General features: G+C 64.6%; 59 protein-coding genes and 1 tRNA gene (2 of these 60 cut by a window edge). 30 read left to right on the top strand and 30 right to left on the bottom strand.

What is annotated here, in order from left to right:
• Together msrP and clpB are read right to left on the bottom strand one after the other, a co-directional pair.
• Positions 1–875 carry the 5' portion of a protein-methionine-sulfoxide reductase catalytic subunit MsrP gene (gene msrP, locus LX70_RS10455; RefSeq protein WP_105514723.1) on the bottom strand. The gene continues 40 nt to the left of window position 1, outside the view, so only the first 875 of its 915 coding nucleotides appear in the window; it begins with the start codon at positions 873–875; its stop codon lies off the left edge, out of view.
• Between the two features lie 180 nt (positions 876–1,055).
• The gene (gene clpB / locus LX70_RS10460; protein ID WP_105514724.1) at positions 1,056–3,671 is read right to left on the bottom strand and encodes an ATP-dependent chaperone ClpB; all 2,616 of its coding nucleotides are present in this window, start codon (positions 3,669–3,671) and stop codon (positions 1,056–1,058) included.
• A gap of 189 nt (positions 3,672–3,860) precedes the next feature.
• Between clpB and LX70_RS20745 the strand changes: the two genes are divergently transcribed.
• Positions 3,861–4,013 carry a hypothetical protein gene (locus LX70_RS20745; protein WP_170076174.1) on the top strand — a complete coding sequence of 51 codons (153 nt, stop codon included), beginning with the start codon at positions 3,861–3,863 and terminating at the stop codon, positions 4,011–4,013.
• Positions 4,014–4,138: 125 nt separating this feature from the next.
• Here the strand turns inward: LX70_RS20745 and LX70_RS10465 are convergent, their stop codons facing one another.
• The gene (locus LX70_RS10465; RefSeq protein ID WP_146111582.1) at positions 4,139–4,444 is read right to left on the bottom strand and encodes a hypothetical protein; all 306 of its coding nucleotides are present in this window, start codon (positions 4,442–4,444) and stop codon (positions 4,139–4,141) included.
• 314 nt (positions 4,445–4,758) lie between these two features.
• Between LX70_RS10465 and pyrF the strand changes: the two genes are divergently transcribed.
• Entirely contained in the window at positions 4,759–5,460 is a 702-nt protein-coding gene (gene pyrF / locus LX70_RS10470) for an orotidine-5'-phosphate decarboxylase (RefSeq protein WP_105514968.1), read from the top strand.
• A gap of 27 nt (positions 5,461–5,487) precedes the next feature.
• On the opposite strand, the gene LX70_RS10475 is transcribed toward pyrF, so the two are convergent.
• The 3 genes from LX70_RS10475 to LX70_RS10485 all read right to left on the bottom strand — a co-directional run bounded on the left by LX70_RS10475 (position 5,488) and on the right by LX70_RS10485 (position 7,016).
• On the bottom strand, positions 5,488–5,706 hold the full coding sequence (locus tag LX70_RS10475) for a hypothetical protein (RefSeq protein WP_105514726.1): 219 nt from the start codon (positions 5,704–5,706) through the stop codon (positions 5,488–5,490).
• A 141-nt stretch (positions 5,707–5,847) separates the two neighbouring features.
• Positions 5,848–6,123 carry an NfeD family protein gene (locus tag LX70_RS10480; RefSeq protein ID WP_105514969.1) on the bottom strand — a complete coding sequence of 92 codons (276 nt, stop codon included), beginning with the start codon at positions 6,121–6,123 and terminating at the stop codon, positions 5,848–5,850.
• Positions 6,123–7,016 carry an SPFH domain-containing protein gene (locus LX70_RS10485; protein ID WP_105514727.1) on the bottom strand — a complete coding sequence of 298 codons (894 nt, stop codon included), beginning with the start codon at positions 7,014–7,016 and terminating at the stop codon, positions 6,123–6,125. Before LX70_RS10485 ends, LX70_RS10480 begins: the two co-directional genes overlap by 1 nt.
• 152 nt (positions 7,017–7,168) lie before the next feature.
• Between LX70_RS10485 and LX70_RS10490 the strand changes: the two genes are divergently transcribed.
• Genes LX70_RS10490 through LX70_RS10500 form a run of 3 tightly spaced genes read left to right on the top strand, consistent with a single transcriptional unit; the run spans position 7,169 to position 9,738 of the window.
• Positions 7,169–8,101, top strand: a complete 933-nt coding sequence (locus LX70_RS10490) for a DnaJ C-terminal domain-containing protein (protein ID WP_105514728.1) — start codon at positions 7,169–7,171, stop codon at positions 8,099–8,101.
• Positions 8,098–8,433, top strand: a complete 336-nt coding sequence (locus LX70_RS10495; RefSeq protein ID WP_105514729.1) for a hypothetical protein — start codon at positions 8,098–8,100, stop codon at positions 8,431–8,433. The genes LX70_RS10490 and LX70_RS10495 overlap by 4 nt, the downstream gene beginning before the upstream one ends.
• 51 nt (positions 8,434–8,484) lie before the next feature.
• Complete coding sequence (locus tag LX70_RS10500) at positions 8,485–9,738, top strand: DNA polymerase IV (protein WP_105514730.1); 1,254 nt, start codon at positions 8,485–8,487, stop codon at positions 9,736–9,738.
• Between the two features lie 11 nt (positions 9,739–9,749).
• On the opposite strand, the gene LX70_RS10505 is transcribed toward LX70_RS10500, so the two are convergent.
• Positions 9,750–10,613, bottom strand: a complete 864-nt coding sequence (locus LX70_RS10505; protein ID WP_105514970.1) for an N-formylglutamate amidohydrolase — start codon at positions 10,611–10,613, stop codon at positions 9,750–9,752.
• Between the two features lie 151 nt (positions 10,614–10,764).
• Between LX70_RS10505 and LX70_RS10510 the strand changes: the two genes are divergently transcribed.
• A tRNA-Val gene (locus LX70_RS10510) sits at positions 10,765–10,839 on the top strand.
• 66 nt (positions 10,840–10,905) lie between these two features.
• Positions 10,906–11,031 (top strand): type B 50S ribosomal protein L36, encoded by a 126-nt coding sequence (gene ykgO, locus LX70_RS10515; protein ID WP_105514731.1) that lies wholly within the window; start codon positions 10,906–10,908, stop codon positions 11,029–11,031.
• 79 nt (positions 11,032–11,110) lie between these two features.
• Here ykgO and LX70_RS10520 read toward each other — a convergent pair whose 3' ends face one another.
• The 10 genes from LX70_RS10520 to katG all read right to left on the bottom strand — a co-directional run bounded on the left by LX70_RS10520 (position 11,111) and on the right by katG (position 24,250).
• Positions 11,111–12,736, bottom strand: a complete 1,626-nt coding sequence (locus tag LX70_RS10520) for a peptidoglycan-binding domain-containing protein (RefSeq protein WP_105514732.1) — start codon at positions 12,734–12,736, stop codon at positions 11,111–11,113.
• A gap of 89 nt (positions 12,737–12,825) precedes the next feature.
• Positions 12,826–14,001 (bottom strand): phenylacetate--CoA ligase family protein, encoded by a 1,176-nt coding sequence (locus LX70_RS10525; RefSeq protein WP_245885055.1) that lies wholly within the window; start codon positions 13,999–14,001, stop codon positions 12,826–12,828.
• An 8-nt stretch (positions 14,002–14,009) separates the two neighbouring features.
• Complete coding sequence (locus LX70_RS10530; RefSeq protein WP_105514734.1) at positions 14,010–14,828, bottom strand: ABC transporter ATP-binding protein; 819 nt, start codon at positions 14,826–14,828, stop codon at positions 14,010–14,012.
• 133 nt (positions 14,829–14,961) lie between these two features.
• Positions 14,962–16,242: an ABC transporter substrate-binding protein gene (locus tag LX70_RS10535; protein ID WP_105514735.1), complete on the bottom strand. Its 1,281-nt coding sequence runs from the start codon at positions 16,240–16,242 to the stop codon at positions 14,962–14,964.
• A 70-nt stretch (positions 16,243–16,312) separates the two neighbouring features.
• Positions 16,313–17,389 (bottom strand): branched-chain amino acid ABC transporter permease, encoded by a 1,077-nt coding sequence (locus tag LX70_RS10540; protein WP_105514736.1) that lies wholly within the window; start codon positions 17,387–17,389, stop codon positions 16,313–16,315.
• Positions 17,390–17,472: 83 nt separating this feature from the next.
• Positions 17,473–17,718: a hypothetical protein gene (locus LX70_RS10545; RefSeq protein WP_105514971.1), complete on the bottom strand. Its 246-nt coding sequence runs from the start codon at positions 17,716–17,718 to the stop codon at positions 17,473–17,475.
• Positions 17,719–17,720: 2 nt separating this feature from the next.
• Complete coding sequence (locus tag LX70_RS10550) at positions 17,721–18,707, bottom strand: branched-chain amino acid ABC transporter permease (RefSeq protein ID WP_105514737.1); 987 nt, start codon at positions 18,705–18,707, stop codon at positions 17,721–17,723.
• Between the two features lie 92 nt (positions 18,708–18,799).
• A complete protein-coding gene (locus LX70_RS10555) occupies positions 18,800–19,621 on the bottom strand; it encodes an ABC transporter ATP-binding protein (protein ID WP_105514738.1) in 822 nt (273 codons plus the stop codon).
• On the bottom strand, positions 19,618–21,588 hold the full coding sequence (locus tag LX70_RS10560) for a long-chain fatty acid--CoA ligase (protein ID WP_425430587.1): 1,971 nt from the start codon (positions 21,586–21,588) through the stop codon (positions 19,618–19,620). Before LX70_RS10560 ends, LX70_RS10555 begins: the two co-directional genes overlap by 4 nt.
• A 490-nt stretch (positions 21,589–22,078) precedes the next feature.
• On the bottom strand, positions 22,079–24,250 hold the full coding sequence (gene katG / locus LX70_RS10565) for a catalase/peroxidase HPI (protein WP_105514972.1): 2,172 nt from the start codon (positions 24,248–24,250) through the stop codon (positions 22,079–22,081).
• 155 nt (positions 24,251–24,405) lie between these two features.
• Here katG and LX70_RS10570 point away from each other — a divergent pair, with 155 nt between their 5' ends.
• The 6 genes from LX70_RS10570 to LX70_RS10595 all read left to right on the top strand — a co-directional run bounded on the left by LX70_RS10570 (position 24,406) and on the right by LX70_RS10595 (position 30,623).
• Positions 24,406–25,314: a LysR substrate-binding domain-containing protein gene (locus LX70_RS10570; RefSeq protein WP_105514740.1), complete on the top strand. Its 909-nt coding sequence runs from the start codon at positions 24,406–24,408 to the stop codon at positions 25,312–25,314.
• A 60-nt stretch (positions 25,315–25,374) separates the two neighbouring features.
• Positions 25,375–27,318: a PAS-domain containing protein gene (locus tag LX70_RS10575; protein ID WP_105514741.1), complete on the top strand. Its 1,944-nt coding sequence runs from the start codon at positions 25,375–25,377 to the stop codon at positions 27,316–27,318.
• Entirely contained in the window at positions 27,315–28,034 is a 720-nt protein-coding gene (locus LX70_RS10580; protein WP_105514742.1) for a response regulator transcription factor, read from the top strand. The genes LX70_RS10575 and LX70_RS10580 overlap by 4 nt, the downstream gene beginning before the upstream one ends.
• Position 28,035: 1 nt before the next feature.
• Positions 28,036–28,692, top strand: coding sequence for a histidine phosphatase family protein (locus LX70_RS10585; RefSeq protein WP_170076175.1), 657 nt, complete (start codon positions 28,036–28,038; stop codon positions 28,690–28,692).
• 65 nt (positions 28,693–28,757) lie between these two features.
• Positions 28,758–29,888 carry a saccharopine dehydrogenase C-terminal domain-containing protein gene (locus LX70_RS10590; RefSeq protein ID WP_105514744.1) on the top strand — a complete coding sequence of 377 codons (1,131 nt, stop codon included), beginning with the start codon at positions 28,758–28,760 and terminating at the stop codon, positions 29,886–29,888.
• A gap of 78 nt (positions 29,889–29,966) precedes the next feature.
• Positions 29,967–30,623, top strand: a complete 657-nt coding sequence (locus LX70_RS10595) for an HD domain-containing protein (protein WP_105514973.1) — start codon at positions 29,967–29,969, stop codon at positions 30,621–30,623.
• A gap of 3 nt (positions 30,624–30,626) precedes the next feature.
• Here the strand turns inward: LX70_RS10595 and LX70_RS10600 are convergent, their stop codons facing one another.
• From LX70_RS10600 to LX70_RS10650, 11 genes are all read right to left on the bottom strand, one after another.
• The gene (locus LX70_RS10600) at positions 30,627–31,523 is read right to left on the bottom strand and encodes a DMT family transporter (protein WP_105514745.1); all 897 of its coding nucleotides are present in this window, start codon (positions 31,521–31,523) and stop codon (positions 30,627–30,629) included.
• Positions 31,524–31,555: 32 nt separating this feature from the next.
• Positions 31,556–33,385: a dihydroxy-acid dehydratase gene (gene ilvD / locus LX70_RS10605; RefSeq protein WP_105514746.1), complete on the bottom strand. Its 1,830-nt coding sequence runs from the start codon at positions 33,383–33,385 to the stop codon at positions 31,556–31,558.
• Between the two features lie 142 nt (positions 33,386–33,527).
• Positions 33,528–33,815, bottom strand: coding sequence for an HU family DNA-binding protein (locus tag LX70_RS10610; RefSeq protein ID WP_105514747.1), 288 nt, complete (start codon positions 33,813–33,815; stop codon positions 33,528–33,530).
• Positions 33,816–33,955: 140 nt separating this feature from the next.
• Complete coding sequence (locus LX70_RS10615; protein WP_105514748.1) at positions 33,956–35,437, bottom strand: AMP nucleosidase; 1,482 nt, start codon at positions 35,435–35,437, stop codon at positions 33,956–33,958.
• A gap of 141 nt (positions 35,438–35,578) precedes the next feature.
• The gene (locus LX70_RS10620) at positions 35,579–36,985 is read right to left on the bottom strand and encodes a sulfotransferase (protein ID WP_105514749.1); all 1,407 of its coding nucleotides are present in this window, start codon (positions 36,983–36,985) and stop codon (positions 35,579–35,581) included.
• Between the two features lies 1 nt (position 36,986).
• Positions 36,987–37,226, bottom strand: coding sequence for a hypothetical protein (locus LX70_RS10625; RefSeq protein ID WP_105514974.1), 240 nt, complete (start codon positions 37,224–37,226; stop codon positions 36,987–36,989).
• 197 nt (positions 37,227–37,423) lie between these two features.
• A complete protein-coding gene (locus LX70_RS10630) occupies positions 37,424–38,074 on the bottom strand; it encodes an ATP-binding cassette domain-containing protein (protein WP_105514750.1) in 651 nt (216 codons plus the stop codon).
• Position 38,075: 1 nt separating this feature from the next.
• Complete coding sequence (locus tag LX70_RS10635; protein ID WP_245885038.1) at positions 38,076–39,797, bottom strand: ABC transporter permease; 1,722 nt, start codon at positions 39,795–39,797, stop codon at positions 38,076–38,078.
• The gene (locus tag LX70_RS10640; protein ID WP_105514752.1) at positions 39,773–40,957 is read right to left on the bottom strand and encodes an ABC transporter substrate-binding protein; all 1,185 of its coding nucleotides are present in this window, start codon (positions 40,955–40,957) and stop codon (positions 39,773–39,775) included. Before LX70_RS10640 ends, LX70_RS10635 begins: the two co-directional genes overlap by 25 nt.
• Positions 40,958–40,971: 14 nt before the next feature.
• Positions 40,972–41,616, bottom strand: coding sequence for a CDP-alcohol phosphatidyltransferase family protein (locus LX70_RS10645; protein WP_105514753.1), 645 nt, complete (start codon positions 41,614–41,616; stop codon positions 40,972–40,974).
• Positions 41,613–43,760, bottom strand: coding sequence for an FAD-dependent oxidoreductase (locus LX70_RS10650; protein ID WP_105514754.1), 2,148 nt, complete (start codon positions 43,758–43,760; stop codon positions 41,613–41,615). The genes LX70_RS10645 and LX70_RS10650 overlap by 4 nt, the downstream gene beginning before the upstream one ends.
• Positions 43,761–44,043: 283 nt before the next feature.
• On the opposite strand from LX70_RS10650, the gene LX70_RS10655 reads away from it, so the two are divergent.
• The 9 genes from LX70_RS10655 to LX70_RS21130 all read left to right on the top strand — a co-directional run bounded on the left by LX70_RS10655 (position 44,044) and on the right by LX70_RS21130 (position 50,256).
• A complete protein-coding gene (locus LX70_RS10655) occupies positions 44,044–45,234 on the top strand; it encodes a tyrosine-type recombinase/integrase (RefSeq protein WP_105514755.1) in 1,191 nt (396 codons plus the stop codon).
• A complete protein-coding gene (locus LX70_RS20435) occupies positions 45,231–45,851 on the top strand; it encodes a hypothetical protein (RefSeq protein WP_146111583.1) in 621 nt (206 codons plus the stop codon). The genes LX70_RS10655 and LX70_RS20435 overlap by 4 nt, the downstream gene beginning before the upstream one ends.
• 97 nt (positions 45,852–45,948) lie before the next feature.
• A complete protein-coding gene (locus tag LX70_RS10660) occupies positions 45,949–46,137 on the top strand; it encodes a helix-turn-helix transcriptional regulator (RefSeq protein ID WP_105514756.1) in 189 nt (62 codons plus the stop codon).
• Positions 46,138–46,236: 99 nt separating this feature from the next.
• Positions 46,237–46,551: a winged helix domain-containing protein gene (locus LX70_RS10665; protein ID WP_105514757.1), complete on the top strand. Its 315-nt coding sequence runs from the start codon at positions 46,237–46,239 to the stop codon at positions 46,549–46,551.
• Positions 46,551–46,766, top strand: a complete 216-nt coding sequence (locus LX70_RS10670) for a transcriptional coactivator p15/PC4 family protein (RefSeq protein WP_105514758.1) — start codon at positions 46,551–46,553, stop codon at positions 46,764–46,766. Before LX70_RS10665 ends, LX70_RS10670 begins: the two co-directional genes overlap by 1 nt.
• A 91-nt stretch (positions 46,767–46,857) precedes the next feature.
• Complete coding sequence (locus LX70_RS10675; RefSeq protein ID WP_105514759.1) at positions 46,858–47,136, top strand: hypothetical protein; 279 nt, start codon at positions 46,858–46,860, stop codon at positions 47,134–47,136.
• The gene (locus tag LX70_RS10680; protein WP_105514760.1) at positions 47,133–48,020 is read left to right on the top strand and encodes a hypothetical protein; all 888 of its coding nucleotides are present in this window, start codon (positions 47,133–47,135) and stop codon (positions 48,018–48,020) included. Before LX70_RS10675 ends, LX70_RS10680 begins: the two co-directional genes overlap by 4 nt.
• 2 nt (positions 48,021–48,022) lie before the next feature.
• Positions 48,023–49,753 carry a hypothetical protein gene (locus LX70_RS10685; RefSeq protein WP_105514761.1) on the top strand — a complete coding sequence of 577 codons (1,731 nt, stop codon included), beginning with the start codon at positions 48,023–48,025 and terminating at the stop codon, positions 49,751–49,753.
• On the top strand, positions 49,750–50,256 hold the full coding sequence (locus LX70_RS21130; RefSeq protein ID WP_146111584.1) for an HGGxSTG domain-containing protein: 507 nt from the start codon (positions 49,750–49,752) through the stop codon (positions 50,254–50,256). The genes LX70_RS10685 and LX70_RS21130 overlap by 4 nt, the downstream gene beginning before the upstream one ends.
• 291 nt (positions 50,257–50,547) lie before the next feature.
• On the opposite strand, the gene LX70_RS10695 is transcribed toward LX70_RS21130, so the two are convergent.
• Together LX70_RS10695 and LX70_RS10700 are read right to left on the bottom strand one after the other, a co-directional pair.
• Complete coding sequence (locus tag LX70_RS10695) at positions 50,548–50,817, bottom strand: hypothetical protein (protein ID WP_105514762.1); 270 nt, start codon at positions 50,815–50,817, stop codon at positions 50,548–50,550.
• Positions 50,818–50,821: 4 nt separating this feature from the next.
• The gene (locus LX70_RS10700; RefSeq protein WP_105514763.1) at positions 50,822–51,058 is read right to left on the bottom strand and encodes a helix-turn-helix domain-containing protein; all 237 of its coding nucleotides are present in this window, start codon (positions 51,056–51,058) and stop codon (positions 50,822–50,824) included.
• Between the two features lie 91 nt (positions 51,059–51,149).
• On the opposite strand from LX70_RS10700, the gene LX70_RS10705 reads away from it, so the two are divergent.
• From LX70_RS10705 to LX70_RS10740, 8 genes are all read left to right on the top strand, one after another.
• Positions 51,150–51,737, top strand: a complete 588-nt coding sequence (locus LX70_RS10705; protein ID WP_105514764.1) for a hypothetical protein — start codon at positions 51,150–51,152, stop codon at positions 51,735–51,737.
• A 23-nt stretch (positions 51,738–51,760) separates the two neighbouring features.
• Positions 51,761–52,150 carry a hypothetical protein gene (locus LX70_RS10710; protein WP_105514765.1) on the top strand — a complete coding sequence of 130 codons (390 nt, stop codon included), beginning with the start codon at positions 51,761–51,763 and terminating at the stop codon, positions 52,148–52,150.
• The gene (locus LX70_RS10715; protein WP_105514766.1) at positions 52,147–52,350 is read left to right on the top strand and encodes a hypothetical protein; all 204 of its coding nucleotides are present in this window, start codon (positions 52,147–52,149) and stop codon (positions 52,348–52,350) included. The genes LX70_RS10710 and LX70_RS10715 overlap by 4 nt, the downstream gene beginning before the upstream one ends.
• Positions 52,347–52,667: a hypothetical protein gene (locus LX70_RS10720; protein ID WP_146111585.1), complete on the top strand. Its 321-nt coding sequence runs from the start codon at positions 52,347–52,349 to the stop codon at positions 52,665–52,667. Before LX70_RS10715 ends, LX70_RS10720 begins: the two co-directional genes overlap by 4 nt.
• Before the next feature lie 60 nt (positions 52,668–52,727).
• On the top strand, positions 52,728–53,246 hold the full coding sequence (locus LX70_RS10725; RefSeq protein ID WP_105514768.1) for a hypothetical protein: 519 nt from the start codon (positions 52,728–52,730) through the stop codon (positions 53,244–53,246).
• A 284-nt stretch (positions 53,247–53,530) separates the two neighbouring features.
• Positions 53,531–54,016, top strand: coding sequence for a thermonuclease family protein (locus LX70_RS10730; protein WP_105514769.1), 486 nt, complete (start codon positions 53,531–53,533; stop codon positions 54,014–54,016).
• A gap of 209 nt (positions 54,017–54,225) precedes the next feature.
• Positions 54,226–54,657 (top strand): hypothetical protein, encoded by a 432-nt coding sequence (locus LX70_RS10735; protein ID WP_211301698.1) that lies wholly within the window; start codon positions 54,226–54,228, stop codon positions 54,655–54,657.
• A gap of 110 nt (positions 54,658–54,767) precedes the next feature.
• Positions 54,768–54,807, top strand: the beginning of a protein-coding gene (locus LX70_RS10740) for an SOS response-associated peptidase (protein WP_245885039.1). 911 nt of this gene lie beyond the right edge of the window; the window shows 40 of its 951 coding nt (coding positions 1–40); it begins with the start codon at positions 54,768–54,770; the stop codon falls past the right edge of the window.

Below are 54,807 nucleotides of genomic sequence, written 5' to 3' on the forward strand. Positions count from 1 at the left end.
GCGACCTCCTCATAGCCGTTGAACTTCAGTGTATCCTGACGGCCGCCGAACAGCCCCGCGCCGACGCGCCGTTCGGTCGCCTGGCTCCAGCGCGGGTGGTCTACCTCGGGGTTCACGTTGGCGTAGAACCCGTATTCCTCGGGCTGAAGCGCGTTCCAGGTGGTTTCGGGCTGCCTGTCGGTCAGGCTGATGCGCACGATCGACTTGATTGACTTGAAGCCGTATTTCCACGGCACGACCAGCCGGATCGGCGCGCCGTTCTGGTTCGGTATCTCCTCACCATAAAGCCCGGTGGCAAGGATCGTCAGCGGATGGCGCGCCTCATCCAGACGCAGCCCCTCACGATAGGGCCAGTCGAGCGCGCTGGTCTTCTGGGCGCGCATCTCCGACGGGCGGAGGAGCGTTTCGAAGGCCACATACTTCGCCTTCGACTGCACCCCCACCCGGTCCAGCAGACCCGAGAGCGGAAAGCCGATCCACGGCACGATCATCGCCCAGGCCTCGACACAGCGGAAACGGTAGATGCGTTCCTCAAGCGACACGCCCTTGAGAATGTCGTCCAGCCCGTACTCCCCCGGCCGGTCGACCAGCCCGTCGATCTTGATGCTCCATGGGTCCGTGGTCAGCGCACCGGCATATTTCGCCGGGTCGCCCTTGCCAAAGCCGAACTCGTAGAAATTGTTGTAGCTGGTGATGTCTTCCAGATTGGTCGGCGCATCGGGGGTGGAGTAGTCCGATCTGGAATAGGCCAGCTTCGCCATCGCTGGCCCGGCTAGGGCAAGCCCCGCTGCCCCGGCGATCAGCGCGCGGCGGTTCATGAAGACATGCTTCGGTGTGACATCGGACCACTTCAGGTCCGGGCGATGGCCTCTCATGCGCAGGCTCCCCTTGTTTCATCGCCAAGGGTACACGGGCCGCCCCCGCAGGGCGAATAAAGTCCTCTCACATCCGTGATGGGGATTTGTAACGAAGCGAAACATCGTCACTGGCGCCCGCGATACGAAAAGGCCATGCCCCACAGGGGACATGGCCATTTTCGCGATCACATTTCCGTATCAGTGTAACGCTGCGCCCTCGGGCCGCGGCCGGTTGGAGGACACGACCTGCCCCCCGACCAGAAGCCCGTCGGCCCCGGCGGTGACGGTGATTTCCTCGCCGTCGCGGACATCGCCCGCCAGGATCATCTCGGCCAGCGGGTCCTGAAGGTCGCGCTGGATGACGCGCTTCAGAGGCCGCGCGCCATAGACCGGATCGTAGCCCGCGTCGCCCAGCCACTTCTTCGCATCCTCGTCCAGCGTCAGCGTGATCTTGCGCTGCGCCAGCCGCCTGGTCAGGTTGCGCAGCTGGATCTCCACGATGCCGGTCATGTCCTCGCGGCTCAGCCGGTGGAAGATGATCATGTCGTCGAGACGGTTCAGGAACTCCGGCCGGAAATGCGCCCGGACGGCATCCATCACGTCGCGCCGCGCCTGCGCGCTGTCCGCGCCTTCGGGCAACTGGCTTAGCGCCTGCGACCCGAGGTTGGAGGTCAGCACGATCAGCGTCTGCTTGAAGTCCACGACATGGCCCTGACCGTCGGTCAGACGCCCGTCGTCAAGAACCTGCAACAGCACGTTGAAGACATCGGGGTGCGCCTTTTCCACCTCATCGAACAGGACGACCTGATAGGGCCGCCGCCGAACGGCTTCGGTCAGAACGCCGCCTTCGTCATAGCCGACATAGCCCGGAGGGGCGCCGATCAGGCGGGCGACCGAATGCTTCTCCATGAATTCCGACATGTCGATGCGGACCATCGCATGTTCGTCGTCGAAGAGGTATTCGGCGAGCGCCTTTGTCAGCTCGGTCTTGCCGACGCCGGTCGGCCCAAGGAAGAGGAACGACCCCAGAGGCCGGTTCTCATCCTGCAAGCCTGCCCGCGCCCGACGCACGGCGCGCGACACCGCCGCGACGGCCTGCGTCTGGCCGACGACCCTGCGCCCAAGCTCCTCTTCCATCTTCAGAAGCTTCTCGCGCTCCCCCTCCAGCATCTTGGAGGTCGGGATGCCGGTCCAGCGTTCGACCACTTCTGCGATCTGCTCGGGCCGCACGGCCTCTTCCACCATCGGGCCTTCGTCCTCGGCATCCGACGCGGCAAGCTGCTTTTCAAGCTGCGGGATCACGCCGTAGGACAGTTCCCCGGCCTTGGCCAGATCGCCGTTCCGCTTGGCATGCTCCAGCTCGATCTTGGCCTGGTCAAGCCGTTCCTTCATCTCGCGCGACGACTCCAGCCGGTCGCGTTCCGCCTGCCACTTGGCCGTCATCTCGGCCGAGCGTTCGGAAAGGCCGGAAAGCTCCTTCTCAAGGGTCTCAAGCCGGTCCTTCGACGCCGCATCGTCTTCCTTCTTCAGCGCCTCGGCCTCGATCTGCTTTTGCAGGATCTCGCGATCCAGCGCATCCAGTTCCTCGGGCTTTGAATCCACCTCCATCCGCAAGCGGCTGGCGGCTTCATCGACAAGGTCGATGGCCTTGTCGGGCAGGAAGCGGTCGGTGATGTAGCGGTTCGACAGCGTCGCCGCCGCCACCAGGGCGGAGTCAGAGATCTTGACGCCGTGGTGAAGCTCATACTTCTCCTTGATGCCGCGAAGGATGGAAATCGTGTCCTCCACCGTCGGCTCATCGACCATCACCGGCTGAAACCGGCGGGCCAATGCTGCGTCCTTCTCAACATATTTGCGGTATTCATCCAGCGTCGTCGCGCCCACGCAGTGCAATTCGCCCCGCGCCAAAGCCGGTTTGATAAGGTTCGCGGCATCCATGGCGCCGTCGGATTTCCCGGCGCCGACCAGCGTGTGCATCTCGTCGATGAACAGGATGATTTCGCCCGCGGCGGCCTCGACCTCTTTCAGAACGGATTTCAGCCGCTCCTCGAACTCACCACGATACTTCGCGCCGGCGATGAGTGCGCCCATGTCCAGCGCCATGAGCTTCTTGTTGCGCAGGGATTCCGGCACATCGCCGTTGACGATGCGCAGGGCAAGGCCCTCGGCGATCGCGGTCTTCCCGACGCCGGGATCACCGATCAGGACCGGGTTGTTCTTCGTGCGCCGCGACAAGACCTGCATGGTGCGCCGGATCTCATCATCGCGCCCGATGATCGGGTCGATCTTGCCTTCCTCGGCCGCCTCGGTCAGGTCGCGCGCATATTTCTTGAGCGCGTCATAGCCTTCCTCGGCCGAGGCCGAATCCGCCGTCCGGCCCTTGCGCAGATCGTTGATCGCGGTATTCAGGTTCTGCGCCGTGACGGCACCGGCCGACAGCGCATCCTTGGCCTTGGTGTTCACCATGGCCAGCGCCATCAGAACGCGCTCCACCGGCACGAAACTGTCGCCCGCCTTCTTGGCGATCTTCTCCGCCTCGTCCAGCACGCGGACAAGAGAGGTATCGACATAGACCTGCCCGTCGCCGCCCGACACTTTCGGCATCCTGGCGATCATCTGATCGACCGCTTCCTGCACGCGCTTCGGCTCACCGCCCGCGCGGGTGATGAGGTTGGCCGACAGGCCCTGATCGTCATCCATAAGGGCCTTCAGAAGATGTTCGGGAACAACCCGTTGATGTTCCTCGCGCATCGCGATGGTCTGAGCGGCCTGAAGGAACCCGCGCGACCGTTCCGTGAACTTTTCCATGTTCATCGGTCATTCTCCTTTGCTAGCCCCCGGCGTCCGGTCGCCCACATTTGCGGCACGACACATCCCGGGTCTTGCATCTGAATTGGCGACGGGGGGCGCTCTTTTCAAGGCGGGGGACAGCGGGAATTCACGGCAACGAAATGGAAACCGGAATCAGGCCTAATGACGCTTAACCTTAACGGAGGAGCGTCGATGACACGTCTTGCCAACCATCTCCTGACCTCGACCGGGCGCTATCTCGGGATCGTCCCGGCCCATCCGCGCCAGATGGCGCATCTTGCGCAGGACGGGCTTTTGCCGCGCAATGATGCCATGCCCTCGGCGTTTCGCAGAAAGCCGGTCTGAAAAGGCGCGCCCAAAGGTATACAGCCGGGCGGGATGCCCGGCTGTAACCGTCGCGCCCATACGGTTCCGTGGTGGTGGCGATGTGCGGGCGCGACTGGGGGCTGCCGCCCCGTCGGCTGGCCGACCTATTGGGCCGGTGCCGCATCGGTCGGCGGCATGGCCCCGTCCGTTGCCGGGTCCGCCGCGATCGGGGCAGAGGTTTCGGGCATCGCTGCGGGGGCTTCGGCCGGGGCGGTTGCCGCAGGGCGCATCTGGTCCCCGGTCCCGGCGGTATCCCCGCCCGAGCCGAACCAGAGAAGCGCACCGATGATGACGATCAGCGCCGCCACAGCGATCAGGATCTTGCCGCCGCGCGGCGCACCGCTCCGGTCGTCCATGGGAAGACGGTCGTCATAGGTGGGACGGCCCGTCATGTGATGTTCATTCTGCATCCTGGCCTCCTGTTTCCTTACGCTGTCAGTCTGCCAGCGCAGGAGGCGAATCCCTAACCAATTATAAAACAACCTCTTTTTGGGCCGCGGATGGCCGATTTGCACCGTTCTCCCCGGCGGATCGCCGCCCCGTCGCCGGACCGGCGGGAACCTGCGCGGTGGGCGTGCCGTACCCTGCACCCGATCCGCCGATCCTACCCCTCTGCCACATCCGGCCTTGCACCGCCCGGCGACTCAGGCCCGACACGCTTGACAGCGGCCCCCGCAACCCGCACACCCGCCGCAGTCCAGAAGGAGGTGGCCCCGTGACCGTCCTGTCCCAGACCCGCGCCGACGACCGGCTGATCGTCGCCCTCGATGTTCCCAATGCGCTTGACGGGCTGGATCTTGCCCGGCGACTTGGCGATGCGGTCAGCTTCTACAAGATCGGTCTTGGCATGCTGACCGGCGGCGGTCTCGCGCTGGCCAATGAGCTGAAGCAGGATCACGGCAAGCGCATCTTCCTCGACATGAAGTTCTTTGACATCGGCGCGACGGTAGAGGCGGCGGTCAGGGGTATCGCGCAGTTCGACCTCGATTTCCTGACCGTTCACGGCGACCCGAACGTGGTTCGCGCCGCCAAGGACGGAGCCTCGGGCAAGGACCTGAAGATCCTTGCCGTCACCGTCCTGACCTCGCTGGAACGCGCCGATCTTGACGCCGCGCTGATCCGGCCGGGCGACGTGCGGGACATCGTCGTAGAACGCGCCGGGCGCGCCTTTGCCGCCGGGGCCGATGGCGTGATCTGTTCCCCGCGCGAGGCGGCGCTGGTCCGCGCCCTGCCCGAGGCGGCAGGTAGGCTGATCGTGACGCCGGGTGTGAGGCCCGCCGGGGCGGCACTTGGCGACCAGAAACGCGTCGCGACCCCGGCGCAGGCCATCGCCGACGGGGCCGATCACATCGTCGTCGGCCGCCCGGTCTGGGCCGCGCCCGACCCGGTCAGCGCCGCGCGGGCGATTATCGAGGAGCTTTCCTGATCCGGTCAGGCCCGGCCAGGGGTCAGGTCATCCGGCATCGACGCTGGCACCGGCGGGGCTTGTCTCCGCGCCGCGCTGTTCCGGCATCACGGGGCGATCGACCAGCCAAAGGACCAGCGTCCCCAGCGCCACGAACAGCGCAAAGCGGGTCAGGAACCCGCCTCCGGTCTTCTTCCCCGCACGCCCGCCAGACATCCGCCTGCCGCCACGTCCCGGATTGAAGCCGCCCTTCTTTCGCGCTGCCATCTGCCGCTCCTTGTCGGACTCTCTGTTCCGAGAATGGCGAAGATACCCGCGACAGGCGAGTCCAATTTCCCGTCATCGGCCTCCTCTTGCCGACGCGATCACGCAAAGGTTGCGGAAAATCGCTGCCCGGCCGGGGCCGGTTCAGTTGTCGTTGATGTCGCGGTCCCAGATCTTGACCTGCCCGTGCCGCACCCCGACCAGCGACCGCAGCGCCAGCCAGGCGATCAGTGAGGACACCCCGAAGACCAGCAGCAGCACCGCCAGCGACCCGCCCAGAACGCCAAGCCACAAAAGCGCGCCGGTGATCCCGGCACCGATGGCAAAGCCTAGCAAGATGAAGCCGGGGATCAGCACCTCAAGGATGGCAAGCACCGCGCCCGCCACCATCCAGACCCACCATTCCTGCCAAAGCGCCATCATGCCCGTCCTTTCAGCATCTTGAACGCATCGCCAAAGGCCTCAAGCGCGTTGGCCGGCACGATGACCGTCTGCTTGCCGGTCCCCTGCCCCACGGCGGTCAGCGCCTCAACCTGCTTCAGGGCGACCTGATATTGCGCCGCCTCGATTCCGTTTTCCTTGATCGCCTTGGCCACGACTTCGGTCGCAAAGGCTTCGGCCTCGGCCGAGATGCGGCGCGCCTTGGCCTGCTGTTCGGCGGCATAAAGCTCCGCATCGGCGGCAAGCTCCACCGCGCGCTTCTTGCCCTCCGCCTCGGTCACCTGCGCACGGCGCGCCCGTTCGGCGTTCAGCTGTTGCAGCATCGCCGCCCGCGTCGCCTCATCAAGGTTGACGTCAAGGATTTCGGCCCGCGTCACCTCGATCCCCCAGTCGTCGACCATCGCGGCCACCTGCTCGCGCACCCGGTCGATCAGCTGGGCGCGGTTCGACTGCACCTGATCAAGCTCCATCTTGCCGATCTCCGACCGGACGATCCCGGCGACCGTGGTGGCGATGGCGCCGTCCACGTCACGGATGCGGTAGACGGTCTTTTCCGGCTCGATAATGCGGTAAAAGACACTGGTTTCGACCTTCACCAGCACGTTGTCAGCCGTGATCGCGTCCTGAAGCGCGTTCGGCAACTGCCGTTCGAGGATTGAGATCTTGTGTGCGACCTTGTCCAGGAACGGCACGATGAAGTTGATCCCCGGCCCCAGCACGGCGCGCAGCCGCCCGAAGCGTTCGACGACGTGCTTTTCCGACTGCGGCACGATCCTGACGCCCAGGAAGATGCAGATGATGACAAAGACAGCCAGCGCGAGGATAACCCCGTTGCCGCCGATGAATGCGCCCAAGGCCTGCCCGAAATCCATGACTGTCTCCTCAAATTCGCCCCGGCCGGACTATGCCCGCATGTGCGGGGGGAGGAAAGCCCCATGGTCCGCATGGCGGTCCCGCATCCGGTTGCGATAGACGCCGGATGCCGCTCTAATCCCATGGCAAAGGACTCAGCGGCGGGGAAGTGATGAGCGACAATCCCTATGACGTGCTTGGCGTCGCAAAGGATGCCAGCGCGGATGAGATCAAGAAGGCCTATCGCAAGATCGCCAAGGACAGCCATCCCGACCTGCATCCCGGCGATGCGGCGGCCGAGGCGCGGTTCAAGGCGGCGGCGGCGGCCTTCGATCTGCTGAAGGACCCGGAGAAACGGGCGCGCTTCGACCGGGGGGAGATCGACGCAAGCGGGCAGGAACGGCCGCAGCAACGCAGCTATTACCGCGATTTCGCCGAGGAGCCGGGCAATCCCTACCGTCAGGGGCCGCGCTATGAAGGCTATGGGGATGAGGCCGACATCTTCGCCGAATTCCTGCGCCGCCAGAACCGGCAGCGTGGCGACGGCTTTGCCGGGCGGGACGTCAAGGCGCGGGGGGCGGATGCGCATTACGCGCTCGACGTACCGTTCATCGAGGCCGCGACCGGCGGGTCGATGCGCATCACCCTGCCCGATGGCGGCGATCTTGAGGTGAAGATCCCAAGGGGCATCGCGGACGGCCAGACCCTGCGCCTGCGGGGCAAGGGCGGGCCAGGCTATGGCGGCGGCTCCGCCGGGGACGCCTATGTGACGCTGTCGATCCGCCCGCATCCGGTGTTTTCGCGCGACGGCGACGACATCGTGATGACCCTGCCCATCACGATTGACGAGGCCATTCTGGGCGCCAAGGTCGAGGCGCCGACCATCGACGGGCCGGTCAAGGTGACGGTCCCGAAGGGCGCCAGCACCGGCCAGGTGTTGCGGCTGCGCGGCCGGGGGATCGCGGCCAAGGGCCGCACGGCGGGCGATCAGCGGATCGAGCTAAGGATCGTGATGCCGAAGGCGGTGGACGACGACCTTGCCCGCTTCATGGAGGAGTGGCGCAAGACCCATGGCTACGATCCGCGCAAGGGGGTGACGGCATGACCGACCAACCTGTTTTCCTGAGCGAAGAGGAAACGCTGGCCGCCGTGACGCGGCTGGATCACGCGCTTCTGGCGCGGTTCGTGCGGGCCGAGGTCATCCGCCCCGCAGATACTGGCGGCCGCGTCGTCTACCGGCAGGTGGACATCGCGCGGATCGAGCTGCTTTGCGATCTTTGCGACGATTTCGACATGAATGACGATGCGCTGGGGATCGTCATGGGCCTTGTCGATCAGCTTCACGGCACACGCGGCGATCTTCGCGCGCTGATGCGGGCGCTGGCGGCAGAGGAGGAGGACGTGCGCAGCCGGATCATGGGGCGGCTTGACCGTTAGCCCATAGCAAAGCCCGTTTCGCGCGCCCGTTGACTGCGGTAATCTCTGCCCATGCCTGCGCTCTGCCGCGATTGCCTGACGACCTTTCAGACCGGCCCCCGCTGCCCGGCCTGCCGGTCCCCGCGCATCGTGGCGCATCCCGAGCTTTTGACGCTCTCCATTGCGCATATGGATTGCGACGCCTTCTATGCCAGCGTCGAAAAGCGCGACAACCCGGAGCTGCGCGGCGTTCCGGTGATCGTCGGCGGGGCTAAGCGGGGTGTCGTTTCCACCTGCTGCTATCTTGCGCGGATCAAGGGCGTGCGTTCGGCGATGCCTATGTTTCAGGCGCTGCGCCTTTGCCCCGAGGCGGTCGTCATCAAGCCGCGCGGCAGTCACTATGCCGCCGTCTCGCGCCAGATCCGGGCGCTGATGGACGCGATGACGCCGGTGGTTGAGCCGCTGTCGCTTGATGAGGCGTTTCTGGACCTGACGGGGACCGAGCGGCTGCACAAGGCGCCGCCCGCCGTCCTTCTCGCCCGGCTTCTGAAACGGATGGAGGAGGAACTTGGGCTGACCGGATCGGTCGGGCTGTCGCATAACAAGTTCCTTGCCAAGATCGCCTCGGACCTCGACAAGCCGCGCGGCTTTTCGGTCATCGGGCGGGCCGATACGGCGGCGTTTCTGAAGGGCAAGCCGGTCCGCATGATCTGGGGCGTCGGGGCGGCCAGTCAGGCGCAGCTGGACGCCGCCGGTATCCGTACCTTCGACGACCTCGCCCGCTGGGACCGCAAGGACCTGATCCAGCGTTTCGGGCAGATCGGCGACCGTCTCTGGCACCTTGCGCGGGGCGAGGATTTCCGGCGCGTGACCCCGAATGAGCCGATGAAGTCGATCTCGGCCGAGACGACCTTTGACGACGATATAGCCGACCGCGACCTTCTGGACGGCCATGTCTGGCGGCTGTCGGAAAAGGTGACCGACCGCGCCAAGGCCAAGGGTCTTGCCGGGCGGACCGTCACGCTGAAGCTGAAGCGCGCCGATTTCACCACGATCACCCGCCGCCACACGCTGCGCGAGCCGACGCAGATGGCGGACCGGCTGTACCGCGAGGCGGCCGATCTGCTCGCCCATGTCGGCGGGCGCGATGCCTATCGGTTGATCGGGGTCGGCCTGTCGGACATCGTGGCCGCCAGCGCCGCCGACCTGACGCCCGATCTTCTTGACCCCGACGCGAAACGCCGGGCGGGGGCGGAACGTGCGGCGGATGCGATCCGGGCGCGGTTCGGGGCCGATGCGATCGTGAAGGGCCGGGCGCTGCGCTGAGTATGCGCTGACTATTCGGCGGCGGACAGCATCTCGGCCGGGCGGCCAATCTCGATCACCTCGGCGACGATCCCGGCCAGAAGCTTCTTGAAGCCCTTGTAATTGCCGTTCGGGCGGATCTCACGCTCATTCATGTAAAGCGCGCGGTCGATCTCGATCTGGATGACATGGGTGCCACCGGCGGGGCGGCCGTATTGCTGGGCGATATAGGCGCCCGCGAAGGGCGCGTTGCGCAGCGTGCGAAGGCCCGCCGCCTCGAACGCGGCCTCAACCCGGTCGACGACCTGGCTTGAGGCGGCAGCGCCGAAACGGTCGCCAAGGATGATCTCCGGCCGCCGCGCCCCGGCGGCAGCGATGGAATCGACCGCCTCATGCGGCATCGAATGCATATCAAGCAGGATCGCCTCGCCAAACGCGGTGCGGCTTTTCGCGATCAGCCCCTTGAGGCAATCGTGATAGGGCGTCCAGCAATCGTCGATCCGCCCCATCACCTCGTCCGGGCTGAGCTTGCCGCGATAGATCGCCTTGCCGCCCGCGACGACACGCGGAATGACGCCAAGGCCCGAGGACACGCGCGGATTGTAGCCCGCGGGCCGAAGCCCCTCGATCACCGCGGGGTCAAGCTCATCCGGGCCGCGGTTCAGGTCGACATAGGCGCGCGGGCAGCGCGCGGCCAGAAGGGGCGCGCCCAGCGACGGCGCGCAATCCAGCAGGTCGTCGATGAAGGCATCTTCGGACGACCGGATCGTGCGCTCGTCCAGAACGCTTTTGCGGACGAAGCCCGACGGGTAATCGCGGCCGCTATGCGGGGACGAAAAGATGACACTTGTCAGATGCCGGTCCGGCAAGGTCAGGTCGTAAGGCAACGGCGCCATGAAATCGTCCTCCAATCCGCGAACTATAAGGGGAAATAGACCGAAGTCGAAACCCCTTGAAAGCGGATGCGACTCCTTTTATAGACCGCGGGACCGACGCGGAGCCTGCCGCGTTCCAATCCCTTGGAACCGGCGGAATCGTTGACGGAACGGGCGGTTAGCTCAGCGGTAGAGCACTACGTTGACATCGTAGTGGCCACTGGTTCGATCCCAGTACCGCCCACCACCCGCCCCCGATTCGGGGGCGATTTTGTTTCAATGGCGCACGCGCGCCGCGAATAGGAGAAGACCTATGAAGGTCAGGAACTCGCTCCGCTCGCTGAAGTTGCGTCACCGCGACTGTCAGGTCGTGCGCCGCAAGGGCCGCGTCTATGTGATCAACAAGACGCAGCGCCGCTTCAAGGCCCGTCAGGGCTGATCCAGGCGGACAGATTATGCGAAAGGCCGCCGGCACCCCCGGCGGCCTTCGTCTTTTCGGGCTGTCCCCCGGCAGCCGTTCAGAGCGAATCCACCAGAAGCCGCGCCACCGTCTGCTGGCTGAGATAGCCGGTGACCGGAAGCCCGCGCGCCTGCTGGTAACGCCGGATCGCGCGCCGCGTTTCCTTGTCGAAAGTGCCGTCGATCCGGCCGGGCTTGAGGTTCAGCGCCGCCAGCCGCTGTTCGATCATCCGCCGCAGCCCGTCATTCAGGCCCAGCGCATCCTCACCCGCCTTTGCAGCCCGGTCGGCGTCTGACGCGCCCATGTCGTCAAGGATCTGTTTGGCGTCCTCCACAAAGGCGCCGTTCGGATAGGCGGCCAGATACTCGCGAAACCCGGCGGCCGTGTTCAGCTTCAGCGCCTGATCCCAGGCGGCGCGGTCGGCGGCGGCGGCCTCTTGCTTGCGCTGTTCGTCGAAAACGGCCAGCCGTTCCTGCGCCAGTTCGGCGAAAAGCCCGTCAGGATAGCGCTTGATATAGGCGCGCAGCCCCGCCTCGTCGCCCGCCTTGCCGGTCTGTTCCCAGTAAAGCCGGTCCTCCCGTTCCAGCTGCGCCTGCCTTTTGGCGGCCTCGATCTCAAGCTCGGCGGCGCGCTTTTCGGCCTGCGCCGCAAGGACCGCGATCTGTTCGGCGGTGACAAAGCCCGTCGCCTCATAGCGGTTGCGCTGCTGCCAGGTCACGATCGCCGCGCGCGAGCCGCGCCCGAACAGACCGTCGATCCCGCGCGGGTCGATGTCGAGGATCGACAGATCGCGCTGGATCTGCCGCCGCTGGTCGCGGGTCAGGCGCAGCGCGTCTTCCGCCGCCTTCGCCTGTGCCGCCGGGTCGTTCTTCAGCGCGATCGCCCTTCGCGCGGCATCGGTGAAAAGCCCCTGCGGGTAGCGCCGCAGATAGGATTCGTAGCCCTGCACCGTGTCGATGGCCTGCGTCGTCGCCCAAAGGTCACGCTCCACCTGATCGGATTGCCCCGCCGCTGGCTCCGCCGGGGCGGCGTCGGGAACGGGAATGAACGGTGCCGCATTGCCGAGAAAGCCCGTCACAGTCAGATCGCCCGCGCGGGCGGCAAGTTGGGCCGGGGTCTGGCCCGGCCGGGTCAGGATGTCGGCGGCGAAGGCGGCAATATCCGCCGCGTCGCCCGAAATGACCGTCACGCCCTGCGGCACCTCAAGCGATCCGATGCCCGCGATCAACCCGCGCCCCAGCGTCATGCGATGGCCTTCCGTCCCCAGCAGCACCATCGCCGCGCCGGGACGTTCGGCGGCAAGTTCCAGCACGGTGCCAAGCGACAGGCCCGCCATGTCCGCCTCGGTCAGGCCGGGGGCCTTCGCCTCGGTCCCCAGGAACCATGTCCTCGTTCCGTGATGGGCGAAGTTGCCGGACAGCAGGATCACGCTGCGCCCGGCCTGGCCCGTATCGCCGTAATGGTCACTGAGAAGGTCGCGCAGCGCGGCGGTGGGCAGGTCCGCGCCCTTGCGCAGGGTGAACCCCGCCGCCTCAAGCGCGTCGGCGGCATCCAGCGCATCTTCGGCGCCGGATATATCGGGCGCCGCCCGGTAATTCTCATTGCCAATCACAAGGGCCGCGTCCTGCGCGGCCAGCGGTGTTGCCGCGATCAGCGCGGTGACAAATACGGATCTCCGAAGCATCAAACCCTCCCTCACTGGCCTGTCCGGTCAGACTAGCCATAAAGGGGAACGTTATCCTATCACGAAGGTTCCCGAACCCGCGGCGGGGGTCAGTCGTAGACGCGCTGATCCTCGATCACCTTGCCGTCGTTCGGCAGCGATCCCCTTGGGACGATCTGGACCTTTCCGCGCAGCTTCAGAACGTCCAGCACCGACTTTTCATAGGGCGCCGCGTCGCCGGATTCCGTCTCGATCATCACCGTCATCGCGTCCATCTCGCCGTCACGGGTGGCGACGACGCGGGCGCGGGCGACCTCGGCATGGCGCGCGACAAGGTCGGCGACCTGTTCGGGGCGCACGAACATGCCCTTGATCTTCGTTGTCTGGTCGGCGCGGCCCATCCAGCCCTTGATACGCAGGTTGGTCCGGCCGCACGGGCTTTGCCCTGCCATCACCGCCGAAAGATCCCCCGTTGCGAAGCGGATCAGCGGATAGTCGGGGTTGAGCGTGGTCACCACGACCTCTCCCACCTCACCCTCCGGGACCGGATCGCCGGTGCCGGGGCGGACGATTTCGACGATCACGCCTTCATCGACGATCATCCCCTCCATGGCGGGGGATTCGTAGGCGATGTTGCCCAGATCGGCGGTCGCGTAGCATTGCAGGCAAGAGATACCGCGATCGGCGTATTCATTGCGCAAGCTCGGGAACAGCGCGCCGCCCCCGACCGCCGCCCTGGCGATCTTCAACGTCACGCCCATCTCCGCCGCGCGGTCAAGGATCACCTTCAGGTAGTCCGGCGTTCCGGCATAGGCGGTGGTCCCGACATCGGCCGCCGCGCGCACCTGCAGGTCGGTCTGGCCGGTCCCGGCAGGCAGCACCGCCGCCCCCACGGCCCGCGCGCCGTTCTCGAACATCATGCCCGCAGGCGTCAGGTGATAGCCAAAGCAGTTGTGGACGATGTCGCCCTTGCCGATGCCCCCGGCATGCAGGAACCGCCCCATCCGCCACCAATCCTCGCTGACACCGCCGGGTTCGTAGATCGGGCCCGGCGACTGGAAGACATGGGCGAGGTTCGACACCGGCAACCCGCCGAAGGGCGGGTTCTGCTTTTGCCGCGCGGACAGGTCCGCCTTGCGCAGCACCGGCAGAAGGGCAAGGTCCGACAGCGCCTTGGCCGGCGCAAGGCCGTTGCGCCGCAGTTGCAGGTTCAGCGAGGCAAGCTGATCGGCGGCGCGCTGATCGGCGGAACGGGTTTCAAGGTCGTCGAAATGGCTCACCTTCATATCCTTCATCACGCCAGCCACCGCTTGCGGCGGCGATAGCTGCGCACATCGCGGAAGGACTTGCGCCCCTCATCCGACATGCCAAGGTAGAATTCCTTCACATCCGGGTTTTCCCGCAGGTCCTTGGCCGGGCCGTCCATCACCACGCGCCCCGATTCCAGGATGTAGCCGTAATGGGCATAGCGCAGCGCCACGTTGGTGTTCTGTTCGGCCAGAAGGAAGGTCACGCCTTCCTTCTCGTTCACGGCCTTCACGATCTCGAAGATCTGTTCGACCAGTTGCGGGGCAAGACCCATCGAGGGTTCGTCCAGCAGGATCGTCTCGGGCTTCGACATCAGCGCGCGACCGATGGCGACCATCTGCTGCTCACCGCCCGAGGTATAGCCCGCCTGACTGCGGCGGCGTTCCTTCAGGCGGGGAAAATAAGTGTAGACCATGTCGAGATCGGCGGCGATGGCGCCGGTATCGGTGCGGGTATAGGCGCCGGTCAGAAGGTTTTCCTCCACCGTCAGGTGTTCGAAGCAATGCCGCCCCTCCATCACCTGAATGACACCCAGCTTGACCAGCGCGGCGGGGTCAAGGTCCTGCACGCGCTCGCCGCGATAGAGGATCGAACCCTTGGTGACCTCACCGCGTTCGGAATGGAGAAGGTTGGAAATCGCCTTCAGCGTCGTGGTCTTGCCCGCGCCGTTGCCGCCCAGAAGTGCTGTGATCCCGCCTTTCGGCACCGCCAAGCTCACCCCTTTCAGGACGAGGATGACGTGATTGTAGATCACCTCGATGTTGTTGACCTCAAGAAGGGTCTCGGTCTTGCCGGCATCGAGCATGGGCGTCGCCCTTTCCTTCGGTTTCCAGTGCCGCCCCGGACCTGATCCGGGGCCTTGTCGCGGGGGCGGCCCGAAGGCCGCGCCCCCTGTCAGGGATCCCGGATCGGGGTCCGGGATGACCCGCGCAAGCGGATCAGTTGCAGCGTTCTGCGATGTTGTTCTCGGCCGCGAAGGCGGCGGAGTCTTCCATCACCAGCGGGACCAGAACCTCGTCATCCGGCGCGATGAAATCGGTGATGAGGTTCCATTTCTTCGTCGAGGCGTCCCATTGCTGGATCATCGCCATGCCGGGGCCGCCGTGATCCTCGCAGGAGGCCGCGAAAGCCTGGCCGAAGTTCGGCAGGCCAAGCTCCACCATCCGCTCCTGCGTGATCTCCAGCGCCTCGAACCCGTCGCGCAGTTCCGAAGGCGTGATCGCGGCATGACCGGCCAGGTCCTGCGCCTTGCGGATCGCTTCGGAAATGACCAGCGCGGCATACATGCCCCGCGAATACAGCACCGAGCCGATCTGATCGCCCGCGCCGCTCGCCTTGCCCGCGTCGTAGACATACTGCTTCAGCTCGTCATAGACCGGATAGTCCATGCCGGTGCCGTGCATCGCCAGCGACTTGTAGCCGTTCGCGCCGTCGCCTGCGGGCAGCACGTCATTTTCCGAGCCCGACCACCAGACGCCGATGAAGTGATCCATCGGGAAGCGGATGTTCGCGGCCTCCTGGATCGCCACGGCGTTCATCACGCCCCAGCCCCAGAACAGGACATAGTCCGGCTTGTCGCGGCGGATCTGGAGCCACTGGCTTTTCTGTTCCTGGCCGGGCGAATCGACGGGGATCTCGGTCAGTTCAAAGCCGTGCTTCTTGGACAGTTCCTGAAGCGTGCGGATCGGCTCCTTCCCGTAGGCGGAGTTGTGGTAGAGCAGCGCGACCTTCTTGCCGTTCAGGTCGCCGCCATTCTCGTCCAGCAGGTACTTGATCGCCACGCTGGCGCCGTCCCAGTAGTTCGCCGGGTAGTTGAAGACGTTGCCGAACACCTTGCCGTTCGCGGCCGAGGTGCGGCCATAGCCCGGCGTGTAAAGCGGGATGCCGTCCGCGGTCACTTTCGGGATCAGCTGATAGGTGATGCCGGTGGACAGCGGGTTGTAGACCAGCGCGCCTTCGCCCTTGGTCGCCTCATAGCATTCGACGCCCTTTTCGGTGTTATAGGCGGTCTCGCATTCCGGGGTCGCGACCTTTTCGCCGCCGATGCCGCCGTCGCGTTCGTTCAGCAGCGTGAAGTAGTCGTTGAACCCGTCGGCATAGGGGATGCCGCCGGCCGCGAAGGGGCCGGTCCGGTAGCTCAGGTTCGGCACCACAAGATCGGCCATCGCCGGGCCTGCGGTCGCCAGCGCAAGGGCGATGGCTGTCAGGGTCTTCTTCATAAGGGTCTCCTCCCTAGGTCGTTTTGGTTACGCCGGCCTTTCCCGCCGGTCTTCTGGTGTGTCGGCCCCCCTAGTGCGGGAAGGGCCAAAGTCTCAGTTTCTCTTTCGCCAGCCGCCAAAGCTGCGCCATGCCGTGCGGTTCCGCGATCAGGAAGACCACGATCAGCGCGCCGACAATCATCAGTTCCACATGCGCGGCAAGGTCGGTCGCCCAGCCAAGCTGGCCGACAAGCACGTTCTTCAGAAGGACCGGCAAAAGGACAAGGAACGCCGCCCCCGCGAAGCTGCCGAAGATCGACCCAAGTCCGCCGATGATGATCATGAAGAGGATCAGGAACGACTTCTGGATGCCGAACGCCTCGCCCACCTCGACCGCGCCGAGATAGACGGAGAAGAAAAGCGCCCCGGCGACGCCGACAAAGAAGGACGACACGGCAAAGGCCGACAGTTTCGTGGTCAGCGGGTTCACCCCGATGATCTCGGCCGCGATATCCATGTCGCGGATCGCCATCCATTTGCGCCCCACCGTGCCGCGCGTCAGGTTCCGCGCCAGCCAGGCCAGCACGAACAAGATCGCAAGGCAGAAGAGGTATTTCGCCGAAGCCGTGGCAGACGCCCCGGTGACCGCGACCCCAAGGACCGAGCGTTCCGGCGCCGAGATCTGGCCAGAGGCGGAGTAGTTGTAGAACCACGGCACCTTGTTGAAGAGCCAGACAAGGAAGAACTGCGCCGCCAGCGTTGCCACGGCAAGGTAGAAACCCTTGATGCGCAAGCTTGGCAGGCCGAAAAGGACGCCGACCCCCGCCGTGATGCCCCCCGCCAGAAGGACGTGGATCAGGATCGACACATCCGGGAAGGCCGTCATCAGCTTGTAGCAGGCATAGGCCCCCACCGCCATGAAGCCCCCGGTCCCCAGCGAGACCTGCCCGCAATAGCCAGTCAGGATGTTCAGCCCGATTGCCGCGATGGCGTAGATCAGGAATGGCACGAAGACCGCATTGGCCCAATAGTCGTTGATGAAGAACGGCACCACCGCGACGGCCAAGATGACGACGGCATAATAGCGCCAGCGATCGAACCTGATCGGGAAGGTCTGGCTGTCCTCGACATAGGACGTCTTGAAGTCACCTGCCTCGCGGTAGAACACGTCTCAGACCTCCTGCTTGCCGTGATGCCGGGGGCGCTGCCCCCGGACCCCCGGAGTATTTTGACAACGAAGAATACCGGGAGTCATGCTTTACTCTCCTGCGCCCGGTGATGCTCACGCGCGACCTGGTTGGGGCGCCTGGCATAGCCCGTCGCCTCGGAATGGCGCACCAGCCAGAACCAGGCGGCAAGGCCCAGCGCGCCGCCGAGCGCCGCAAGGACGAGCGCCGTGGTCATATGGCCCTCGGTATTGGCCGTCAGCGCCAGGTAGCCAAAGGCCCAGAAGCCGGCCCAGGCGATGACGTTCAGAATTGCGATCAGTTTCGGCATGGTCATACCCTTTCGATGATCTTTTCACCGAAGAGACCTTGCGGCCGGAACACGAGGAAAACCAGAGCCAGCACATAGGCGAACCAGTTTTCGGTCGCCCCGCCGATCATCGGACCGATCCAGAACTCGAAAAGCTTCTCCCCCATGCCGATAATAAGCCCGCCGACGATGGCGCCGGGGATGGAGGTGAAGCCGCCCAGCATCAGGACCGGCAGCGCCTTCAGCGCGATCAGGCTGAGCGAGAACTGGACGCCCGATTTCGACCCCCACATGATCCCGGCAACCAGCGCGACGATACCGGCGATGGACCAGACCAGCACCCAGATGAAGCGCAGCGAGATGCCGACCGACAGCGCCGCCTGATGGTCATCCGCCACGGCGCGCAGCGCGCGGCCGTATTTCGTGTATTGCGAGAACAGCGTCAGCGAGATCACCAGAACGGCGGCCACGACGGTGGCGACAATGTCGAGGTTGTCGATGAAAAAGCCGTAGCCGAAGGCGTTATAGGTCAGCGTGTCGATGGTTTCGTTGATCCCCTGCGGCAGGCCGATATCCAGCTTCTTGATGTCGGCGCCCCACATCAGGTCGCCCAGCCCTTCAAGGAAATAGGCCATCCCGATGGTCGCCATGAAAAGGATGATCGGCGCCTGGTTGACAAGGTGCTGAAGCACCAGCTTTTCGATCACCACGGCCAGAAGGACCATGACCCCGGCGGCCAGCGCGATGGCCACGACCGCGGGCAGGGTCCAGCCGAAGCTGTGCAGGTCGGTCCCGAAGACCGCGTTGATGAGATGGGCGAACGGCACCTGCCCGTCCTGAAGCCCGACCAGCGTCAGCGCGGCGAACAGCGCCAGCACGCCCTGCGCATAGTTGAAGATGCCCGACGCCTTGAAGATCAGGACGAAGCCCAGCGCGACAAGCGCATACATCACCCCCGCCATGAGGCCGTTCAGCCCCGCCTCCATCGCATAGAGAAGCTGGTCAGGCATGGCTCGCCTCCGTTCCTGCCGGGCGGCGCGTGTCCCTACGCGCGTAGCTACAAAAGAAATACGCAAACCCGACGTGTTGCCTACGGATGCAGTCAGTCATGCGAGACCCCCAGATAGGCGTCGATGACATCCTGATTGTTGCGCACCTCATCGGGGGTGCCGTCGCCGATTTTCTTGCCGTAATCCATCACGACGACCCGGTCGGACAGGTCCATGACCACGCCCATGTCATGTTCGATCAGCGCGATGGTGGTACCGAATTCATCGTTCACGTCGAGGATGAAGCGGGACATGTCCTCTTTCTCCTCGACGTTCATGCCCGCCATGGGTTCGTCAAGCAGCAGAAGCTTCGGCTCCGCCGCCAGCGCACGGGCCAGTTCGACGCGCTTCTTCAGGCCATAGGGCAGCCGGCCGACGGGCGTTTTGCGGATGTTCTGAATTTCAAGGAAGTCGATGATTTTCTCGACTTTTTCGCGGTTCTCCGTCTCTTCCCGCTGCGCCCCGCCCCACCAGATCGCCTGGCCCAGCAGGCCCGATTTCATCATCGTGAGACGGCCGGTCATGATGTTGTCCAGCACGCTCATCCCGTCGAAAAGGGCGATGTTCTGGAAGGTCCGCGCGATGCCCAGACGGGCGACCTGATAGGGTTTCATCGGTCCGCGCTTGTAGCCCTTGAACCAGACCTCGCCTTCCTGCGGCACGTAAAAGCCCGAGATGACGTTGAGCATGGAGGACTTGCCCGCCCCGTTCGGCCCAATGATCGCCCGTATCTCACCATCACGGATGTCGAAGGAGATATTGGTGATCGCATTGACGCCGCCGAAGCGCAGCGTGATGTTCTTCATCTCCATCAGCACGCCGCCAATCCTGCGGCCGTCGGGGGTGGTGTAACCTTCTGGATTCGCTACGTTCATTCCGCCGCCATCCTCTGTTCTGGCGCCACCACGGCGGCATCCCGGATCTCAAGCGTGGCCTTGATCTTGCCCTTGCGGCCATCCTCGTAGGTAACCTCGGTCTCGGTATAGATCTCGTCCTTGCCAACGTAGAGCGCGTCTATCAGGTCGGCGAATTTCTCGGCGATGATGTTGCGGCGGACCTTGCGGGTGCGGGTCAGTTCGCCGTCGTCGGCGTCCAGTTCCTTGTGCAGGATCAGGAAGCGGTGGATCTGGCAACCCGACAGCATCGGGTCGGCGGCGACCGAACGGTTCACCTCTTCCACATGGCTCTGGATCATCTCGTAGACCTTCGGATGACCGGCAAGTTCCTGATAGGAGGCATAGGCGATGTTGTTGCGTTCGGCCCAGTTGCCGACGGCGGTCAGGTCGATGTTGATAAAGGCGGTACACATGCTGCGGTCAGCGCCGAAAACCACCGCTTCGAGGATGTTGGGGAAGAATTTCAGCTTGTTTTCAACGTATTTGGGCGCAAAGAGCGACCCGTCCGCCATCTTGCCCACATCCTTGGCGCGGTCGATGATGCGCAGATGCCCGGTGCCTTCCTCGAAGAAACCGGCATCCCCCGTGGCCACCCAGCCCTCGGCATCCTTGGTCGAGGCGGTCGACTCGGCGTTCTTGTAGTATTCCACGAAGGTGCCGGGGGAGCGGTAGAAGACCTCGCCGCTTTCGGCGATCTTCACCTCCACGCCGGGCGAGGGAACGCCGACCGTGTCCGACCGTACCTCACCATCGGGCTGCTGGGTGATGAAGACCGAGGCCTCCGTCTGACCGTAAAGCTGCTTCAGGTTGATGCCGAGCGAGCGGTAGAAATCGAAGATCTCCGGCCCGATCGCCTCACCCGCCGTATAGCCGACGCGGATGCGCGAATAGCCCAGCGTGTTCTTCAGCGGCCCGTAGACAAGGACATTGCCCAGCCAGTAGCGCAGGCGGTCCATCCCCGACACCGGCTTGCCGTCAAGGATCGCCGGGCCGACCTTGCGGGCAAGGGCCATGTAGCGGTCGAACATGCGCTTCTTGATGCGTCCGGCGTCCTCCATGCGGATCATGACGTTGGTCAGCTGGCCTTCGAAGACGCGCGGCGGGGCGAAGAAATAGCTTGGCCCGATCTCGCGCAGGTCGGTCATCATGGTCGCGGCATTCTCGGGGCAATTGACGGTAAAGCCGGTCCAGAAGGCCTGCCCGACCGAAAAGATGAAATCCCCGACCCAGGCCATCGGCAGATAGGCGAGGATGTCGTCATTGTGGTTCAGCCGGTCGAACTCCGCCGAATTCTTCGAGGTTTCGATGATGTTGCGGTTCGACAGGACCACGCCCTTCGGCTTGCCCGTCGTGCCAGAGGTGTAGAGCATGACGCAGGTATGGTCATAGGTCAGCTCGGCCGTGCGGCGGTTCAGCTCTTCCTCGAAGCGGTGATGCCCGGCAAGCCCCTCGGCCGAGATGTCGGCCAGCGCGTTCATGGCGGAATGGTCGTATTTGCGCATCCCGCGCTTGTCGAGATAGGCAATGTGGTGGATGCCGGGCAGGCGGTCCTGCACCTCAAGCACCTTGTCGACCTGCTCCTGATCGCCGCAAACCACGAAGCGCGCGCCGCAATGGTCGAGGACATAGGCCATCTCTTCCGCCACCGCGTCCTGATAGAGCGGCACCGGCACCGCGCCGCACATTTCGGCGGCGACCATGGACCAGTAAAGCGCGGGGCGGTTGCGACCGATGATGGCGACATGGTCGCCCCTCTCGATCCCAAGCGACATGAAGCCCAGCGCGATGGCGCGCACCTCGGCGGCCGTCTCGGCCCAGGTCCAGCTTTGCCAGATGCCGAATTCCTTCTCCCGATAGGCGGGATAGCCGCCCCAGCGCGCCGCGTTGCGCGCCAGAAGCGCCGGAATCGACTGCGGATGGTCCGTCGTCGCGTTCTCTGACACCAATATCCTCCCCGCGCCGTCGTTGCGGCGTACACCTTGGGCCGGGTCCTCCACCGCCCCTTCGGCTGGCCCTGATTTGCGCGGCCAACCTTTGCCTGACTTTTTCGTAATCCTTACGAATTGTAACAGGGGGATTTTTGCGTGTCGCGGGGTCGGTCAGGTATTTGCGCCACCCGCAAGCAAAGCGGTTACGTCGGTGGCCGTTCCCCTTGCCCGGAAACAAGGCGCGGTCCGCGCCGCCGGGCATCGCCCGACCGCCCCACCGGGCGGGCGATATTGCACCGTCCCGACCCGAAAGCCGTTGGATGTGGGCCTCACCATAAAGCGCCGCCAAGCAGCCCGCCCTACGCCCACCCGCGGTCGGGCGATGCCCGGCCTTTCAAACGTCCATTACGTCCGCAAGGCTGTCATCGGCGCGCAGCCATTGGCGCATCGCCAACGAAAAGAGGCGCCGCCCGATGGCAGCGCCCCTTGTCTTCTTGATGATCGCCGGTCAGGCGGCCAGATCGAAACGGTCGGCGTTCATCACCTTGGTCCAGGCGGCGACGAAGTCCTGCACGAACTTGGCGGCGTTGTCGTCCTGGGCATAGACCTCGGCCAGCGCGCGCAAGACCGAGTTGGAGCCAAGCACAAGGTCCATCCGCGTCGCGGTCCATTTCACGGCCCCGCTCTTGCGGTCGCGGATTTCGTAAAGACCGCCCGCGACCGGGTTCCAGCTGTTCGCCATATCGGTCAGGTTGACGAAGAAATCGGTCGTCAGCTGGCCTTCGCGGTCGGTGAAGACGCCGTGCTTCGTGCCGCCGTAATTGGTCCCCATGGCGCGCATCCCGCCCAGCAGGACCACCATTTCCGGCGCGGTCAGGCCCATCAGCTGGGTGCGGTCCAGCATCAGTTCCTCGGGGCTGACGACATAGTCCTTCTTCTGCCAGTTGCGGTAGCCATCGGCCAGCGGTTCCAGCACCTCGAAGGATTCGGCGTCGGTCATCGCGTCGGTCGCGTCGCCCCGGCCCGGCGCGAAGGGAACCGTGACGGCGTGTCCCGCGGCCTTGGCGGCCTGCTCCACACCGACATTGCCCGCCAGAACGATCACATCGGCGATGGAGGCACCGGCCGCTTTCGCGATCGGTTCAAGCACCGACAGCACCTTTGCAAGGCGGGCGGGTTCGTTGCCTTCCCAGTCCTTCTGCGGCGCAAGACGGATACGCGCGCCGTTGGCGCCGCCCCGCATGTCCGATCCGCGATAGGTCCGCGCACTGTCCCAGGCGGTTGAGACCATATCGGCAATCGACAGGCCCGAGGCGGCGATCTTCGCCTTGACGGCGTTGACGTCGTAGCCGGTCGAACCGGCTGGGACCGGGTCCTGCCAGATCAGGTCTTCGGCCGGAACCTCCGGCCCGATGTAGCGCGTCTTCGGCCCCATGTCGCGGTGGGTCAGCTTGAACCAGGCGCGTGCGAAGGTGTCCTTGAAATATTCCGGGTCGGCCATGAACTTTTCGCAGATCGCCCGGTAGATCGGGTCGACCTTCATCGCCATGTCGGCGTCGGTCATCATCGGCATCCGGCGTTTCGTCGGGTCCGAGGCATCGACCGGCATGTCCTCTTCCCTGATGTTCACCGGCTCCCACTGGTTCGCACCGGCGGGGGATTTCTTCAGCTCCCATTCATGGCCAAAGAGCATCTCGAAGAAGCCCATGTCGAAGACCGTCGGATGGGTCGTCCAGGCCCCTTCAAGACCCGAGGTGACCGCCTTGGCCGCCTTGCCGCCCATCTTCGGGTTGTCCCAGCCAAGGCCCTGCATTTCGGGACCGGCGCCCTCGGGCTCGGCACCAAGAAGCGCCGCATCGCCGTTGCCGTGGGTCTTGCCGACGGTGTGGCCGCCCGCGGTCAGCGCGGCGGTTTCCTCATCGTCCATGGCCATCCGTTTGAACGTCTCGCGCACCTGCGCGGCGGTCTTCATCGGATCGGGCTGGCCGTTGACGCCTTCGGGGTTCACATAGATCAGGCCCATCTGGACGGCGGCCAGCGGGTTTTCCATCGTGTCGGGCTTTGCCACATCGCCATAGCGGGTGTCGGAGGGGGCAAGCCATTCCTTCTCGGCACCCCAGTAGATGTCGATTTCCGGTTCCCAGATGTCGGGACGGCCAAAGCCGAAGCCGAACATCTTCAGACCCATCGATTCATAGGCGACGTTGCCCGCCAGAATGATGAGGTCAGCCCAGGAAAGCTTGTTGCCGTATTTCTTCTTGATCGGCCAGAGCAGGCGGCGGGCCTTGTCGAGGCTGGCGTTGTCCGGCCAGGAGTTCAGGGGCGCGAAACGCTGGTTGCCGGTGCCGCCGCCGCCACGCCCGTCGGCCAGACGGTAGGTCCCCGCCGCGTGCCAGGCCATGCGAACGAAGAGACCGCCGTAATGGCCGTAATCCGCGGGCCACCAGTCCTGGCTGTCGGTCATCAGCGCGGTCAGGTCCTTTTTCAGCGCGGCGTAGTCAAGTTTCTTGACCTCTTCGCGGTAGTCGAAGTCCTTGCCCATCGGGTTGGACTTGGCGCCATGCTGATGCAGGATTTCGAGGTTCAGCGCATTCGGCCACCAGGCCATGACCGAGCTTCCCGTCGATGTCATGCCGCCATGCATGACCGGGCATTTCCCGCCGGTATCGTTTCCGTCCATCTTATCCTCCATCTGACGATTGGTCGTTCCTATCTGGTGACGATCGGACGGGGATACGACCCGTACCCCTGCGACCGACTGTCTCGTCCCTGTTCTAGCAGATGCGGACGATTAGATTAATTTGAAAAGCCTGATTGTTACGATAAGAAGTGATTATGGCAAACATGACCCTGAAACAGCTCCGCTATGTCGAGGCGATCGCCCGCCAGGGGCATTTCGGCCGGGCGGCGGATGTCTGCGCCGTAACGCAACCGGCCCTGTCCATGCAGGTGAAGGAGCTTGAGGAATCGCTTGGCACGCCGCTTTTCGAACGCGGGCCGCGCAAGGTGCGGCTGACCGGGTTCGGGGAGATCTTCGTCGAACGCGCGCGCGAGATCCTGCGCGCGGTGGATGAGCTTGAGGATCTGGCCCGCGCCTCGCACGGGCAGCTTGCCGGGCGGATGCGAATCGGCGTGATCCCGACCGTCGCGCCCTATCTTCTGCCCGCGCTGATCGGTCGGCTGGCCGAGGTCTTCCCCGATCTCGACCTGCAACTTCGGGAAACGACGACCGCGAAGCTGTTGCAGGAGCTGCGCGAAGGGACGCTCGACACCGCCATCGTCGCGCTGCCCGTCTCCGAACCCTCGATGCTGGAACTGCCGCTGTTTTCCGAGGAATTCGTGCTGGTCCGGCCCGAGGCGGATGCGGGCAAGCCGGTTCCGAACCGCGACAGGTTGCGGGAGATGAAGCTGCTGCTTCTGGAAGAGGGGCATTGCTTCCGCGATCAGGCGCTGTCGTTCTGCGAGATGGGCGCCAGCCGCCCGCGCGAATTGCTTGACGGCAGTTCGCTGGCGACGCTGGTGCAGATGGTCGGGGCCGGAATCGGCGTGACGCTGATCCCCGACATGGCGGTGCCGGTCGAAACCCGCGCCGCCGCGGTGTCCGTGTCGCGGTTCGACGGGCAGAAACCGTCACGCACCATTGGCATGATCTGGCGCAAGACCAGCCCGCTGAAGCCGCAGCTGATGCAGATCGCCGATGCCGTGCGCCGATGTGGCGGGGCAAAGCGGCAGGTTGTTGCATAAGGCCGCCGTGACGGCGCAGGATGCGGGCCGAACCCGCCCGCAATCGAAGGTGAGAGGCCGGTGGAGGCACGAAACACCAACCGCGAAGACCCGCGCCCGCGCCTGACACAGGCGGCGCTGAACCTGATCCAGCAGGCGCTGTCGATCTTTGACGGCGACCTCAGGCTGGCCGTCTGCAACCGCAAGTACCGCCAGATGTTCGACCTGCCCGAGGAGCTGACCCGCCCCGGCGCGACCTTTGAGGACACGATCCGCTATCTGGTCCTGCGCGGCGAATATGGCGAGGTGTCGGATACCGAAGAAGCGGTCCGCGTCCGCGTCGAACAGGCCCGCACGTTTCAGCCGCATTACATGGAGCGGACGCGCCCGAACGGGCGCACGATCTCGGTCGAAGGGTCGCCCTTGCCGCAGAATGGCTGGGTGACGGTCTATACCGACATCACCGACATCAAGCGGCAGGAGGCGCTGCTGCGCGCCCGCTCGGCCGAGCTTTCCGATCAGGTTCTGGCCCATGCCGAACGGCTGGCCGCCGCGAACCGCGAACTTGCCGCCGCCAACACCGCGCTGGAAGAGGCCAAGCGCGAGCTGACCGAGATGGAGGCGCGCACCCGCCTGGTGACCGAGATGATGCCCGCCCATATCGCCCATGTCGGGCTTGACCTGCGCTACACCTTCTCCAACCGCCGCTTGTCGGCGGTGATGCCCGGCAGCCTGTCGGACATCGTCGGGCGGCATGTGGAAGAGGCGCTGGGCGCACGCGATTTCGAACGTATCCTGCCCGGCCTGTCACGCGCCGCCGCGGGGGAGGCGAATGTCTTCGAGATCACCCATGACATTTCCGGCCGCCGCATCCGCATCGCACTGACCCCCGATCGCGAGGGGGCAGAGGAGGTGCGGGGCATCTACATCCTGTCCACCGACGTGACAGAAGAGGCGCAGGCGCGCGCCGCGCTGGGCCAGACGGCAAAGCGGGAGCTTGCGGCGCAGTTGACCTCCGGTCTGGCGCATGACTTCGCCAATCTGCTGACAATCATCATGGGCCTTCAGGGCCGGATCGAGCGGATGGAGGGCATGCCGCCCGCCGGCGCCGACCTTGCCCGCGCGACCCTTGCCGCCGCGCGCCGGGGCGGGACGCTTCTAGACCGGATCGCCACCATCTCCGGCCCGCGCGAGATGCGGCCGGTGCCGACCGACCTGACCGTGCTGCTTGAGGAATTGCGGCTGATGGCGGTGCCGTCGCTGCCCGAGGGCGTCGGTCTGGACATCATCGCAAGCGGCGTCCGGGGGGAGGTTCTGGTCGATGCGGGGGCGGTGCAGGATTCGCTTCTGAACCTTGTCCTGAACGCCCGTGACGCGCTGGGCGCGGGCGGCGGGCGCATCGTCATCACCGCGCGGCCGGTGCAGGAAACCTGGCTTGAGATCAGCGTTGCCGACAATGGCCCCGGCTTTACCGACGAGGCGTTGAAACGCGGCCTCGATCCGTTTTTCACCACCAAGGGCGGCGAGGGGTCGGGACTTGGCCTGTCGATGATCTATGACCACATCAAGCTGGCGGGCGGGACGGTAAAGCTTGCCAATCGCCCCGAGGGCGGCGCGCGGGTGACGCTGCGCCTGCCGCTGCGACGCGCGCCCGCGCACCGGGACGAACCCCGCCTTGTCCTTCTGGTCGAGGACCGGCATGAGATCCGCACCGATGTGCGGGAAATGCTGCGCGCGCTGGGCCATAACGTCATCGAGACCGGCAGCGCGGATGAGGCGCTGGACCTTGCCGCGCTTCAGGGCATCGACATCGTGCTCAGCGACATCGGCCTGCCCGGCCCCATCTCCGGGGTGGACCTTGCCGGTGCGCTGGCCCAAAAGGGGATCACGGCAGAGATCCGCCTGATGACGTCACGTCCGCCGGGCGATCCGGTCCGGGCAGGGGCGGGAACGGTGCCGATCCTGACGAAACCCTTCACCGCCGCCGAACTCGCGGCCTTTCTGAACGAACCCGCGACCCGATGACGAATACCCCCGACGCACGGCCGCATGTCGCGATCCTGGACGATGAGCCAGAGGTGCGCCGGATGCTGTCCGACACGCTGGAAGAGGCGGGGTTCCGCACCTCCTCCTACGCGCGCGCGACCGAATTCGAAGCGGCGCTGAAACGCACCGCGCCCGAGGTTTGTCTGGTCGATCTGGGTCTGCCCGACCGCGACGGGCTGGCGCTGGTCCATCGTCTTGCGCTGGAAAGCGGGGCGGCGATCATCATCATCTCGGGCCGGGCGCAGGTGCAGGACCGGGTGACGGGGCTGGAACTTGGCGCGGACGATTACATCATCAAGCCCTTCGACCCGGCCGAGGTCGTCGCCCGCATCCGCGCGCGGCTACGCAAGGGGCGCGCGGAAAGCGACCGGCAGGCGGCGACGGCCACATTCGCGGGCTGGACCGCCCATTTCGACCGCTACCTTCTGATCGGCGAGACGGGGGAAGAGGTCCCCTTCAGCCATGCCGAGGGTGAAGTGCTGCGGCTTTTCCTGGAAAGCCCGAAGCGCCTGATCTCGCGCGCGCAGATGCAGGAGATGCTGGGCGGGGCCGCCGGGGAAAGCTTTGACCGGGCGATGGATGTGCGCATCTCGCGGCTCAGGACGAAACTGGGCGAGGATCCGAAGAACCCTCGCCTCATCAAGACGATCTATGGGGCAGGCTACATCTTCCTCGGCGACGTGCGGTGGAGGTGAGATGACCGAGGTGATCCTGATCCGGCACGGGCAGGCCAATTCCGGCGCCCGCAGTGAAGCGGACTATGACCGCCTCTCGCCCCTTGGGGTGCAGCAGGCCGCATGGCTGGCCGATCACCTGAGGGAAACGGGAGAGGTTCACCGCGTCGTCTCAGGCACGCTTCAGCGGCAGGTCGATACGGCGAAGGCCATCGCCACGGTCGGGGCGCTGGATCATGCGCTGGACCCGCGCCTGAACGAGATCGACTATTTCACCCTGGCCGAGACGTTGAAGCGGTCGCGCGGGGTGCCTTTTCCGACCACGCCCGAGGAATTCGCGGCCCATGTCCCGCAGGTTCTGGACATCTGGCGCAGCGGCGTGGCGGACCCCGATCACGAAAGCTATGACGCCTTCCGCGCCCGTGTGCTGGCGGTGCTGCAAGAGGCGGCGGAAGGCGGGCCGGGGGCGGCGCTTGTCACCTCAACCGGGGTCATTGCCATGCTGATCGCCGTCGCGCTGGGTCTGGCCTCGGACGCCAAGGCGCAGCTGTTCCTGCGGATCAGGAACACGTCGGTCCATCGGTTCGAATTTCTCGGCGACAGCGTCTTTCTGACGCAGTTCGGCGCCACACCGCATCTGGACAGGGCCGACAGGCACACATCGCGGACCTATTTCTGACGTCGTTCTTGCGCGGTTAACCAGTCAGCCGCAATCTGCGTCGAGTTTATCGGGGGAGTCTTTCCATGCGCATTCACTGGTGCGGTACCGGCCTGTCCTCTCGCCCCGGCCTCCGGCGGCTGATCGGGGACGGCCATCCCGTGACCGTCTGGAACCTGCCGGTGGAGCAGGCGCGCGAGGCCGTCGGCGACATGACCGACGACATTCGCGCCATGACGCCGGGGGAGATCGAGAAAGAGATGAAGCGCGGCGACATCGTCGTGTCGATGTTGCCGGTGGCGATGCATGCGGACCTTGCGCGCCACTGTGTCGCGCAGGGGGTGCATTTCGTATCCTCCAGCTATGCCTCGTCCGAGTTGCGCGCGCTGGACGAACCGGCGCGGCGGGCGGGCGTTTCGGTCCTCTGCGAGGTCGGTCTGGACCCCGGCATAGACCATCTTCTGGCCCATGACCTCGTCTCCGCCTATCGCGCCAGCCCCGCCTATAACGTGGAGAATGTGCTGTCGTTTCAGTCCTATTGCGGCGGGCTGCCCGCGCAGCCGAATGCCTTTCGCTACAAGTTCTCATGGTCGCCGCTGGGGGTTTTGCGGGCGCTCTTGCTGCCCGCGCGGTCGATCCGCGATTTCACCGAATTGCGCGTCGCCCATCCCTGGGACGCGGTCACGACCTATGCGGCCCCCCTGCGCCAGCCCGAGACGTTCGAGGTGTATCCAAACCGCGATTCCGTTCCCTATCTGGCGGAATATCACTTCGATCCGCTCTGGCGCGTGAAGGAGTTCACCCGCGGGACGCTGCGCCTGAACGGCTGGGCCGAGGCGTGGCAGCCGGTGTTCGACCGTATCGCCGCCAGGCCCGATGACGATGCGCTTCGCGCACTGTCGGACGCGCTTCTGGAAAAATACCCCGTGGCCGCGGAAGAGACGGATCGCGTCGTCCTTTGCGTCTCGCTCAAGGCGGAACGGGCCGGGGTTCCGGTCTGGCACCGGGTCTGGGCGCTGGATGCCGAGGGCGACGTGCGCGGGTCGGCCATGGCGCGGCTGGTCTCCGGCACCGTCGCGCTGGGGGTGGAGGCATTGATCGCGCGGGAGGTCGCGGTGGGCGTTCATGGCGCGCCGCACGATCCGCGCACCGTGGCGCACTGGATCGAGGCGATCCGCCCGCTGGCGCAATACATGCGACGGATTGACATGGTCTGACCGGGCCAGAAAGCGCTGGACCGCGCGGCTTCCGCTCCGCCATAAGGCGGCGAACCCGCAGCTTTGGATGCCCCGAAGATGAACCTTTCCGCCCTGCGCGCCAAATTGCGCGACGTTGTCCGCAAGATGTCCGTGGGCGGGGATAGCGGGCATGATCTGGCCCATGCCGACCGGGTCTGGACCCATGCCCGCACGATTGCCCATGGCGAGGGGGTGGAGGTGACGCCGGTCCTGCTCTGCGCGGCCTATCTGCATGACCTTGTCTCTGTGCCGAAGAACCATCCCAAGCGCAGCCGCGCCGCGATGATGTCGGCCTCGGCCGCCGGGCCGGTGATGCAGGCGCTGGGCCTTTCGCCGAAAGAGATCGCCCGCGCGCGCCACGCGATCGAGGCGCATTCCTACAGCGGCGGCACCCCGCCCGCATCGACCGAGGCGAAGATCCTGCGCGATGCCGACCGGCTTGAGGCGCTGGGCGCGATTGGCGTCGCGCGGTGCTTTGCCGTTTCGGGCGCGTTGGACCGGCCGCTCTTCCACCCCGACGACCCCTTCGCGCGCGACCGGGCGCCGGACGACCAGAGCTATGCGCTTGATCATTTCGCGGTGAAGCTTCTCAAGCTGCCAGAGACGTTCCTGACCCCCACGGGCCGCAAGCTGGCCGAGGACCGGGCCGAGAAGATGCGGCGATACCTTGTCGATCTTGCGGGTGAGCTTGGCTCCCCTCCCCCCGACTGGTGAAGGTCAGGCGGGCCTGGGCGCCTCAACCGGCGGGGCGCTCTGCTTCGAGAGTTGCACCGCAAGGATGCCCGCCGCCACGACGACCACGCCGATCAGGTCGCTGACCCCCAGATGTTCGGGTAAAAGCGCGGTGGCCACCAGCACCCCGAAGAACGGGTTGAGAAAGTGGTAGGTCGCGGCGCGCACCGCACCGATGCGCGCGACAAGCTGGAACCAGACCCAGGTTGCCAGAAGACCGGGGACCAGCGTCGTGTAAAGGAACGCCATCACCAGACGCGGCGTGACGTTGACGGGTTGCCCGCGTTCGAAGATCAGCGCGGCGACGGCCAGCATGGCGGCGCCCACGAACATTTGCAGCCCGACGATCATCAGGACATTCCCGCCCGAGGACGCGCCGCGCACCGTCAGCGTCGCGACGGCCAGCGCCAGCGCGCCCATGACGCAGAAGATCACGCCCTCGACACTCGCCCCGCCGGAAAAGCGCCCGCCCATGATGATGCCGACGCCGATCATCCCGGCAACCAGCCCCGCCACGCCAAGGGGGCGTATCCTCTGGCCAAGGAACAGCCAGCCCAGCAGCGCCACCAGAAGCGGCATCGTCGAGGCGATGATGGCGGCCAGCGACGCCTCAACCCACTGCATCGCGACGAAGTTCAGGCCAAGATAAAGCGCGTTCTGGCACAGCCCGAAGATCAGGACCGAACGCCACTGCGCCCGGCTCAGATGCCAGCTTTGGCCGATCGCGCGGGCGATGGCGACACCGATCAGGCCGGAGACGAGGAACCGCGCCGCCAGCGACATCAGGGGTGGCGCGTCGGCCACGATCATCCGGGCCGAGGTGAAGGCCGAGGACCACATGAAGGCAAAGGCCAGGCCCATGAAGACGGCGCGAAAATCCAACTTACCGCCCCCCTGGGCCTGCCCTTGTCCGATCAGATGTTCCTGACGGCGCCCTTTGCGGCGCTGGTCGTCAGCGCGGCATAGGCCCGCAACGCGGCCGAAACCTTGCGTTTGCGCGGTGCGTCGGGCTGCCAGCCCTTCGCCTCGCGGGCCTTGCGGCGTTCGGCCAGCACGGCGTCATCGACGGCAAGGTTGATGGAGCGGTTCGGGATGTCGATCTCGATCAGGTCGCCCTGTTCGACAAGGCCGATGGTCCCGCCCTCGGCCGCCTCGGGCGAGACATGGCCGATGGACAGGCCCGAGGAACCGCCGGAGAATCGCCCGTCGGTCACCAGCGCGCAGGCTTTGCCAAGGCCCTTCGACTTCAGGTAGGAGGTCGGGTAGAGCATTTCCTGCATCCCCGGCCCGCCGCGCGGCCCCTCATAGCGGATCAGCACGACCTCACCCGCCTTGACCTTGCCGTTCAGGATGCCCAGCACGGCGTCGTCCTGGCTTTCAAACAGATGCGCGGGGCCAGAGAATTTCAGGATCGATTCATCGACACCCGCCGTCTTCACGATGCAGCCATCCTCGGCCAGGTTGCCATACAGCACCGCAAGCCCGCCATCCTTTGAGAAGGCATGTTCAGAGGCACGGATCACACCGGCTTTCCGGTCGCGGTCCAGTTCCTTGTAGCGGTTCTTCGTGGAAAACGCCTGCGTCGTCCTGACGCCACCCGGCGCCGCGCGGTAGAATTCGTCCACCGCCGCGTCATTCGCCGTCACCACGTCCCATTTCTGGATCGCCTCGCCCATCGTGTCGGAATGGACGGTGCGCGCATCGGTGTGCAGCAGCCCGGCGCGGCCCATCTCGCCCAGAATGCCCATGATGCCACCGGCGCGGTGAACGTCCTCCATGTGGACGTCCTGCTTGGCCGGCGCGACCTTGCAGAGAACCGGCACCTTGCGGCTGAGCCGGTCGATGTCCTTCATCGTGAAATCGACGCCGCCCTCATGCGCGATGGCCAGCAGGTGCAGCACCGTGTTGGTGGACCCACCCATGGCGATGTCGAGGCTCATCGCGTTCTCGAACGCCTCGAACGTGGCGATGTCGCGGGGCAGAAGGCCCTTGTCGTCAAGCTCGTAATGCCGCCGCGTGATTTCCACGATCTTGCGGCCCGCTTCCAGGAAAAGCTCCTTGCGGTCGGCATGGGTGGCCAGCATCGACCCGTTGCCCGGCAGCGCGAGGCCCAGCGCCTCGGCCAGGCAGTTCATCGAATTCGCGGTGAACATGCCCGAACAGGACCCGCAGGTCGGGCAGGCGGCCTGCTCGATCGCCAACACCTGTTCGTCGGTATAGCTGTCATCGGCGGCCACGATCATCGCGTCGATCAGGTCGAGGTCGTGGTCGATGACGTCCTTGCTGATCTTCCCGGCCTCCATCGGCCCGCCAGAGACGAAGATCACCGGAATGTTCAGCCGCATCGCCGCCATCAGCATACCGGGCGTGATCTTGTCGCAGTTGGAGATGCAGATCATCGCGTCAGCGCAATGGGCGTTGACCATGTATTCGACGCTGTCGGCGATCACCTCACGCGAGGGCAGCGAATAGAGCATCCCGTCATGGCCCATCGCGATCCCGTCATCGACGGCGATGGTGTTGAATTCCTTCGCGACACCGCCCGCCGCCTCGACCTCGCGCGCGACCATCTGGCCCAGGTCTTTAAGGTGGACGTGGCCCGGTACGAACTGGGTAAAGCTGTTGACGATCGCGATGATCGGCTTGTTCCAGTCATTGTCCGTCATCCCGGTGGCGCGCCATAGGCCGCGCGCACCGGCCATGTTGCGTCCGTGCGTCGTGGTGCGTGAGCGATAAGCAGGCATTGCGAGTCCTCCTGATGCGGCGGCGACCCTAACGGAGCTTTCCGGCAGCGGCCATAGGGAAGATGCCCCGATTGCGCAGATCAGCGGCATCGAAAATGAAAAGGCCGCCCGAAGGCGGCCCTTTGAAACGCTGCGGCCGGGTTCAGCCGTTCACGCTGTCCTTCAGCGCCTTGACGATGGAAACCTTCACGACCTTGTCGGCCGGCTTGGTCATCGTTTCGCCCGTGGCGGGGTTGCGAACCTGGCGTTCCGGGCGGGCGCGGCACTGAACCTTGCCGATGCCGGGAATGGTCACGGCGCCGCCAGCGGCGACTTCGCGGGTCACAACAGAAGCAATCGCATCGAGCGCGGACGAAGCGGTTTTCTTGTCGGCGCCCATTTCCTCGGCCAGGGCCGCGACGAGCTGGGTCTTGGTCATCGGTTTGGACATGTCTGTCTCCTCACTTTACCCCGATCCTTGTGGGGTCATTCGCACCTTTTGGCGTCATATTGTGTTGCTACACAACCTTTTGGGTCACATGGCAAGCAGTTTTGGCCATTTTCGGCTTTTTTTTGCTGTTTTGCCGGGAATCAGAGGAACGCCGTCTCTTCGAAACTGCGCAGCTTGCGGCTGTGGATGCGTTCCAGCGGCATTTCCCGGATCAGTTCCATCGCCCTGACACCGATCAGAAGATGCCGTGAGACCTGGGTCTTGTAGAAATCCGTGGCCATGCCCGGCAGCTTCAATTCGCCATGCAGCGGCTTGTCGGAAACGCACAGAAGCGTACCGTAGGGGACCCGGAACCGAAAGCCGTTCGCGGCGATGGTGGCGCTTTCCATGTCCAGCGCGATGGCGCGGCTTTGACTGAGCCTTTGTACCGGGCCGGTCTGGTCGCGCAGTTCCCAGTTGCGGTTGTCCACGGTCGCCACGGTGCCGGTCCGCATGATCCGCTTCAGGTCATAGCCTTCCAGCCGGGTGATCTCCGCCACCGCTTCCTGAAGGGCGATCTGCACCTCGGCCAGCGCCGGGATCGGGACCCAGACCGGCAGATCGTCGTCCAGCACCTTGTCCTCGCGCAGATAGGCATGGGCGAGGACGAAATCGCCAAGCCGCTGGCTGTTGCGCAGCCCGGCGCAGTGGCCGACCATCAGCCAGGCATGGGGCCTGAGGACAGCGATATGGTCGGTCGCCGTCTTCGCGTTCGACGGGCCGACGCCGATATTCACAAGGGTGATGCCCTGCCCGTCGGCGCGTTTGAGGTGATAGGTCGGCATCTGCGGCAGGCGCGGAAGCTGGCCAAGATCCCCGTCCGGCGTGGTGATCTTTGCGTTGCCGGGACCGATAAAGGCGGTATAGCCCGCGCCGGGATCGCCCAGCGCCTTGCGGGCGAAGGCCTCGAACTCATCAACATAGAACTGGTAGTTGGTGAAAAGGACGTGGTTCTGGAAATGCACCGGGTCGGTCGCGGTGTAATGGGCCAGCCGCGCCAGCGAATAATCCACCCGCTGCGCGGTGAAGGGCGCAAGGTGGCCCGAGCCGTCGGGCATCGGCCGGGCGGTGCCATTGACGATATCGTCATTCGTCGTCGACAGGTCCGGCACGTCGAAATAGTCGCGCAGCGGAAAGTCCAGAACGCCGTCCTGCGGCACCGCGAGGCTGGTTGCCGCCGCCACCGCGAAATGGACCGGGATCGGCGTCGTGCTTGGCCCGACGATCACCGGCACACCATGGTTGCGGATCAGAAGGTCAAGCTGCTGGATCAGGTATTGCCGGAACAGGTCGGGCCGCGTGATCGTCGCGGCATAGGTGCCGGGGACCGCGACATGCCCGAAGCTGAGACGGCTGTCGGCGGTGGCGTGCGAGGTCATGGTCAGCCGCACCTCGGGGTAGAAGGCGCGATAGCGCGTCGCGGGCCGTTCGCCCCCGATGGTGCGGGCGAAATTCTCCACCAGGTATTCGGTGGCCAGGGTGTAAAGCTCTTCAAGGCGCTGGACGGCGGCCTTCGCATCGAGAAAGCCCTCGACAGGCGGGGTCTCCGGCGTTTCGACGGGAAGCTGTTCGGGTTCGGTCATTCATCGCTCCACGCGCAGGGTCCGGCTATGCGGAAAGGGGCGCCGTTCGATGCGGCGGTCCCGGTGTTTTCATCTTGATCGGAAATTGTGTCAGTCATGCGGAAAAGTGTCAGAACACCTTCGTTCCCGCAAGTCCTGCCGTCACCCCGTCAAACCCAGCGCGGCAAACCCGCGTGCCGACAGCTTTCGGTGCAGCGCCTCGGCCTCGGCGGCGAGGCTTGCGTCATGCGGCCCGGCGGGCTTTGAGGTGATCGGGCGCAACTCCGCCGCCGCGGCCGGGGTCACGCCGATGCGTTCGGCCACCGCATGCCAGACGGCCGGATCGGCGCTCAGCGCCTCATACGGCACGAAAAGGACGTTCTCCGCACCCGCCTCGGCCGTATCGAGCGCGCGGTAGGCCGCAAGCCAGACCGTCAGCCAGTAGTCCAGCGTCATCGGATCGCCCGCGGGCCTGCCCTCGAACAGGAAGGGCCGGTGGGTCGCGCCGAATTCATGGTGGCCCAGCCAGGTCATGTAGTCCTGGGTGAAGGCGTCGGCTTCAAGGAACCGCTTGTGCTGCGCCAGCAGGCTTTCGGCATGGTCCAGCGGACGACGGAGGGGAACAAGGAACACGGCGCCCGGCATCGCCTTGGCAAGGGCTGGCAGACGCAGGATGTTGTTGTTGTTCTTCGACACATAGCGCCCCGCCCCGGTCCGCCGCATCACCAGCCGCATCAGATCGCGGTAACCGTCGATCTTGTCCTCTTCGGGCGCATAGGGGCTTAGCCCGTCCGCGGCGATATAGGACCCGCCGTCGAAGACGCGCCAGTAGACCTCATCCAGTGCCTCGGGGCTTTGGGTATCGACCTCGATCCCGTCGCCATGGGCGCGCTCGGCCCGGACGCCCGGCTTTTGCCCCTTGCGACTGATCCGCGCCCAGAGGTTCGGCGCCAGCACAAAGGGCATGTCGGCATAGGTGAGCGAGCCGAAGGCCCCGGTGCGATGGATTTCCCGCATCAGGATCGTCGTTCCGGCGCGGGCAAGGCCAGTGACGAAGACATGGCGCCCGCCATCCTCGGGCGACGATTTCAGGAAGCGCGCCCGCTCGATATCATGCAGCATCTCGGCCAGCGGGCCAAGGGCGAGGCGGTGCAGGAAGCGGTCGGTCGCGGAATAGTCGGATGAGGTCGTGGCCGCGCCGCCGCCGACCTTGCTCCGCACCACGATATAGCCGATCGAGACGACGCAAAGGACAAGGATCACCAGCGGCCGCATCAGCGCCTCCGCCCAGGCGGACAGGCCGCCGGGATAGATCAGGCCCAGAAGCGCGACCGGCAGAAGCGCGAGGCAGAGCATCAGGAAGAAGAGAACCGACCCCTTGCCGATCACAAGGCTGTAGCGCGGCAGCACCCGTTCCTTCCAGTGATCGGAAATGCGCTTGCTGGTCAGGACCGCACCGGATTTCTTCGCGGTCGCGCTGACCTTCTGGATGGTGGACAGCAGCGGCAGGCGCAGGAACGCCTCGCTGGCGAGAACGCCGGCGATCAGGACATAAAGCCAGAGGAGCATGTTACTTTGCGGTCTTGTCGCTGCCGGAGGCGCGGGTGTTCTTGGCCTTGCCGCCTTTGAGCATCCGTTTGATCGGGTAGTAGATCACCGCGACAATGGCGAGGAGGATGGACCCGATGACACCCAGAACGGCCGCAATGGCCCCGGCGCCGACACCGGGGCCGATATAGGCCGAGGCGGTGGCAGGATGAAGAAGGGCGATCAATGTCAAAGCAAAAAGGGGTGCGGCTGTGCGTTTCATGAATGTCTTATCTCCGTCAAGATAGTGTCCTGGCCGCATGACGACCGCTTCGAACAGCGACACAATGCCAGAATTCACACTGTTCGGCCAACACAATGCCGCGCGCAAGATGCCTGATTGGCCCGGTTCACGCTTCGAAGGCCCGCAATATCAGCGTTCTGGCAGCAGATTGTAGAAAAACCGGCGACGCAGCGCGATCAGGCCGGGTTCCCCTGCCCAAGCCCGACCACCGTCCCCCCAGCCGATTCTGCGTCGCCGCGGTCATGGGTGACCAGCAACGCCGGGATATCCCGTGCGCGGATATGGTCGAAGGTAAAGCGCCGGATTTCGGTCCGCAGATCATCGTCGAGCTTCGAAAAGGGTTCGTCCAGAAGCAGGGCCGCAGGTTCCGACAGCAGCGTCCGCATCAGCGCGGCGCGTGCCTTCTGCCCGCCCGACAGGGTCGCGGGGTCGCGATCACCCAGCCCGGCAAGCCCGGCCTTTTCCAGCGCCGCCGCGACCGCCGCGCGCCGGGCCGTCCGCCCGCGCAGGTATTGCGGCAGGCCGAAGGCGAGGTTGTCGGCGACGGACAGGTGCGGGAACAACAGCGCATCCTGAAAGATCAGGCCGATATGGCGATCCTCGGGCCGCAGGCGGCAGATGTCCTTGCCGTTCAGCCAGACCTCCCCCGCCAGCGCGAAGTCCGGCGCCAGATGGCCGCCGATGGCGTCGAGAAGCGTGGATTTGCCGATCCCGGACGGCCCCATGACGGTGGCGATCGTCCCCGGCGCCACATGCAGCGTCAGAGGGTCGAAAAGCGCCGCGCCGCCGCGATGGCGGATCGAAAGCCGGGTGATGTCGAGGGCCATGTCACTGCGCTCCGCTCAGGTCGCGTCGATTGCGGTAAAGCAGCGCCGGGACCAGGAAGGCAAGGGTGTAGCAGGCGAAGGGCAGCACCGCCTGAAGCGTCGCATAGGCCCCCGTCACCCGCCGGTCGGACCCGGAGGAAAGTGTCACCGCCTCGGTCGTCAGGGTCGGGACGCGGCCTGCGCCCAGGAACAGCGTCGGCAGATACTGGGCCACCGAAACGGCGACACCGACCGCCGCCGCCGTAAGGAGGGGTTGCAAAAGGACCGGCAGCTTCACCGCGAAAAGCCTGCGCCACGGCCCCGCGCCCAGCGCCTCGGCCGCGCGGATCAGGCGCGGGTCAAGCGCCCGCCAGGGGTCGGACAGCGCGATCATCACATAGGGAAAGACGAACAGGCCCTGCGCCCAGATCACCGCCGCCAGCCCGGTCATGGCGCCGGTGGACAGGAAGACGACATGCAAGCCGTAAAGGAACCCGATCTGCGGCACCAGAAGCGGCAGATAGATCAGCCCTTCGGCCCAGCCCGCCCGGCCAAGGCCCGCGCGGTCCTCGCCCTCAAGCCAGGCGACCGCCAGCGTCAGCGACAGCGCCGTCGCCACCAGCGCGATCAAAAGCGTGTTGGCCAGCGCCCGGCCAAGGCCCGACCCCGGCGCAAACCAGGCCCGCAGCGACCAGCTTTCGGGCCAAAGCGCCGGAAAGGGCCAGCGCCAGGCAAAGGACCAGAGGACAAGCGACACCATCGCCGCCGCGCCTGCCATCAGCAGAAGCATGGCGGTGCCGGTCAGAAGGCCCAGCACCGGCCCCGCCCCATGACCCCGCCCCCCGCGCCTGAGCCATGACAGCGCAAGACGTGCCACGACCCTTTCGCCCAGCCATAGGGCTGCGATGGCGGCGATCACGACGGCGCCTTGAAGGATCGCCCCGGCCGAAGCGGGCAGGAACATCGCGGGATCGGGATCGCCGTACCAGCGCGCGACCGCAACGGCGAGCGTGGGCGGGTTCGACGGGCCAAGGATGATCGCCATGTCCACGGTCGACAGCCCGTAGGCCAGCACGACATAGACCGGCAGCCGGATCAGCGGCCAGACAAGCGGCAGCACGATCTTGATCCAGGCCATGCCCGGCGCATAGCCAAGCGCGGCCCCCACGGCGCGCAGCCGCCGCGCATCGACCTGGCTTAGCGCCGACAACGTCACCAGAAGGAGAAACGGCATCTCCTTCACCACAAGCCCGAGGATCAGTATCAGCCCATGGGGATCGTTCACCGTGACCAAATCCGGCGGCCGCGCCCAGCCGAGGGGCAACGCAAGCGCCCGCGCGATCCATCCCGACGGGGCGAGAAGAAACGCGAATCCAATGGCCATCGCCGCATGGGGTGCGGCAAGGTAGGGCGCCAGCAGCCGCGCGCCGCGCCGCGCCGGGATGCGGCCCTGAACCGTGGCGGCAACGGCAATCGCAAGGATCAGCGCGATCAGGGTTGAGCCGAGGCCGGTTACCACGCTCAACCGCAGGCTTGTCCAGAAGCCGGGCAGCTCGAAGAGCATCCGCCATGGCCCGACCGACAGCCGGTCATGGCCCAGCGCCGGAAAAAGCCCGAAGGCCGCCTTCAGGGTCTGGCCCAGCCCGGCAACGATGGGCAGGACCATCCCCCCGGCCACGGCCAGAAGAACGGTGGCCCTGAGCCCCCGCCCCTGCCGTCTTATTTCGTATAGCGGCGCGCCCATTCGTCCGTCAGTCGGGTCATCCAGCTTGCATGCGGCTCAAGCAGCGTCGGGCCAAGATCGTCCAGCACCGGCAGCGCGGGGGCCGTCGGCAGGGCGGCGAAGGCGGCCGCGGCATCGCCGTCAAGCTTCGCCGGATCGAGGACGGAGAAAGACCCAAGCACCTCGATATTCTGCATATGCGACTGCGTCGCGGGATCGAGAAGGAAGTTCGCCACCACCATCGCGCCCTCCTTATGGGCGGCGTTCACCGGGATGGCGACAAAGCTGACATTGCCGATGGTGCCGCCCTCTGGCACGAAAACACGGGCGGTCTCGGGCAGAAGGCCTTCGGCGATGGCGGCGGCGGTCGAGGCCGGGTCGAAGGACATGGAGATATCGACCTCTCCGTCATTCAGAAGTTGCTGCTGGACGGACTGGTTATCGGGGAACGTCGCGCCGCCATGCCAAAGGTTGGGGCGCAGCGCGTCGTACCAGTCCCACAGGGGCGCGGTCTGGGTGGCGAAGGCGGCGTCGGTCACCGCGTCCTGAAGTGCGGCGGGGTCCGGCGCAAGCTCGATCAGGGCCTGTTTCAGGAAGGTCGCGCCCATGAAGTTGGACGGGTCCGGGTGGGTCATCCGCCCCGGATGCGAGGCGGCCCAACCGGCAAAGCCAAGCATGTCGCGCGGCGGTTCCGTCACCCGGGCGCTGTCATAGACAAAGACGAACTTCGCCAGCCGCCACGGGCTTTCCATGCCCTCCACCGGGACGGTGAAATCGACCGCTGCGGGGGCGTCGGGGGAAAGATCGACGAAGCGGGCGTTCGGCAGATCGGCCACGAACGGCCCGGTGAGCAGTCCCTGTTCCTTCATCGCCAGGAAATTCGGCCCGTTGATCCAGATCAGGTCGACCGAACCGTCGGTGTCGTTACCGGCCGCCTTTTCCGCGATGACGCGGGTAACCGCCTCGGCGGTATCGGTCAGCTTCACCTGTTCGACGTTCACACCGTAAAGCCGCCCGGTCTCTTCCCCGACCCAGGCGATGAAGGCATTCGTCCGCTCATCCCCGCCCCAGGCGTTCCAGTAGACGGTCTGCCCGCGCGCGGCATCAAGCGTCGCCTGCCAGTCGGCCAGCGCGGGCGACGCCGCACCAAGGGTTGCGGCAAGGATGAGGGGGAATTTCATATGGTTGGCTCCGGTCAGGGTCGGTTCTTGTCGGGGTTCGTTGCGGCAGGGGTGGAAGAGAAGGCGCTCCACCCCTGATACCACCGGCTGAGCGTGGTCAAGGCGCAGGCGGCGGCGAAGAGATAGGCCAGCACTGGGAAAGCGCCGGGCCAGAGGCACATCGCGACGAAAAGCGCGATGGTCTCGGCGCCTTCCGTCAGGCCGCCGATATAGTGGATACCCTTGGTGGCAAAGCCCTTTGCCGGGGTCGCGCCCCGCCCCGCGACGGCGGCATAGGCGAGGAAAGACGATCCGGTCCCGACGAAGGCCGCGATCAGGACGGCGGCGGGCAGGGCGTTGCGGGCGGGATCGGCCAGCGCAAAGCCAAGCGGGAAGAGCGCGTAGAAGACAAAATCCAGCGCGATATCGAGAAAGGCCCCGCGATCCGTCGGCCCCGTGACCCGCGCCACCGCGCCGTCAAGGCCATCGGCAATGCGGTTCGCCAGAAGCAGGGTCAGCGCGGCGCCGTATTGGCCCAAGGCCAGCATCGGCACGGCCAGCGCGCCCAACGCGAAACCCGTCAGCGTGATCGTCGTCGCAGAGATGCCCCGGCGGGACAGGATCGCGGCGGGATAGCCAAGGATTCGGCTCTGCACCGGCTGAATCAGCGCGTCGATCATCCGCGTCTCCAGTCGTGGAACCGTTCGACGATCCGCAGAAGGCGCGGGTTCACATGCGCCCGGCGCCATTCCCCTGCGGCGAATTTGTTCGCCTCGGCCAGCGTCGGATAGATGTGGATCGTGCCAAGGATCTTGTTCATCCCCAGCCGGTGTTTCATCGCCAGAACGAACTCGGCGATCAGGTCGGCTGCATGGGTTCCGACAATCGTCACACCAAGGATTCGGTCCCTGCCCGGCTCCGTCAGGACCTTGACGAAACCGCGATCCGTCCCGTCGGCAATCGCGCGGTCTAGATCGTCGATACCATAGGTCGTCACCTCATGCGCGATGCCCTGTTCCTCTGCCTCGGTCACTGACAGGCCCACGCGGGCGACCTCGGGGTCGGTGAAGGTGGCCCAGGGGATCACCCTGTAATCCGCACTGAACCGTTTCAGATCGCCGAAAAGCGCGTTGACGGTGGCGAACCAGGCCTGATGGGCGGCGGTATGGGTGAACTGATAGGGTCCGGCGACATCCCCGGCGGCGAGGATGTTGGGGAACAGGGTTTCGAGATATTCATTCGTCTCGATCACGCGGCCGGTCGGGATGCCAAGCACCTCAAGCCCATAGCCCGACAGCCGGGGCGCGCGGCCGACGGCGACGATGATCTCATCGAAACCGATGCGGCGGCGGCCATCGGCGGTTTCGACCTCGATCCACTTTTCGCCATTCGTCAGGCCGCAGGCAACGGCGCGATGGCCGGTCAGCACGGTGACCCCGTCCGCCTCAAGCGCGGCCTGGGTCAGGGCGGAAACCTCCGGGTCCTCACGCCCCATGATGCGGGGGGCCATCTCGATCTGCGTCACCTGCGAGCCGAGCCGCTGAAACGCCTGCGACAATTCGGTCCCGATCGGCCCGCCGCCAAGGATGACCAGCCGACCGGGGGCATCCTTGCGCCCGCGCAACTTGTCCCAAAGCGTGTCGGAGGTGAGGAAGCCAACCTCCGCCAACCCCGGAATCTCAGGCACGAAGGGTGCGGCGCCGGTCGCCAGAACGATGGCGCGGGTGGTCAGGCGGCGGGTTTCGCCGCCCTCAACCGCGATCTCGACGGTCCAGGGGTCGATCAGCCTCGCATAGCCCTTGATGACCTCGACGCCAAGGCCCGTGTAGCGCGCGACGCTGTCATGCGGTTCGATCCGCGCGATGACGTCGTGAACACGCTCCATCACCGCGGCGAAATCCACCTGAGGCGCGGTGGCGCGCAGGCCGTACCGGCCCGCCCCGCGTATCGCCTGGGCCGCCTTGGCGCTGGCAATCAGGGCCTTGGACGGGACGCAGCCATAGTTCAGGCAGTCGCCCCCCATCTGCCCCGCCTCGATGATCGTGACCTTCGCCTTCGTCGCAGCGGCGATATAGGCGGAGACGAGCCCCGCCGACCCCGCCCCGATCACGATCAGGTTCCGGTCGAAGGAGCGCGGCCTTTTTCGGCCGGAATAGACCCTTTTTCTGGCGAAAACCCGAAGCGCATGGCGCGCAACCCAGGGGAAGATGCCCAGCAGCGCGAAGGACAGGAGCAGGGGCAGCGACAGCAGGTCCCCGGCGCTGCGAATGGCACCAAGCTGCGTCCCTGCATTCACATAGACCGCCGTCCCGGCCAGCATTCCGATCTGGCTGACGATATAGAAGGTGACCGCGCGGATCGGCGTCAGCCCCATCAGCAGGTTGACCGCAAAGAACGGCACGATCGGGATCAGCCGCAGGGTAAAAAGATAGAACGGCCCGTCCCTCCCCATCCCCGCGTCCATGGCTTTCAGCCGCGCCCCCAGCTTCGCGCGAACCCAGTCGCGCAGAAGATAACGCGCCGCCAGAAAGGCCAGGGTCGCCCCGATGGTCGAGGCGAAGGAAACAAGGATCAGCCCGCCCCAAAACCCGAACAGCGCCCCGGCCGCCAGTGTCATCCAGACCGCAAGCGGCAGCGACAGCGCCGCGACGGCGACATAGCCCAGGAAGAACAGCGCGGCGAAAACCAAGGGCGCGCCGTCCCGCCATGCCTTTGCGGAGGCGACAAACCCTGCCAGGTTGTCGCTATTCACACGCCCGCCAACCGCAACCCACAGCAGGACCACGGCGACCACAAGCACGAGGGCGATCACGAGTTTTCGCAAGACGGTCCTTCCCGGGCCAGCGCATCATTCCTACAGCGCCGGTCACTATAGGGGCGCAGGCCGGTTGTGGCCGATTGCGACAGCGATGTCACAGGATTGTCAGGCAGGGTGAGGTGGGGAAAGAAGTGGTGCCGGTGAAGGGCATTGAACTCCAATATCATGCGTTCTCAGCCGGACTTATGGCGGCTGGTGTACCTAATGATTTCAGGCGCTAAGCCCTCCCATCCCCTTTCATTCGGTCTCACCCCATACTACAATTAGGGGTGGATTGAGAGGGGGATAGATGCCCACGCTTCACAAGCTGACCGCGAAGAAAGTCGAAAAGGCCGATCCGGGCAAGTATTCGGACGGTGGCGGTCTTTGGCTTTTCAAGCGGCCTGACGGCGGGGCGCAATGGGTTTTGCGAGTCACCGTCCACGGTCGGCGGCGGGAAATGGGCCTTGGCAACCTGACCGAGGTCAGCCTGCGGGAAGCGCGCGACGCAGCCGATAAATGGCGGGCGGTCGTGCGTGATGGCAAAGACCCGATCAAGGAACGCGAACGCATCAAGCGCGAAGCCGCCCGCGCAGATAACACCCTCAAGGCCGTGGCCGAGGAAGCGTTCGAAGCACGGAAGGCCGAATTGAAGGGCGACGGAAAAGCCGGTCGCTGGTTCTCGCCGCTGGAGATCCATGTGCTGCCGAAGATTGGCAAGGTTCCGGTCGAAGAGATCGACCAACGCGACATAAAGGACGCCCTCGCCCCGATCTGGCACACGAAGGCCGACACCGCCCGGAAGGCGATGAACCGCCTGAGCATCGTTATGCGTCACGCCGCCGCGATGGGGCTGGACGTAGACGTGCAAGCCACGGAGAAGGCCAAGGCGTTGCTCGGCAAATCCCGGCACGAGGCGCAGAATATCCCTGCCCTGCCGTGGCAGGAGGTGCCGAATTTCTACAAAAGCCTGAGCGACGGGACCGTGACCCACCTCGCCTTGCGCTTGCTGATCCTGACGGCGGCGCGGTCCCTGCCGGTGCGGTTCTGCCGGTTGGACGAGATCGACGGGAATGTGTGGACCATCCCCGCCAAGAACATGAAGGGGCGCAAGGGCCAGGTGGAAGATTTCCGTGTGCCGCTCTCAGAGGAGGCGTTGGCGGTGATCGAGCAAGCCAAGCCCCTCGCCCGCGATGGCTACCTTTTCCCCAGCGTTCGCAGGGGCGTCATTTCCGACGCGACCATGAGCCGTTTGATGGAGCGCCGCCCGATGGATGCGCGCCCGCATGGTTTCCGGTCGAGTTTCAGGACTTGGTGCGCCGAGGCGACCGATACCCCGGAGCAGATCGCCGAAATCACCTTGGCGCATGTCGCCGGTTCGAAGGTCGAGCGAGCTTATCGGCGGACGGATTACCTAGAACAGCGGCGCGTTCTCATGGAGCGCTGGGCGGGGTTCGTGAAGGGCGGCACGGGCGAGGTTTTGCAGATGGTGCGGGCATGACCGAAGATATCTTTCCTGAAAGCGACGACGATGGATGCGAGCCGTTTCGAAGTATCGCGGCACATGTACATTGCAGCGAAGATGATGTATTTGCAGCTTTCGCGGGCCTTCCTGTCCCGGAATGGATCACGCCTACTCACCTTCAATCGGTTCGCGCCGCGACTCAGAGGTGGAATGAGGCCGCTCGGCACGCCAGAAATCTACAACACACTCTAATGCGGCTGACTGACCACGAAAGAGTGCAGTTGCGGGTAGCTGGCGCGGTCACCGTAGAGCAAATCGCGCATCTACAATCGGTACTAGATGGAGATGCCAAGAACTTAAACGAATGGCTGACCAGCCAACCTCGGGCGGGTCGCGAGAATATAGCTGCGGCTGCCGTCGCCGAGGGCATCCGCCGACTATTCCGACGCCGCAGAAAGAGAATCACCTTCGGACAACATCCCGAAGGAGGCCCCTCAACCGAGTTCGGCAGAGCTGTGGAGTTTTCAATTGGAGCCTTTGGAGTACTTGCAGATTGGCGTCGCCCGGCGCAAAAAGCCAAAGAAAAACAAGATGATATACAAGGTCGGCTGATGAGTATTCACATGGCCGCTATCAATCGAACAAAGGGCTAATGCCAATTCAACTTTCAGTTTTTTTGCTTCGGCATTTAGACTGATAGGGGCTGAACTGACCACACTTGCCGCATCCGAAACCGATTGGGATGCGACAATGACCCAAGAACTGCTTTCCGACCGTGACGCTTCGGCCCTTATGGGCTGCGGACGCTCGACGCTTTGGCGCTGGGCATCCGAGGGCGTCATTCCGAAACCCCTCAAAATCGGCGGGACATCGCGCTGGAAGCGCGCCGACATCGAAGCCGTCATCGCCAAGGCCGAAGCCGCCCGCGAGGCCGCATAAGAAACCCCCGCCGGATGGACCGGACGGGGGAAATTTCTTACGGCGACACCGAAGGAATACCGCATCCGGCCCCGGCATTCAATGCTGAAAGGCTAGAGCATGAAGAACCAGCACGACAAATGGGGCAAGGCACAGTACGCCGTCACCGCCCCGGACGGCACCGGAACCATCATCATCGTGAACGGTCGCGAACGTTGGGCATTGGAATGCCTCATCGAGGCCGGTGTTGACGGATGCACCCCGATCAAGAACCCTGCACCCCGTTGGAGCCACTATGTCTGGCTGCTTCGCGGCGATGGTGTCGAGATCGAGACCATCCATGAACCGCATGACGGGCCGTTCCCCGGCACTCATGCCCGGTACGTTCTCAGAAGCAAGGTCGATCCTGTCCAAGCCATTGGGGAGGCCGCCTGATGCAGATCGCGACCATCCCGAAAAACGCCCGCGAAGAAATCCGCGTCGAAGTCCAGGACTTCAAAGGCCATCGGCTGCTGAACATCCGGGTCTGGTACGATGACGGCACGGGCGAGTACCGCCCCGGCAAGCAGGGCCTCGCCCTCCGTCTGGACCGGCTTTCCGACCTGTGCGGCGCACTTGAAAAGGCGGCGGAACTGGAGGGCGCGGCATGAGGCACCTCCGCATCATCCACCTTCGACGCCTTGGCTACGCGCTGGCTCAGGCCGAAATCCTCGAACCGTTCATCTTCGGGGAGGGCTGCGAATGACAGCCCTTCTCGATCATCGCGAGACGGCTGACGGCTACCACGGCGAGATATTTCGCCGTGGTGGTTTCCGCGTCATCGTCTGCAAGGACGGCATTCAATGGATCTTGCAGCGCCGCAAGTCTGACGCTGGGAAGCGGGCTGGGGCGCGCTGGATTGCCCTGGGGTACTTCCTGACCCGCGACGGGCTGGCACGCCTCTGGCACCGCAAAACGGGCGCGTCTGCACCGGAGATCGACGCTCTGCCCGACCGGATCACGCGGGGGGCAGGCAGATGAGCGGCAGAACCTTTGCGCAGATCAACTGCGGCCTCCTGAAATCGCAGAAGATGCGGTCACTCGGACATGCCGAGAAATGGGCATACATCTGCGCCCACCTGACGCCCTTCGCGAGCTTCTCGGGCGTATTCAGGTATCCCACCGTCATGTGGGCGCATGATGCCTGCCTGAGTGTGGAAGAATTCGAAGCCGCGCGCGCCCGGTTGGCCAAGGTCGGGCTGATCGAATTCGATGACGCCGAGGAACTGGTTCGGATCGTCGGCTTCCATCGGCAAAGACCGCCGGAAAATGCCTCGCGGTGCATTTCACTGATCTGCGATTTCGATGCGGCGATGGTCGATGCGGATGGCGATAGGGGAATGGTTCTCCGCTGCGTCGCCGAGTTTGTTGTGGCAGCGCTACAGCGGGCGCAGGGCTGGAAGCCGGATAGCCCCGAGCGCGCGAAACTTCGTGAAGCGGTCGGGCCGTTCCTGAAATCCACCTTTCAGGACGCGGGCGATAGCTTTCTCGATGCCCTGGCCGACGAACTGACCGGCATCAGCAAGGCCGTTCGGGCCGAATTGGTCGCCCTGTTGCCCGTTCTCGCCACCCACCGTGGGGACACCGTGTCAGCACCGTCTGGCGACCGTGTGGCCACACGAGACGTAGACGAGACGAGACTTAGAGAAGACTTAGACGAAGACGAAAACGAAGAAGAATACGAGACGGCGCGATTTCGCGAAGTGCTTCGCGACGATCCGTGGTCGCGGGCTGAGCCGTCGGATTTGCTGAGAAGCAAGGCAAACGGAAATGGAGCGCCAAGCAAGGGGCCGTTGTCTGCGACCCTGAGGTCTCGCATCGCGACCGAGAGCTTGGCGACGCGAGCAAATGGCAAAGGAAACTGAAAATGGCCGACACCACTCTGAACCCCATCACCTCTGAGCAGCGCGCGGCGATTGATCGCGCCCAACGCTCTATCGCGCTAAAGGGAGCGCCAACCCGGCAGCAACACGCGGCCATAGAGCGGGCGCAGCATCGGCTCAACGGCGGCGGGGCCTTCACCTTCGAAGAAGTCATGCAGGCCCTCCGCAATGCGGACGCGGCCGGAAACGTCGAGGACGCCAAGCGCTTGGCGCAGATCGCGCAATCCATGCGGAACAAGGAACAGAACTCCTCCGAGGCTGGCGGGCCTTGGGAGAAATACCAAAGGCCCGAAGCTGGCCCGTGGACGAAGTATCAAACGGCCAATTCCGGCGAGACTTATGGGCCGCCGTTGCCTGAAGCTTCTCCGGGCGTGGCGGGGGGCATGGCCGCAGCGGCATCCGATGGCGCGTTGTTCGGCTTCGGGGATGAATACCTTGCGGGCCTCTCGGCGGTTCTCGGAGTTCAGCCTGACGGAAAGGGCGGCGCGAACTGGTTCGACTATTCGAAGCCCATGGGCGAACGGTACGACACCGCGTTGGATCAAATCCGCATCGAACAGGGCCAGTTTCGCGATGAGCATCCGAAGACGGCGCTTGGCGCGGAAATCGCCGGGTCCATCGCTGTCCCCGGTGGCGCGGGCGCGAAATTCATCAACAAGGGTGCGACCACGGCGGCGCGGCTGGGCCGGGGCATGGTTGCCGGTGGCGCGAGCGGCGCGGCCTACGGGTACGGCGAGGGCGAAGGCTCGGGCGACCGCATGGGCAAAGCAGCGCTGGGCGGTGTCATCGGTGCGGCATCCGGCGGAACTCTGACCCTTCTTGGCCAGGGTTTCCAGCGCGTTGCCGGGATGCTCTCCAAGAAATCTGGCAGCGATGGAGCGAAAGCGACAATCGAAGAACTCGGCGCGAACGCCTCCAAGCTTTACGAAAAGGCCCGCGCGAGCGGAGCCACCATCCCCGAGGGCAGAGTAAAACTTCTGGCCACCGGGCTGGAAAAGAAACTCAGGATCGAGGGTTTCGATGCGCAACTGCACCCACGCGTTGCCGCCGTTATCTCCCGTTTGAAATCGGAGAGCGGCACGAAGTCACTCGCGGAAATGGAAATCCTTCGAAGGGTCGCGAGCAACGCCGCGCAGAGCGCCCAACCTGATGAACGTCGCATCGGCGCAATTGTGATCGACGCCATCGACAAGACCGTTGAGCGGATGGGGAACGGCTCGCGGGAACTGGTCGAGGCCCGGAAAATGTGGTCGCAGATGCGGCGCCTCGAAGTGATCGAGAACGCCATCGAAAAAGCATCCTTGCAGGACGACTTCGTCGCTGGCCTGCGGACGCAGTTCAAGGCTCTTGTTCGCAACCCAAAGGCTCTGAGAGGGTTCAGTGATGCCGAAAAGGCGGCGATCCGCCGCGTGGCCGTTGGGTCGGCTACCGAAAAGGGTCTGCGCGCCCTAGGGAAGCTGCTTTCGCCGCGAAGTGCGTCGGGCTGGGCGCTGACTGGTGGTGCTGCTTATAGCGGTGCCGGGCTTGGCGCGGCGGCAATCCCGCTCGCGGGGACTGCGCTTAAATCGGTCACTGACTCCGCGACCAAGCATGCGGTGGATGTGGCGCGCGCGACCGTCTCGGGAACGCCGATGGTGCCGATGGCGAAAAATGCATTGGCGGGGCTGGTGCCTGCGACCAATGTGTTGGCCCTAAACCCCTTCAATCAGCGATGACGGGTGACGACATCAGAACTGCCCGGATTGGCCGAGGCTGGAGTCAACGCGAACTTGCGCGTCGCTCCAGCCTGACCCACCGCGCGGTTCAATATTGGGAGGCGCGAAGTCAGCTAGACCCAGCGGCTTTCGCCGTCCTGAAGATTGCGCAAGCCTTCAAGTGGCGAATTTTCCGAACCCGAAAATCGGGCGCGCGTCATGGGGTGTTAGATTTGCGCGAAGATTTTTCGGATGTCTGCTCGCGCGGCAATCAAGGTGAACGGAGGAGCAAATTCACCTGCACCACCAAGACGCGGCCCTTGCGCATCAACATGTCCAATCCCCCATGCGGAGCAAAAACCAGAGCGGGAACACCATGTCGCGCTCAGTCTGAACCTGGTCGAAGCCGGTGTAGGCTTCATGGTGGAAAGAGTACTGGCCCAAAGACCGAGGCAGGCCGCGTCCGGATCGCTTCCGCCCAGCGCCGAAGATGGGCCAGGAAACTCGGGGTCTTGGAGGGCTGATGAGGGAATCGCAACCCTAAGATTGCCCCAAGGCCGGACTTCGGCATTGCAACGAATGCAACCTGTTTCTACTGGGGAATAAAGGCCTCGGCCCATCACATGAGCAAGCCAGTACGCGCGCGCCTGCGCGTATCTCCGCAATGCAAGGGCCGCCAGCCACCTGACTGCCGTCAAATTGACCAGAACCCTTGGTCGTGGTGTATGCCGTGGCACTCGCTTTGCGGAGAGATACGCGCGCACGTGCGCGTGATGGGACCGCCAAAACCGCTATTGCCCGGTAGAAAGCGGCGCTCACCGCCTCAGTTTCACGCCGTCCTGCTTGGCCTTATCAATCAGCCGCCTTAGCCGCTCTGTGTGAAGCTTCGAAAGCAGAACGGAAAAGCCTAGCGCGACGGCCATGGTGATAAGCTGAACATTGGCGGGAATCTCAGATCCCTTCAAAAGCCAGATGACGAACAGTCCGCCAAATATGGCCGCTGCTGTGGATGCGCGCTGTCGTTCGAGGGCTTTGATTTGCTGGTTGTAACCCATCGGATCGTCATCAAAATCCAAGTCAGGCATCCCTCTACTCCCTTATTGCAACCCCGCGTCCAGCCGCTACCTCGCCGGTCTCTAGAAACTGAATGCCGTGCGCTTCAAGTGCCTTCCTTATCCTTACCACGGTTTCCTCAGATACCAGACCAGTATGATCCGGCTTTCCCTCGATCCGCCGTAGCGTGATCAAAGGGATTCCAGCGTCCTCGCATAGCTCTGCCTGCGTCATTCCCAGCAAATCGCGCGCCGCCTTGATCTGCGACTTCATGAGCAATCCCCACAGATAACTTTTTCTCACTGATACACTTGTTATCAGTCAAGTCTAGTGATATATAGTTATCAGTAAGGGAGACATCGCAATGACCTACGACCGCAAAAGCATCATGACGGAAGCCTGGACCGCCACCCGCGACCTGATGGTCCGGCTGAACTACGCGCCCCGCCAGCTTCGTGACGTGTTCCGGTCGTGCCTGTGCAACGCATGGATCAAAGCGAAGCGCACCGCCGCGATGATGGCTCGTTCGGTCGATAGTCTTCGCTCCGAAATCGAAGACCTGGAAAACCGCGATTACCTTGGCCACGAGGGCTTGTCCCGCATGTCCGAACTCCGCATCGCCATCCGCGATGCCGAGGCCCGCGCGGCGGCTCGGGAACAGGACGTCAAGCGCACCCTCATCGCCTCTGCGGCGGGCCGGTTCTGCACCGTCACCTTCACGAAGGCCGATGGCAGCGAGCGCGTGATGCGGGTCCAGCCCGCCACCCTGAAATTCCATGTGAAGGGCGAAGCCGCTTCCGAGGCTGCCCGCAAGGCCGTTGCTACCCGCGCCGAGCGCCATCCGCATCTGATGCCGGTCTGGGATGCCGAGAAGCAGGCCCCCCGCTCGATCAACCTCGCCACCGTCAGCCGCATCGCGGTGAACGGCACCACCCACCAGTTCCACGCCTGAACGGCAGATCACGGGAGACGAAGATGCAAACCAACGAACTCGCCAGCGCCGCCGGTAATGGCACCCTGCCGCCGAAGGCATGGAACGAACTCCACGACTATCTGACGCTCGCCCTCGACGCGCTGGGCGACCGGCCCGAGTACTTCGACAGGGCGTTCCTCACCAATTGCGTGATTCACCAGCGGCTCGCGCTCCAGATCACCCATCGCGCCATCCAAGGCGGCGAGCAGTCTTTGGCCACCGAAACGCAGGCCCGTTTCGCGGATGCTCTGTCGCGGCTCGACGGGGAGGAACTTCTGATCATCCACGAAGCGCTGCGGATGGAGCGTCAGGGCGAAATCACTTTCGACAAGGCCTTGGAGCGCATCAAGGCGGGCATCGCTGAACACAGAGCCATGGAGGGCAAAGCATGACCAACAGAACCCTTTCCGCCTGCCAGACTGACGCGGTGACGCTGGCAGCGCTGATCGAGGGCATCGACCTGATGGGCAACGAGGGCGCGGCCTTCGATAACGCCCGCATCGCAGCGACCACCGTCGCCCTTCGGATGGCAAGTCAACTGGCCGCCGATCTGGACAAGATCGACACCGCGACGCGGAGGGCAGGCCAATGACCGCACACGACAATCCCATGGAAATGGTCCGCGCGGTGCTGAAAGGCGGCGCGAGGAAGGATCCGGGCGTCATCTTCGAGAACGGCACCAACGCCTCCGACCTCTGGAGCAAAGCCGCCCACCTCTCCAATCTGGCCAAGGTCGGCATGATGGCGGCGGATTCCACTGTCGCCGTCAGGGACCCGATGAATGCGCTGGAATCGCTGTTTGTTGTGATGTGGGACATCGCCGACGAACTGGCCGAGCGCATCGGCACCGTCGAGGCGCTTGCCGAAAAGAACTCGGGCGAAACAAAGGGGCCGGAGGAGGTGAGTTAGCGCGCCCCTTGTCGGGGAGGTCCAGCTTTCAGGGCCTCCCCTCAACGATTGTCAGCACCCATGAATTTTCCCTATTCCATCAACCGGCATTGGTCGGATCGCTTCATTCCCGAAATCTGCCGGATCGTCGGCGCGCACCTGCTTGAAGTCGCGCCCGAACCGCTGGACTTTCACCACGCCACCGACCTGATGTCCTTCCTTGGCCGCGACCTGCGCATTGCCGCCCGCGTCCGCCGCCATGGCTATGCGGGCCGCTATCCTTACGACTTCACCATCCGCTCACGGGTCGGCTCGGGCGCGACAACCGAGTTGGCGAAGATAGTCAACGGAGAGGGCGATTGGCTGTTCTACGGCCACGCCAACGCCGCTGAGACGGGGTTTGACCTGTGGTGGCTGATCGACCTGCGCGCCTTCCGCGCTGGGCTGATCCGGCAGGCCGCAAACGGCTGGCCGATCCGTTCCGGCGACAAGGCCAACCCGGACGGCACATGGTTCAAGTGGTTCGACATTCGGTCTTTTCCGAGCGAGCCGCCATTGATCGTCGCTGCCTCGGCCACAATTCAACGGCTATCGCGATAGTTGTGCTTTCTGGCTTTAATCCTCCTTCCAGCCGGTCCAAACTCGCCGGGTCGGCCTTCGTGGTGGAAGGTCGTATTTCAGAAGGGGAAGACTATGCGTAAAGCCATTTTGATTTTGCCTTTTGTTCTGAGCATGGCGGCTGCACCCGCTTTTGCCGGGGGTGAACTTTCGATCCATCGAGGCGATACGGTCAGCCATAGCGGCGGTTGCCGGAAGGACTCGCCGCAGGGCAAATGCTGCCATGCTGGCTCCAAGCCGTACCACTGCCACTAGGGCAGTCGGGAATGTTCGGTTTGAAAGCCTGGGCGGTCGTGCTTTGTGTCGCGACTGCCCTCACCGTGCCGCCCAGCGCTGGGCAGGCCAAAACCATCACCGGCACTGCCTCTGTGATCGACGGCGACACCATCGACATTCACGGCATCCGCATCAGGCTTCACGCAATCGACGCCATCGAAAGCCGCCAGCGGTGCTTTCTGCCGAGCGGCAAGGCGTGGAATTGCGGGCGCGATGCCGCCTTTGCACTGGCCAACAAAATCGGGCGCGCGCCGGTTTCCTGCTCTGTGCGCGACGTGGATCGCTACGGACGTCTGGTCGCCGTCTGTCGGAAGGATGGAGAGGATCTGAACGCCTGGCTGGTGGCGAGCGGCTGGGCAGTTGCCTATCGCCGCTATGGGCGTGACTACATTCGGCAGGAGAACGCAGCACGGAAGTCCCAGCGCGGCATCTGGGCGAGCGAGTTCATGATGCCTTGGGACTGGCGGCGGCGGTAGGCGGGACGGTTCGATGTACAATCCCCAACCGAGATAGAAACTGTCTCTTGTTTTCATGTGCTTACTCTCTGAAATGCGCAATGCCTGAGTCAATTTAACGGAAGCATTTCCTTTCGCTTGCTCCGTTCACGTCCAGCGAGTAGCCCTTGGAGATGGCTCAGCAAATGATTGTGCGCGGGCCTAACTGTGTATTGAGAGAAGGGAAGCCCATGAAGAACGGAATGACGGCGATAGTGCTGTCCGCCACTGTCGCACTTTCTGCGTGCGCAGAGAAAAGCAGCAATATCTCGGCTGCCTACGTTTCGCCGATGATGTATCAGAACCTTTCTTGCCGTCAGATTTCCGAGGAGGCAAACCGGGTTTCGTCGCGTGCTTCGCAAGTGATGGGCGCCCAGGACAAGAAGGCGAGCAATGATGCGACTGCAACTGCCGTTGGGATGGTGCTTTTCTGGCCCGCATTGTTCTTCATCAAGGGAGATTCCGAGACAAGCGCTGAAGTTTCTCGCCTCAAAGGAGAAATGGAGGCCCTTGAACAAGCGAGCATCCGCAAGAACTGCGGCATAGTGTTCAAGAAGGCTCCTCCGAAAGAGGAACCCAAGAAGAAAAAAGAAGTCGAGCGCAAGAACTTCAACAATCCGTAATCCCAGGAACGGACAGTCGGCACTTGGGTGGTGCGCGTCCGCGCGCACCACGACCGATGCTCTTTGATGATGCTTCAAGCGGGGCAAATGTTCCGCTAATGTTCTCATCCATGAGTCGCCGCAGTACCCCTCAACAGAAGACCGACCGCG

This window comes from Albidovulum denitrificans, from assembly GCF_002973535.1.
In the GTDB taxonomy this organism is placed as follows: Bacteria; Pseudomonadota; Alphaproteobacteria; order Rhodobacterales; family Rhodobacteraceae; genus Albidovulum; species Albidovulum denitrificans.

Bases quoted from the DNA above. Each gene is read 5' to 3' on its own strand.
- LX70_RS10670 (WP_105514758.1), top strand. From the start codon at position 46,551: ATGCAGATCGCGACCATCCCGAAAAACGCCCGCGAAGAAATCCGCGTC.
- LX70_RS10655 (WP_105514755.1), top strand. From the start codon at position 44,044: ATGCCCACGCTTCACAAGCTGACCGCGAAGAAAGTCGAAAAGGCCGAT.
- LX70_RS10720 (WP_146111585.1), top strand. From the start codon at position 52,347: ATGACCGCACACGACAATCCCATGGAAATGGTCCGCGCGGTGCTGAAA.
- ilvD (WP_105514746.1), bottom strand. From the start codon at position 33,385: ATGCCTGCTTATCGCTCACGCACCACGACGCACGGACGCAACATGGCC.
- LX70_RS10635 (WP_245885038.1), bottom strand. From the start codon at position 39,797: ATGGGCGCGCCGCTATACGAAATAAGACGGCAGGGGCGGGGGCTCAGG.
- LX70_RS10715 (WP_105514766.1), top strand. From the start codon at position 52,147: ATGACCAACAGAACCCTTTCCGCCTGCCAGACTGACGCGGTGACGCTG.
- LX70_RS20745 (WP_170076174.1), top strand. From the start codon at position 3,861: ATGACACGTCTTGCCAACCATCTCCTGACCTCGACCGGGCGCTATCTC.
- LX70_RS10610 (WP_105514747.1), bottom strand. From the start codon at position 33,815: ATGTCCAAACCGATGACCAAGACCCAGCTCGTCGCGGCCCTGGCCGAG.
- ykgO (WP_105514731.1), top strand. From the start codon at position 10,906: ATGAAGGTCAGGAACTCGCTCCGCTCGCTGAAGTTGCGTCACCGCGAC.
- LX70_RS10595 (WP_105514973.1), top strand. From the start codon at position 29,967: ATGAACCTTTCCGCCCTGCGCGCCAAATTGCGCGACGTTGTCCGCAAG.
- LX70_RS10725 (WP_105514768.1), top strand. From the start codon at position 52,728: ATGAATTTTCCCTATTCCATCAACCGGCATTGGTCGGATCGCTTCATT.
- LX70_RS10500 (WP_105514730.1), top strand. From the start codon at position 8,485: ATGCCTGCGCTCTGCCGCGATTGCCTGACGACCTTTCAGACCGGCCCC.
- LX70_RS10465 (WP_146111582.1), bottom strand. From the start codon at position 4,444: ATGCAGAATGAACATCACATGACGGGCCGTCCCACCTATGACGACCGT.
- LX70_RS10705 (WP_105514764.1), top strand. From the start codon at position 51,150: ATGACCTACGACCGCAAAAGCATCATGACGGAAGCCTGGACCGCCACC.
- LX70_RS21130 (WP_146111584.1), top strand. From the start codon at position 49,750: ATGACGGGTGACGACATCAGAACTGCCCGGATTGGCCGAGGCTGGAGT.
- LX70_RS10580 (WP_105514742.1), top strand. From the start codon at position 27,315: ATGACGAATACCCCCGACGCACGGCCGCATGTCGCGATCCTGGACGAT.
- LX70_RS10735 (WP_211301698.1), top strand. From the start codon at position 54,226: ATGAAGAACGGAATGACGGCGATAGTGCTGTCCGCCACTGTCGCACTT.
- LX70_RS10520 (WP_105514732.1), bottom strand. From the start codon at position 12,736: ATGCTTCGGAGATCCGTATTTGTCACCGCGCTGATCGCGGCAACACCG.
- clpB (WP_105514724.1), bottom strand. From the start codon at position 3,671: ATGAACATGGAAAAGTTCACGGAACGGTCGCGCGGGTTCCTTCAGGCC.
- LX70_RS10535 (WP_105514735.1), bottom strand. From the start codon at position 16,242: ATGAAGAAGACCCTGACAGCCATCGCCCTTGCGCTGGCGACCGCAGGC.
- LX70_RS10660 (WP_105514756.1), top strand. From the start codon at position 45,949: ATGACCCAAGAACTGCTTTCCGACCGTGACGCTTCGGCCCTTATGGGC.
- LX70_RS10640 (WP_105514752.1), bottom strand. From the start codon at position 40,957: ATGAAATTCCCCCTCATCCTTGCCGCAACCCTTGGTGCGGCGTCGCCC.
- LX70_RS10550 (WP_105514737.1), bottom strand. From the start codon at position 18,707: ATGCCTGACCAGCTTCTCTATGCGATGGAGGCGGGGCTGAACGGCCTC.
- LX70_RS10475 (WP_105514726.1), bottom strand. From the start codon at position 5,706: ATGGCAGCGCGAAAGAAGGGCGGCTTCAATCCGGGACGTGGCGGCAGG.
- LX70_RS10665 (WP_105514757.1), top strand. From the start codon at position 46,237: ATGAAGAACCAGCACGACAAATGGGGCAAGGCACAGTACGCCGTCACC.
- LX70_RS10675 (WP_105514759.1), top strand. From the start codon at position 46,858: ATGACAGCCCTTCTCGATCATCGCGAGACGGCTGACGGCTACCACGGC.
- LX70_RS10710 (WP_105514765.1), top strand. From the start codon at position 51,761: ATGCAAACCAACGAACTCGCCAGCGCCGCCGGTAATGGCACCCTGCCG.
- LX70_RS10505 (WP_105514970.1), bottom strand. From the start codon at position 10,613: ATGGCGCCGTTGCCTTACGACCTGACCTTGCCGGACCGGCATCTGACA.
- LX70_RS10680 (WP_105514760.1), top strand. From the start codon at position 47,133: ATGAGCGGCAGAACCTTTGCGCAGATCAACTGCGGCCTCCTGAAATCG.
- LX70_RS10700 (WP_105514763.1), bottom strand. From the start codon at position 51,058: ATGAAGTCGCAGATCAAGGCGGCGCGCGATTTGCTGGGAATGACGCAG.
- LX70_RS10495 (WP_105514729.1), top strand. From the start codon at position 8,098: ATGACCGACCAACCTGTTTTCCTGAGCGAAGAGGAAACGCTGGCCGCC.
- LX70_RS10525 (WP_245885055.1), bottom strand. From the start codon at position 14,001: ATGAAGGTGAGCCATTTCGACGACCTTGAAACCCGTTCCGCCGATCAG.
- LX70_RS10555 (WP_105514738.1), bottom strand. From the start codon at position 19,621: ATGAACGTAGCGAATCCAGAAGGTTACACCACCCCCGACGGCCGCAGG.
- LX70_RS10490 (WP_105514728.1), top strand. From the start codon at position 7,169: ATGAGCGACAATCCCTATGACGTGCTTGGCGTCGCAAAGGATGCCAGC.
- LX70_RS10585 (WP_170076175.1), top strand. From the start codon at position 28,036: ATGACCGAGGTGATCCTGATCCGGCACGGGCAGGCCAATTCCGGCGCC.
- LX70_RS10570 (WP_105514740.1), top strand. From the start codon at position 24,406: ATGGCAAACATGACCCTGAAACAGCTCCGCTATGTCGAGGCGATCGCC.
- LX70_RS10530 (WP_105514734.1), bottom strand. From the start codon at position 14,828: ATGCTCGATGCCGGCAAGACCGAGACCCTTCTTGAGGTCAACAACATC.
- LX70_RS10645 (WP_105514753.1), bottom strand. From the start codon at position 41,616: ATGATCGACGCGCTGATTCAGCCGGTGCAGAGCCGAATCCTTGGCTAT.
- LX70_RS10695 (WP_105514762.1), bottom strand. From the start codon at position 50,817: ATGCCTGACTTGGATTTTGATGACGATCCGATGGGTTACAACCAGCAA.
- LX70_RS10730 (WP_105514769.1), top strand. From the start codon at position 53,531: ATGTTCGGTTTGAAAGCCTGGGCGGTCGTGCTTTGTGTCGCGACTGCC.
- LX70_RS10485 (WP_105514727.1), bottom strand. From the start codon at position 7,016: ATGGATTTCGGGCAGGCCTTGGGCGCATTCATCGGCGGCAACGGGGTT.
- LX70_RS10625 (WP_105514974.1), bottom strand. From the start codon at position 37,226: ATGAAACGCACAGCCGCACCCCTTTTTGCTTTGACATTGATCGCCCTT.
- LX70_RS20435 (WP_146111583.1), top strand. From the start codon at position 45,231: ATGACCGAAGATATCTTTCCTGAAAGCGACGACGATGGATGCGAGCCG.
- LX70_RS10615 (WP_105514748.1), bottom strand. From the start codon at position 35,437: ATGACCGAACCCGAACAGCTTCCCGTCGAAACGCCGGAGACCCCGCCT.
- LX70_RS10620 (WP_105514749.1), bottom strand. From the start codon at position 36,985: ATGCTCCTCTGGCTTTATGTCCTGATCGCCGGCGTTCTCGCCAGCGAG.
- katG (WP_105514972.1), bottom strand. From the start codon at position 24,250: ATGGACGGAAACGATACCGGCGGGAAATGCCCGGTCATGCATGGCGGC.
- LX70_RS10590 (WP_105514744.1), top strand. From the start codon at position 28,758: ATGCGCATTCACTGGTGCGGTACCGGCCTGTCCTCTCGCCCCGGCCTC.
- LX70_RS10630 (WP_105514750.1), bottom strand. From the start codon at position 38,074: ATGGCCCTCGACATCACCCGGCTTTCGATCCGCCATCGCGGCGGCGCG.
- LX70_RS10685 (WP_105514761.1), top strand. From the start codon at position 48,023: ATGGCCGACACCACTCTGAACCCCATCACCTCTGAGCAGCGCGCGGCG.
- LX70_RS10545 (WP_105514971.1), bottom strand. From the start codon at position 17,718: ATGCCGAAACTGATCGCAATTCTGAACGTCATCGCCTGGGCCGGCTTC.
- LX70_RS10480 (WP_105514969.1), bottom strand. From the start codon at position 6,123: ATGGCGCTTTGGCAGGAATGGTGGGTCTGGATGGTGGCGGGCGCGGTG.